Genomic DNA, 55,748 nt, shown 5'->3' with positions numbered 1-55,748 from the left:
CCCCCTAGACAACGTGGTAGCTCTCGATGAGCGACGTGATGATGAGGCCCCAACCGTCGACCAGCACGAAGAGCAGGATCTTGAACGGCAGCGAGATCATGACCGGCGGGAGCATCATCATGCCCATCGACATCAGGGCCGCGGAGACGACGAGGTCGATCACCAGGAACGGGATGAAGATGACGAACCCGATGATGAACGCGCTGCGCAGCTCCGAGATGATGAACGCCGGGATCACCGTCGTCATCGGCACGTCCGCCATCGACTTCGGGTTGTCGAGCCCGGCGGCGCGGGTGATCAGGGCGACGTCCTCGTCGCGGGTCTGGTGGAGCATGAAGGTCCGCAGCGGCTTCGTGCCGATCTCGACGGCCTGGTTGAAGTCGAGGTGGCCGGCCAGGTAGGGCTGCAGGGCGTCGTCGTTGATGTGCCCGAGCACCGGTGCCATCACGAACAACGACAGGAACAGTGCCAGTCCGGCGATGACCTGGTTCGGCGGGATCGACTGCAGCCCGAGCGCGTTCCGGGTCATCGCGAGCACGACGAAGATCTTGGTGAACGACGTCATCATGAGCATCAGCGCGGGCGCGACGCTCAGCAGCGTGATGCCGATGAGGGTCACCACGGCGGACGACGGCGTGCCGTCCGGGCCGTTCACGCTGACGCTGAAGTCACCGGTCGCGGGGGCGGTCGGGGTCGCCGGGGCGGTGGGTTCGACGACGCCGGCGGCGTGCGCACCGGTGGTCGTGAGCATCAGGAACCCGGCGACGACCGCCAGGCCGAGCAGGACGAGGGCGACGAGTCGACCCGACCGTGCCAGCCGGTGCTGCCCTGCCGCCGTCACCCGGCCCGCCGGTTCCGCAGCGCGGCCGCGGCCTGGCGCCAGGTGTCGACCGACAGGATCGAGCCCTGCAGCTGCTGCGCGCTCGGCACGGCACGCTGCGGACGACGGTTGCGCGGGCGCATCGGCAACGGCGCGACGGCGCCGGCCACCGCGGGCGCGTCGGTCGCGTCGGCAGCGGCTGCCGCGAGGCCGGCCCCACCAGCCGGTTCCGGATCGACGCGCCCGCGGCGCTCCGGCCGTGCCTGGAGGGACGTGGTGGCGTCCGACTGCAGCGCGAGTTCCTGACCGAACACGTCGGCCGACGGTGCGGGGCGCACCGGCAGCGCGACCGGTCCGGTCACGATCGTGAGTTCCGGCGCGGGCGCCTGCCCGCTGGTGAGCAGGGCGACCCCGTGCTCGGAGACGCCGAGCACGAGCCGCTCCCCTTCGACGTCGACCACGACGACGCTCGCCTTGCCGCCGATGCCCTGCCGACCGACGACCTCGACGGTCGCGGCACGGCGGCCCGACGGCTTGCCCGAGAAGCGCTTGCGGCTCGCGCGGTGCAGCACCCACATCAGGGCGAGCACGACGCCGAGCGAGAGCGCGACGCGGAGGGTGACGACGAGGGTGTCCACGTGCGGGTCAGACCGTTTCGGCGACGTCGAGGATGCGGGTGATCCGGACCGCGTAGTCCTGGTCGACGACGACGACCTCGCCGTGCGCGATGAGGCGGCCGTTCAGCAGGACGTCGGCGGGGGCACCGGCACTGCGGTCGAGCTCGACGACGGCGCCGGGCTCCATGCCGAGCACGTCACGGACCGACATCCGGGTGCGGCCGATCTCGACCGTCAGGGTCATCTCGACGTTGTTGATCCGGCCGAGGTTGCCCGCGGGCAGGTTCGCCACGACCGGCGCCGACACCGTGCCGTTCTCGCGGATCCGGATGCCGAACCACCCGGCGGGCAGCCCACCGGCGGTGAGTTCGAACACGACGGTGTCCGGGTCGGCCAGCAGCGACGCCGCCGACTCGCGGCCCGCCTCGCCGAGCCCCCCGACCCCGAGGACCCCGGCCGCGGCCTCGAGCGACGGACGCAGGACGTCCGTGACGGCCACGATGCCGTGGTCGGTGCCGCCGGCGGCCGTGATCGCCTCGAGGTCGGTGAGCACGAGTGCCAGATCGGCCGACAGGCCGCCGACGAACGACGCGACCACGGCGTCGGTCGCCGCGTCGAGCACGACCGGTGTCGCGCCTCCAGGCAGGAGCACCGCGGTCAAGGGGGCGGCCGTCGGGAGCTGCGCCGCGAGCGACTCGGCCGCTGCGGTGTGGAGGGTGGTCGTTTCGGTCATCAGTGCTGCTCCGTGCTCGTGGTGGTGACGACGATGCCGGCGAGGCGCGAGCCGTTCGCGCCGACCGCGGCGGTGCCGACGGGTTCGCCGTCGACCGCGATGGTGAGGGGCCGGTGCTGCGGGTGCGGCAGCGGCAGGACGTCGCCGACGGCGAGCCGCAAGACCTGCGTCGGCAGGACCGCGGCCGGGGCGAAGCGCAGGCTGACGCCGACCGGCACGCTCTCGAGCTGCGCGTCGAGCAGGGCGCGGGCGTCGGCGGGCGAGACGTGCGCGGCGGCCTCGCCGAGCTGCGGCAGGACGGCCTCGGCCGGCAGGGCCAGCGTGCCCGGAGCGATGCGGTCGCCGACCCGGATCGAGAACGAGGCGACGATCATCAGGTCGCCCTTCTGGGCGGCCTGGGCGAACTGGCTGTTGAACTGGAACCCGCCGACCGTGACGTCCTGCGCGAGCAGCCCGCCGAACGAGTACCGCAGGTCGTCGAGGGCGTCCTCGACGATCTTGCGCACCAGGGCCTGCTCGATGGGCGTGAAGGTGCGGTCCGGGGTCGGCAGCGGCTTCGAGGCGCCCAGCGCGTGCGACACCCACGTCAGGGCGGCGTCGAGCGGGAGCTGCAGCACGCCCTTCGAGGTGAGGTCGGTGATCGGCAGCAGCACCATGCCGGTGAGCGCGGGCAGCGACGCGGCGTACTCGTCGTACGTCGTCATCTGCACCTGCTCGCAGGTGACCTGGCTGACCGCGCGGACCTTCGCCGTCAGCTGCGTGCCCCACTGGCGCGCGAAGGTCTCGAAAGCGAGCTCGAGCACCCGGGCGTGCTCACGGGCCAGCGTCGACGGGCGCGCGAAGTCGTACACCTCGGGCGCTGGCAGGGTCTCGGTCACGGCTGCGTCTATCGGTCACCTGTGGGGCACCCGTCAGTGCTGTACCCCGTAGTGGGGCGGTGGGGGGCAGCGCTGGTGCGCTCCGCGCGGTGTGTGTCTCAGTCCTGCTGCGCTCCGTGCGGTGTGTGTCTCAGCCCTGCTGCGCTCCGTCCTGCGCCTTCGCCAGCGCCGGCATCAGGGCGCTGACGTCCTGGTCGGCGTTCGACAGGACCACGATGTCGACCCGCCGGTTCAGGGCGAGGTCCTGGTCGGTGCCGCCCTTCGCCAGCGGCCGGCTCGACCCGAACCCGACGCTCTGCACGTGGTCGCCGGGCATCCCGCCCCGCTCGACCAGGTCGCGCAGGACCCCGGTCGCCCGTGCCGCGCTGAGCTCCCAGTTCGTCGCGTACGGGGCGGTCGAGTTCCGCTGGTCGGCGTGCCCCTCGACGCTGACGTCGTGGTGGCTCGTCCGCAGGACCGGGGCGATCGCGTCCATGATCCGGCGCGCCTGGTCGGACAGGTCGGCGCTGTTCGTCCCGAAGTAGGTCTCGCTGCCGACCAGCCGGACGATCAGACCGCGGGCATCGACGGTGAACTGCACGTTGGCGGTCTGGCCGGCCTCGGTCAGGTTCTCCTGGATCGCGCTCTTGATCGCCGTCAGGTCGTCGAGCTCACGCTTCGCGTCGGTGAGGTCCCGCTTCGACGCGGTCGTCGGCACCACGGTCGACGCGGGATCGACGTTCGTGTCCTTCGTGCCCGACGAGGCGGTGGAGTGGTCGGCCTGCGACTTGTCGGTCGAGTAGCCGGAGCCGTCCTCGACCTGGTCCTTCGTCACGACGGTGCCGCTCGCGGTGTCGATCTTCTGCGAGTCGACCTCGCCGAAGCCGGTGGCGAGCGACTGCTTCAGCTGGATGTACTTCTGCTGGTCGACGGTGGACATCGCGAACAGCACGAGGAACATGCACATCAGCACCGTGATCATGTCCATGTACGACGCCATCCAGCGCTCGTCGGGGTGCTCAGCCTCGTCGTGGGACTTCTTCGCGCGACCTCGGCCGCGGCCACGGGGGTTGGCGCTCACCGTCAGGCCGCCAGCTGCTGGTCGTCGGCCGCGTCGGCCTTGCCACCGGCCTTGGTGCCCTTGCCGCCCTTGCCGCCGGTGTCGGCGCGGGCGCCGGGCGGCACCATGGCCTTCAGGCGCTCACCGAGCAGACGAGGCTGGCTGCCCGCCTGCACCGCGAGCAGCCCCTCCATCAGGAGCGTCTGGCGGTCCGACTCGAGCTGGGCGAGCTTGCGGAGCTTCCCGCCGATCGGCAACCACATGAAGTTCGCGCTGAGCAGGCCCCACAGGGTGGCGACGAACGCGCTGGCGATCAGGGGTCCGAGCTCGTCGGGCTTGCCGAGGTTCGCGAGCACGTGGGTCAGCGAGACGACGGTGCCGATGATGCCGACGGTCGGAGCGAAGCCGCCCAGGCCCATGAAGAACGCGCTCGCGCTGCGGGTCGGGGCCGCGTTCGACTCGATCTCGTCCTCGAGCAGGATCCGCAGCTCGTCACCGTCGGTGCCGTCCGCGATGTTCTGCAGCGCCTTCTTCATGAACGGGTCGTCGTGCTTGTCGGCCTCCTGCTCGAGGGCGAGCAGGCCGTTCGCACGCGCCGTCTCGGCGAGCCCCACGACGTCGTCGATGACCGACGCCGGCGGGGTGACCTTGCCGGTGAACGCCTTCGGCACGGCCTTGAAGCTGGCGATCGCGTCCTTGAGGGTGGTGCTGGCGATGCCGCAGCCGATGGTGGCACCGAACACGAGCAGCATCGGAGCGGGCAGGAAGAGCCCACCGAGCTCGACGTGCTCCATCTGGACCATGCCGAACAGGGCGCCGAAGGCGAGCAGGATCCCGACGATCGTTGCGATGTCCACGTCAGCGACCCCCGTCCAGCGCGCGGCCGTGCTGCGTCGAGCGGAGGGCGGCGACCGGGGCGAGCGTCGGCTGCGAACCGGTGTTCGTGCTCGCGCGCGGGGCCTGGTCGGTGCCGTAGGCCATGCCCACGATGCGTGCGCGGTACGCGGCGATCAGGTCGATGACGTCGGCCATCGACTCCCGCACGATGTACTTCGCACCGTCGACCATGATCAGCGTCGTGTCCGGCGTCTCCTGGATGCGCTCCACGAGATCGGGGTTCACAGCGAATCCGCTGCCGTTCAGTCGTGTGACGACGATCATGGCCCGTCCTGGTTCTCGATCGTCCCGCCGCCGTCCGTGGGGCGGGATGCGGGCCCGTCCGTGGGCCTGCACCCAGGGCTATCGGCGGATGCGGCGCGTGCGTTAGTGGCCGTCAGTAGCCTGGTTCCGTGATCGATGCCTCGGACCTGCTCGCGCACCCGCGTGGCCGGCGTTTCTGCCTCGAGCTCGTCAGCGGTGTCCAGGACTCCGACGACCCGGCCGCCGTGCAGCTCGGCCACCTGCTCTTCTGGGCGGACTACCACCTCGGCGTCGAACGCGGCGACGACCGAACGCTCTTCGGCATCGGTGCCGCGATCGAACCCGAGCCGGCTCCGGACCTGGCAGCGGTGGCGAGCGCACTCGCGGCGGTGCCCCTGCCGTCCGTGGGCGAGGACGACGTCGTGGTCGCGCTCGAGTCGACTGCGGACAGCGCGCTGTGGTGGCAGCAACCCGATGCGCTGGACGCGCTCCTCGCTCGGACGGAACTGCAGGCCGCGCTCCGGCGGCTCGCTCGGTGGGCGGTCGACAGCCCGGTCGTGCGCCGGCTCTTCGACCCGCAGGGCGGAGCATGGACCGTCGAGTTCGACCGGGACGAGCAGCCCCGACGCCCGGGAGTGGCAGAGGCGCTCGCCGAATGGTCCCGGGAGCTGCGCCGCGAGGACGCCGAGGGGAACCCGGGGGTGGCCAGCGGGGTGTGGTGGACGACTCCGCCGTGGCCGCTCGCGCAGCACACGCGAGCGCCGTTCCCGTCCGCCGGGCCGCTGGCGCTCTGGGCGGTCGAGGACTCCTTCGGGCAGGAACGCGCCGTCGTCTCGGCCGTGCCCGCCGATGTCGCCGCGCGGGTGTGCACCGTCGACGGGCCCGACGACTGGGCTGCGCTGTGCCGCCGCTGGCCGCTCGACGTGACACGGACCACCCGGCGGAACGACTGGGCCCTGGCGACCGGACGGCAGGGCGACTGGGTGCTGCCGGACTGGTCAGCGGTGGCCACCGAGTTCGACGTCGTGCACCTGACCGTCGCTGGTTGGTTCCGCACGTCCGGGCTCGCGGTGCGGGTCGACGACGACCGGGCGAGTGTCGTCGCCGGGTGGACGCCGGACTCCGCGTACCGGCTCACCGACCGGGGCGCCGGGGACGACGCCGTCACGGGCGATCCGGAGACCTGGTCGCGTCCCGGGAACGCCGGGGTCTGGCGCCGTCTCAGCTGATCCCCAGCAAACCGCTGCATCCGATCGGGGTGCTCCACCGGTAGTGGGGGTGCGACGTCGAGGACGACGCCGGTGGCAACTCCACCGCGGTCGCACGACTGCCGTCCTCCGACGACCTCAACCATCGTGAGATCGCCGAACGGCTCGAGAGCCACATCCACCGAAGCCTCGCTCGGCTCCGAACACGTCTCGAGGTGATCGAATGAAGCACGTCGACGACGAGACGCTGGCGATGCTCGCGGTCTCCGATCAGGTGGCCTCGGACGGGGTCGCCGAGCACCTGGCGTCCTGCGACCGGTGCCGCGACGAGGTGGCCGCGCTGCAGCGGGTCGCCGCGGTGACCCGGGAGTCCGAGGGCGTCGGGCTGATCGCGCCCCCGGAGCACGTGTGGGAATGGATCGCGGCCGAGATCGCACGGACGCCGCAACAGGCAGCGCGGGCCACCGAACCCGGACCCGGAGCAGGGCGAGCGCCGGGGGCACACGAGCGGCGCGCCAGGGTCCCAGGCGCAGCGCCGTGCGGTGCCTCGCCGTCCGCGTCGTCGCCGTCCGCTCGCGGTCGTGCTCGCTGGCGTCGGCGTGCTCGCCGTGGTCCTCGGCGTCGGTGTGGCGACCGGTGTCGTGCCCGGACTCCCCCGCGGTGACGCCGAGACCGTCGCCGCGCTGCCCCGCTGGTCCGGGACGACCGGCCGCGCCGAACTCGAATGCGCGCTCCGGCGACTCGATCGTCCGTGGCACCCTCAGCGATCCCTGACCTGACCGGACCGTGCGGTCACTCGGACGTGCCGTGTCGCTCGACGCGCGCGAGCAGGTGCCCGTGGAGGAAGTCGTAGGTCCTGGTGAGGGCATCGGTCCGCGTGCTCATCTCGGCGAAGTCGTGGTGACCACCGTCGACGAGCATGAACTCGTGGGGAACACCCTGTTCTGCGAGCGTCGCGGCGAGGGACACGCTCTGCTCGACGGGCACGACCCGGTCGTCGGTCCCGTGGAGGAGGAACGTCGGCGCAGACTCGGCCGTGATGTGGTCTGCGGGTCGGAACCACCGACTGCCGTCCGCACCGGGTGCCCCGAACGCGGTGTGCAGGGGCGACCCGGGGGCACGGAGCTCCGGTGAGCGGAGCGGATCGTGCATGCCGTACCAGCTGGCGACCGCGCACACCCGCTCCGGTTCCGAGGGAGCGGAGGCGCCGACGATCGTCGCGATGGTCGCGCCGGCGGAGTTGCCCCAGAGCGCGACCGCACCCGGATCCAGGTTGAACGCGTCCGCGTGTGCGCGGAGGAAACGGAGCGCTTCCCGCACGTCGTCGACCGGGGCAGGGAACCGCGCCTCGTTGCTGGTCCGGTACTCAACACTGGCGACGGCGACCCCGCGCTCGGCCAGGGCCACCAGCGCGGGGACGTACCGGGCTCGGTGGACGTTCCGGAACCCGCCGCCCTTGATGAAGACGACCAGGGGCGTCGGTGTCGCGGTCACGGGCTTCAGGAGGTCGAAGTGCAGCTGTCGTCCGCCCGCGAACAGGGCTCCGTCGCGGAACTGCGAGTACACGAGGTCCGTGTACTGCTCCACGAAGCAGTGCGTGGGACTGCCGAGCGCGACGGTGGAGGAGTGTGTCATGCGGTCCGTTCGGGTCGAGTCGGAGAACCGCGGCGACCGCTGGTTGCTCGGTCGTCCGGTCCGGGTCCCAGGACACACCATCTCCCTCGGACGAACCTCCGACCGCCGTCCGACCGCCCCCGTTGGCCCTCCGTTCGCCCGCCATCCGCACCGACGCCCGGCACTGTCGCAGCTCCCGGACCTGCGTCTCTACTCGCCCCCGTACTCGCGGATGGTGATGCCGGAGAAGGTCGCGGTGCCGCCGTCGGAGAACAACGAGATGCCCGTGTCGCCCGTGTCGAAGTTCACCTGGTTCGAGAGGACCGTCGCGCCGTCGTCGACGAACACCTCCACGCTCTGCGTGTCCACGAGGATCCGCAGGTGCGAGGACCGTGTCGCAGGATCGACGGGAGCCGCGGCGCGGGTGTACGGCGAGAGCGCGAACCCGGCACGATCGGAGCGCGCGCGGTCGACGTAGAGGTCGCCACCGGCCTTGCCGATGTTCGTGGACCGAGTGGCGTCAGCGGAGCGTCCGACCGACACCCCGACGTTCGTGGCGTCGGACCACGTCACGTCGAGTTCGATCTCGTAGGCCCGCCCGTCGTAGGGCAGGACCGTGGATCCGTTGACCGACTGGTCAGCGATCGGGACGGTCCGGGTCGCCGCGCTCCGGAGCGCTGCGACGGGCTCGCTGATGAGCGCGTAGCCGCCAGCGGACCGACGGCGCAGCGTGATCTCGCGGACGATCGAGTTCTGACCGTTGTACCCGTCCGAGGCGTCGGTCGGGACCTGCCGGTCGGCGTACTTCCAGTTGTTCATCCAACCGATGCCGTAGCGCTTCGTGTCCGGCGCTTCGACCGCAGGCCAGGTGACGGCCGCGTACCAGTCCCAGCCCCAGTCGAGCCACTGCGGTGTGAGGTCGTCAGCGGTGAAGAAGGTGCCGTCCCACGAGCCGGTCCAGTAGGCGTAGGTGCAGGGCAGACCCACGTTGTAGGCGTCCATGCTGCCGGCCAGGACCCAGTGCGTCGTCCCGTCGTCGGCGGTGATCTGGAACAGGTCGGGGCACTCGATGCCTCCGAGGTCGTGGTCGGGGTAGTCGAAGTTCCGTTGCAGGGTCCAGTCGACGAGGTTCTTCGACGTGTAGAACGCGGCGTACCGCTGCCGCCCGATGACGCAGACCCATTCGCTGCGGGCGGCGTCCCAGGCGACCTTCGGGTCACGGAACCACTCGGCGTTCGAGACCTCTGCGTCGGTGGTCGCTGCGCGGCCGTCGGTGTTGACGATGACGGGATCCGGTCGGGCGGTGAAGGTGAAGCCGCCGTCGGTGGAGAAGAACAGGTACTGCTCCTGGTACTTCCGCACGCCCCCTGTCGGGCGGGTCGCGAGGGCGATGACGGCACCGGCACCGTAGCCGGCGGTGTCGTCGGTGTCGATCAGGGTGCACCCCGTCCACGTGGGCAGGTTGGTCTGCAGCGGGATGACCGTTCCCTCGAAGGTGAAGTCGACACCGTCGGTGGTGGAGACGTGGTCCCAGCCGCCGTCGCCGTTGTCCACGTCGGAGTGCAGGTAGTACAGCTGGTACGCGCCCCTGGTGAACACCGGACGCTGCGGATCGGACAGCCATCCGGCAGGCGGTGTCATGTGGTACCTGGCACGGAGCGAGGTGCCGGTCACTGCGGATGCTGCGGACGGAGCCCCGGGTCGGGACAGTGATGCGGCGCGTGCTGCTTCGCCTGGCGCGGTCGCGGCGAACAGTGCGAGCGCACTGATGCCTGCACCCTGGAGGAGTGCGCGTCGTCGGAATTCAGAGGTCATGGTCCACTCCGGTTCGAGGTCGGGATTGCGTCGGATCGTGCGCTTCGGGAGTCGCTCCCCGCACGGGGATCAGGTCGGTGGCACTCGGCAGATCGGCTCCCCGCCGGGCGACGGTGATCGCCGCGGCACGGGTGCAGACACGTCCGAGTTCCGTGAGGATCGGTTCGCCGAGCGAGTCGAGAACGGTGGCGTGGTCCCGCAGCTGCCAGACGAGCGTTGCCATGTAGGTGTCGCCCGCTCCGACGGTGTCGACGACGTCGACGCGTTCACCGGGGACCCGTACCCGCTCGGTCGCGGTCGCCAGGAGCGAGCCGGTGGCGCCCGTGGTGAGGACCGCGAGCTGGGCGCCGCAGCCGAGCACGCGATCGAGGACAGCGTCCTCGGACAGCCCCGGGTAGAGCCACGCACCGTCTTCGTCGGAGAGCTTCACGACGTTCGCCGTCGCTGCACGGTGCTCGAAGGTGAGTCGCTCGTCGGCAGCCGCGCCGAGGAGCGCGGGACGGATGTTCGGGTCGAACGAGACGACTCCCCCGGCCGCCGCGGTGCGTCGCGCGAGTTCCGACACCTTGCTCGCCCCGGGTTCGAGGAAGACGCCGATCGATCCGACGTGCAGCCAGCTCGGCGTGCGTGGCAGCTCCGGCAGGTCCCACTCGACGTCGAACTCGTACGTCGGCTGGCCGTCCGCGTCGAGCCGGACAGAGGCGGAGGACGTCCGGCTGGCTCGGAACGTCCCGTCGACGATTCGGACGCCGGAGGCCAGGAGGTGATCGGCGATGCGGTGTCCTCGGACGTCGTCCCCGAGCCACGTCGCGAACTCGACCGGTGCACCGAGCCTCCCCAACCCGAGTGCCACGTTCGCCGGGCTCCCACCGGGTACCTCACGCTGTGATCCGTCGTGCACGACGTCGACCAACGACTCGCCGGCAACGGTGATCAGGGGCCGGGTCATCTCGGACCCGCCACCGTCACAGCGCTCCGCAGGTCCCAGACCGACGCCTCGGGAGGAGCTTCCACAGTCCAGGGTGGTGCCTGCTCGGGGTAGACGCGCGTCGTGACGGATCGGCCGGCGCTGGTGAAGACCTCGACGACGGACCCGTCCACGAACACCCGCACCGCCGGCAGCTCGCTCCGCGGTCCGAACGGCGCCCGGACCACGGCAGGGCTCGTGTCCGCGCGAGTGTCCCCGCTGGCACGACTCCGATCGACGGTGAGGGTGTCGGCCTCCAGGTCGACACGGACGTCGAGGTACTCGGCCTCCGAGAACCGGAGACGGACGACGCCGGTGACCGGGGTCGGGAGCACGATCTCCACCTGCGCGCCGATCGTCGCCCCGTGGCCCGGACGCGACGTGCCTGCTCGCAGTGACTCCACCGCGGGGTGCGGTGCACTCGCGAGTCGTCCGTCGGTGAGCCACACCCTCCTGGGCAGGGAGACGGCACCGGACCAGCCCGCCTGCGCGGTCGCCTCCAGAGGACGACCTTCCGTGACCCACCCGAAGAGCACCGCACCCCACGACCCGGTCCGCATCACGGACGGCGCGTAGAAGTGCTGCCCGTGGTCGACCCGGTCGGGGTGCAGCGTGCCGGTCAACGGGACCGCGATGACCTCGCCCGGTCCGTCCTCGTGTGACCAGGACGCCATGAGGGCGACGTCGGTGCCGTCGACCGTGAGGATCTGCGGGCACTCCCAGCCTGCGCCGGTGTCGATGCCCTCGACCGTGGCACGGGTCATCGCGACCAGGTCGCCGGCGGACGCCCAGGTGACGCCGTCGGCGGATCGGTAGTGACGGACCGCCGCGGTCTGGTTCGCAGCCGCTGCTCCGACAACCATCGACCAGCCGTCCTCGTCCTGCCAGACGAACGGGTCGCGGAACATCGTGATCCCCTCGTCGGCCGCCGGGTCTGCCACGACCTGGACGGGTGGACCGAAGCTGGTGCCGCCGTCGGAGGACTCGGCGAGGAGCACCGACTGGAACGGGCTGTGGTCGACCTTGCCGGAGTAGTACGCGCGGACGACGTCGTCGTGGAGCACCGTGTTGCCCGACCACGCGCCCCCGGAGTCCGCGCCCCCGGGGACGGGGACGATCGCGGGCCGGTGCAGGCTCCAGTGCACCAGGTCCTCGCTGGTGGCGTGTCCCCACTCGACCGGGATCTCGAGGTCGACGAGCGGCCTCGACTGGAAGTACAGGTGCGCCTGTCCGCCGATGTCGATCGGTCCGTTCGGGTCGTTGAGGTAGCCACGGGGCAGCCGGACGTGGAACTGCGGGAGGTGGTGGTCGGTCATCGGGAGGATCCAGCCGTGACGCCCTCGATGAAGTACCGCTGGGCGAAGACGAAGAGCAGGACACTCGGGATCATCGTCAGCACCACGCCCGCGAGGACGACCGAGATGGACCCGGTGCCGAGGTTGCCCTGCAGACCGACCAACCCCAGCGGCAGGGTGAACGTGTCCTGCTGGTTGAGGAAGATCAACGGCCGGTAGTACTCGGCCCAGAAGCCGGAGAAGTTCAGGATCGCGAGCGTCGCGATCGCGGGGCTGGCCATCCTGGAGTAGACGTGCCAGAACACGCCGAACTGGCTGGCACCGTCGATGCGCGCTGCTTCGCCGAGCTCCTTGGGCATCTGCATGAAGTACTGCCGCATCAGGAACGTGCCGAACGCGCTCCCGAGGGCGGGGACGATCAGGGACGCGATCGACCCCGTCAGCCCGATGTCCTTGAGGATGACGAAGACCGGGATGATGATCGTCTGGATCGGGACCATCATCGTGGCGAGGAAGATCCCGAAGACGGTGTTCTTCCCCGGGAAGCTGATCATGGCGAACGCGTAGCCGGACAGGGTGCAGGTGACGGTCTGGCCGACGACGATCAGCAGTGTGACGACGACGCTGTTGAGGAAGAACTGGCCGATCGGGATCTGGTCGAAGACGGCCGCGTAGTTGCTGAAGTCCCACGACAGCGGGAGCCACTGCGGCGGGTTGTCGAAGGACTCAGCCGGCGTTCGGAGGGACGTCGTGAGCGTCCACAGCAGCGGCCCGAGGGCGAACACGGCAGCGACGATCAGGATGACCAGGCCGACGATGCTCCCGACGGTGGCGACCGGACGTCGCCGGCGCACGATGTGGCCGATGCTCGGTTGTGCCACGGTTTCCGGGCTGTGCAGTGGATCGAACGTCTGTGTGGTCGTCATTGGTAGAACACCAGCTTTCGTGCGGCGATGAACTGGACGGCGGTGATGATCCCGATGATGACCAGCAGCAGGATCGCGATGGCGGAGGCGAATCCGAACTGCAGGTTCTGGAACCCGGCCTGGTACATCGAGATGGTGGCCGTCGTCGTCGCTGTACCGGGCCCGCCCTTGGTCATGATGAACGGTTGGTCGAACAGCTGCATGGCGTTGATCATCGCGATGACGGTCGCGAACAGGATCGTCGGGCTGATCAGGGGGATCTTGATCTGGAAGAGTGTCCGCCACGGGCCGGCGCCGTCGATCGAGGCGGCTTCCTGGACGTCCACCGGGACCGCCAGCAGCGCGGCGACGAACAACACGAACGTGAAGCCGACCTGTTGCCAGACCACGACCATCACGATCGTGACCTTGGCCCAGAACGGGTCGTTCAGCCAGTGCGCCCCGGGGAGGCCGATCTCGTTGAGGTAGTAGTTGATGAGGCCGAACTTCGTGTCGAAGATGTAGCCCATGAAGATCGACACGGCTGCTGTGGACGCCAGCAGCGGCAGGTAGAACGCGGTGCGGAAGAACACGCGGGTGGTGTTGCGCTTCCGGTTGTTCGCCAGCACCGCCAGCAGCAAGCCCAGCGAGATCTGCAGGACGACGATGGCGAGAGCGAGTCCGATGGTGACCCCGAAGGACGCCAGGACCGGCCCGTCGGTGAACAGTCGGACGTAGTTGTCCAGGCCGACCCACTCGGGACTGCTGATCACGTCCCACGAGGTGAACGACAGGCCGAGTGAGGCGAGGATCGGGACGAGGGTGAACACGGCGACGAACACCACCGCGAGCCCGATCATGAGGAAGCCGAACGTGGACTCACGCCGACGGGCACGTTTCGCCGCCGGCCGGCGGGCTGCGACCTCGGCCGCGCGCTGGGTGCGTCGTTCTGTCGTTGCGGTCATCACGATGCCTGCGCTGCGGCCTGCTCGATGTCAGCCTGTAGACCGTCGAGCGCCTTCTTCGCGTTCCCCGACGAGATGGCCTGCGTGGTCCGCTGGTTGAGGGCCGTCGCGAGGGCGTTGTAGTACGGCGGTGCGGAGATGGGCACCGAGTTGTCGAGCTGGTCGTAGAACACCGACCAGTGCTCCGGCCCCGTCGTGGAGTACCGCTCCGCGGTCATCAGCGACTTCTGCGCGGGTGTGGTCACGTTGCCCGGCCACAGCGCGTCGAAGCTCTCCGGCTGCACCATGAGCTTGATGACCTCGAACGCGAGGTCCTTCTGCTTCGACGAGTTGAAGATGCCGTACCCGCCGGCGCCGAAGAGCGACTTGTTGCTCTTCCAGGTCGGGAACTCGACGACGTCGAAGCTGCCGTTCCGCATCCCTGCGTTGTGGAGACCGCCGGCCCAGAAGCCGCCGCCGATCGTCATGCCGATCCGGCCGGAGGACATCAGGCCCTGGAGGGTGGCACCACCGCCGACGTCCGGCGAAGGGGACGCGCCGGACTTCTGCAGCTCGATGACGTACTCGAGTGCTTCGACCGCTGCGTCGGAGTTGGCGGTCGGGTCACCCCACTTCCAGCCGCCCTTGCGACCGGTGACGCCGAGCGGGTTGTCGGCGAACGCCTTGCTCTTCCACAACCAGTCGCCACCGGAGTACTTGCCCTCCTGCAGCAGGTTGCCGTCGTTGGCGTACAGGAACGAGGTCCAGCTGCCCCAGAGGCGCACGACCCAGTCGAACGCGTACGTGCCGGAACCGATCTTCGCGAGCCGTTCTGCGGAGGAGTGGAAGTCGTCCATCGACCAGTCGGCCGCGGGGCGCGCGAGGCCGGCCTTGTCGAAGAGTTCGGTCGAGTAGAACATGCTGCCCGCGTTGAAACTGTCGGGGAGCGTGTAGAGGTGGCCCTGGTACATCGTCGACTCGATCAGCGCCGGGTGGGCACCGCTGAAGTACGCGTGCAGATCCGACAGGTTCTTCGTGACGAGGTCGTCGAGCGGGGCGAGCAGGTTCTTCGACGCCAGGAGCTGCTGGCCTTCGGTCGCCACGCTGACGATGTCCGGGACGTCGCCCGACGCGACCTGCGTCAGCACCTTGGCGAGGAAGTCGTTCCAGTCCGTGCCGTTGATCGCCGTGACCTCGAGACTCGCCTTCTTGTCCAGTTGCTTGATCTTCGGCTCGATCGCCTTCTGCAGCGCGGTGGCGGCGCTCTGCTCCCCGAAGTAGAGCATCTTCACCGTCCCCGTGTTGCTGCCTCCGCCAGCCGTCGAGCACGCCGCCAACGATCCGATGCCGGCCAGCGCGAGCCCGGCCCCACCGAACTTGAACAGCGTGCGCCGGTTGATGGGAGTGCTGAATCCATTCGTCACGGTCGCTCCTCTCTGAGCGATGATGACCCCGCTCCACGCCGGGCCAATACGTATTTGTGAGGCGATCGTACACAGCGGCCACCGGGGAGGCAATACGTATTTGCTTCTGGCATGATGAGCGGGACGAAGGAGATCCGATGGCGAGCCGAGAACGCACAGCGCAGTCGCACCGCGTCACGATGAAGGACGTCGCACGCCGTGCAGGGGTGTCGCAGCCGACCGTGTCGTTCGTGCTCAACGACCGTCGGGACGTCTCGATCGCTGACGAGACCCGTGCCCGTGTGCTCCAGGCCGCGAAGGAACTGGACTTCCAACCGAACCGGGCTGCGCAGTCGTTGCGCTCGAACCGCTCGTACACGGTCGGCGTCATCGCTGACCGGCTCGTGTCCCAGCCGTACGCCGGGCACATCGTGCTCGGTGTGCAGCAGGCGGTGCAGGAGGCCGGGTACGTCTGCTTCGTGGTCGAGACCGCCCAGACCACCGACGGCGGCAAGGCAGCGGTCGAGAACCTCGTCCGGCAGGGTGTCGCCGGCCTCGTCTACGCGGCGCCCGGACCGGAGTACGTCACCCCGGTCGCAGGTCTCGACCGTGTGCCCACCGTGTTCGTCAACTGCTTCCCGCCCGGCGACACCGACGCCGTGACCGTCCTGGCCGACGAGTTCCAAGGCGGCCGTGACGTCGCCGCCGCGGTCTTCGCCGCCGGCCACACCAGGGTCGCGTTCCTCGGAGGCCCCGAGGACGACTACGCCTGCCAGGAGCGCAAGCGTGGCCTCGAGCGCGCCGCCGCGGATGCAGGGATCGCTCCGGACTCCATCCGCGTCGAGTTCGGGACCTTCCAGGTGGGTTCGGGCTACGACCTCGCGATGGAGGTCCTGACGACCGAGCGGCCGACCGGGATCATCTGCGGGAACGACCGCATGGCGGTCGGCGCACTGATGGCGGCGCAGTCGCTCGGCATGCGCTGTCCCGAGGACGTCAGCATCGTGGGGTTCGACGACCAGCCGGACCTCGCCGATCAGATGCACCCACCGTTGACCACCGTCGCGCTCCCCCACCAGCAGATGGGTTTCGACGCCGGAACCCTGCTGCTGGCGGAGACGGAGCAGCCCGGTCGGCACCTCGTGCCGTGCGGGTACGTCCCCCGGAGCTCACTCGCAGCTCCCCGACCCGAAGGAACCTGATTGGCCGCCACACCCAGCACCCACTTCCGGCCCCCGAACGGCTTCGTCGGGGACGTGATCCCGTTCGAGCACGACGGCACGGCGTGGCTGTTCTACCTGCTCGACGAGCGTCCGGGTGTCCCCCCGCTCGAGCGAGCGACCGGGATGCCGTGGGGAGCCGTGACCACGACCGACTTCGTCGGGTTCGAGAGCAAGGGCGTGGTCCTGCCTTCGGGCGGCGCCGATGCCAGCGACTTCGACTGCTACACCGGAAGCGTCGTGCAGGACGACGCCGGCACCCTGCACCTGTTCTACACCGGGCACAACCCGCGGATCACGACCGAGGTCGACGGCGTCACCAAGGATGCCCAGGTCGTCTGCCACGCGACGTCCTCGGGTGATCTCACGGACTGGACGAAGCACCCCGGATGGGATCTCTCCGCACTCGCCGGGTACTCGCCCGAGGACTGGCGCGACCCCTTCGTGTTCCGTCCGTCTGCCGAGGGGCCGTGGCAGATGCTCCTGGCAGCGCGTCGACGCGACGAACCGTACCGACGATCCGGTCTGGTCGCGCGACTCGAGTCCGACGACCTCGTGACCTGGCGCGACGCGTCACCGCTCTGGGAACCCCACCGCTTCATCACCCAGGAGTGCCCCGACGTCTTCCAGTGGGGCGGATGGTGGTACCTCGTGTACTCGGAGTTCTCGGACGCGTTCTGCACGCGCTACCGCATCGCGACGTCCCCGGACGGGCCGTGGCTCGCTCCGGCGGACGACACCGTCGACGGGCGCGCGTTCTACGCCTCGAAGACGCTGGCGCTCGACGGCGAGCGGTACTTCGTCGGTTGGATCGCGTCGAAGGAGGGCGACCGCGACGACGGGGCCTGGCAGTGGGCCGGCACCATGGCCACCCTCCAGGCACACCAGCGGGTGGACGGGTCGTTGCGCTTCGACCTGCCCGAAGCCGTGAAGGCCGCCTACTCCGACGAGGACGACGTGACCTCGGCCTTCCGACCGCGCAACGGCGCAGATCCGACGGTCGGTGCCGGCGCCGCCACGCGGTACGCGTCGTGGGTCGGTCCGGAACTCCCCACGGAGGCGCTGGTCAGCATGGACATCGACCTCGCGGCGGACACGAAGTCGCTCGGACTGCTCCTGCGCACCAGCGACGACACCGAGGACGGCTACGCACTGCGTCTCGAACCCGATCGGAACCGGCTCGTCCTGGACCGGTGGCCGCGCGGCAGCACCGGCACCGAGCAGTGGCAGATCCTCGGTGACGTGCCGCACGCCGTGGAACTGGAACGTGCCGTGCAGCTCGCCCCGGGCAGGCACCGGGTCGACGTCCACCTCGACGGCGACGTCTGCGTGGCCGTGGTGGACGGCAGCGTCGCTCTGAGCACGCGGCTCTACGACCGGGCCGCCGGTCGGGTGGGGCTGTTCGTGCAGGACGGCGCCTTCGCCCTCGAGCGGTTGACGATCCGGACGCGCTGACCCCGGCACGAGCACCGGAGCGCGCACCGGCACCGGAACCAGCGGGCACCGGCACCAGCGCGAGCACGGGCCGTCAGCGCAGGATGCCGAGCGCCCGGGCCTCGGACACCGCGGCGGTGCGGGAACCGACGCCGAGCTTGGAGAACACGTGCACCAGGTGTGACTTCACGGTGGCGTCGGTGATGTGCAGGCGTGCCGCAACATCGACGTTCGAGGCGCCCTCGGCGACGAGCCCGAGGACCTCGATCTCGCGAGCGGACAGGCTGACCCGTGGCGCACGCATCCGTGCCATCAGGCGGCTCGCGACCGCCGGTGCGAGGGCGCTCTCACCGGCGGCTGCGGCGCGGATCGCGGCGAGCAACTCGTCGGGTGGCGTGTCCTTGAGCAGGTACCCGCTGGCCCCCGCTTCGACGGCGCCCAGGATGTCGCCGTCGCTGTCGTAGTTGGTGAGGACCAGGACGTACGGCGCGGCGTCGGTCGACCGGATCTGCCGGGTGGCGTCGGCACCGGTGCGGTCCTGTCCGAACTGCAGGTCCATGAGCACGAGGTCCGGGTCCACGGACGCCACGAGGGCGGCGGCTTCGTCGGGGGTCGCGGCCTCCCCGACGACGTCGATGTCGACGGCCCCGTCGAGGAGTGCGCGCAGGCCGGCGCGGACGACGGGGTGGTCATCGGCGATGACGAGTCGGATCACGGCTCACCGACCTCCACGGTCGCGGTGATGGTGGTGCCGTGCCCGGGTGCACTGTCGATGGTGAGACGGCCACCGAGCTGGTCGACGCGTTCACCCATCGCGCGGAGCCCGAACGCGTCGGACGTGCCGGAGCGGGCGCCGGTGTGGTCGGGGTCGAACCCGGTGCCGTCGTCCTGCACCCGCAGGGACGCGTGCGTGGCGGTGACGTCGAGGGTGATGTCGACGGTCGTGGCGCCGGCGTGCTGGGCGACGTTCGCGACGGCACCCTGGGCGATGCGCAGCAGAGCGGTCTGCACGTCCATCGTCAACTCCGACGCTTCGGGTGCTGCGGTCACGGTAATGCCGAGTCCCTCGCGGTGCCACTGGTCGCTGAGGCGGCGCAGTGCTGCGGGGAGTCCGGCGTCGAGGGACGGCGGTGCGAGCTCCCGGATGAACCGCCGGGTGTCTGCGAGACCGTCGGCCGCGGTGGCGCGTGCGAGACGGATGTGCTCGATGCCCGGGCGGTCGCTGTCGGCTGCTTCGGCGGCGTGGAGGAGCATCTGGATGCTCGAGAGGTCCTGCGCGACGGTGTCGTGGATCTCGCGTGCCAGGCGGGCGCGTTCGGTGAGGACGCCCTGCTGCCGTTCGGTCGCGGCGAGTCGGTCGCGGGTGGCGAGGAGTTCCGCCAGGAGTGCCTCCCGCTCGACGGACTCACGGGCGAGCGCGCCGTAGCCGAGGCCGATGAGCAACGCGACCCCGGCACCGACGAGGGGGCCGATCACCCCACCCACGGTGAAGCCGCCGTGCAGGCCCAGGGCGAGGACCGCGATCAGGGTGGCTGCGACCACGGCGGCCGGCCCGACGATCCTTGGCAGGACGTGCAGGTAGAGGAAGAACAGCGGGAACACCAGGTACGCCGCTTCCGGCACCAGGACGAGCAAGGCCACCCACACGGCGGTCAAGGCGGTGATCCAGGCCGCACCCACCACGGCTCGGCGTGCCTCCGGCGCGGCGGCGACACCGGCACCGAGCAGGTAGAGGACCGCGAACCCGACCACCAGGGCGATCGCCGCCCACATGGTCGGCTCGCGGACGACGAGGACGCGGACGACCACGAGCGCCACGAGCGCGGCGAACAGCACGTGCAGTCCGGTGCGGAGCCCGACGAACACGGGCGTGAGGGTGCTGTGTGCCATGTCCGTTGCAGCGTACGGCGGCCACGACCGACCTGGCATCAACCAGAAGTCGGACGAGAGCAGTCAACCTCCCGGCGATGGCACCGGGACCGGCGACGGCGAGGCTCGGCTGGACGGCGGGGAGCGTCCCTGCCGTCGGGAAGGAACCATCGTGTTCGTCGCTTGGCGTGACCTCCGAGCCGCCCGTGGCAGGTTCGTGCTCATCGGGTCCGTGGTGTCGTTGATCACCCTGCTCGTCGGCTTCCTCGCCGGTCTGACCGGTGGGCTCGGCGCACAGGACGTGTCCGCAGTCCTCGGTCTCCCCGGGAACCGCCTCGTCCTGCAGGAGCCCTCGACCGGACAGCCCTCGTTCTCGCAGTCGACGATCGACGCCGCGACGGTCTCCGCGTGGCGGCAGTCCTCGGGCGTCGAGCACGTCACGCCGATCGGGATCGCACAGGGGCGGGCCGCCGTACACGCCGAGACCGCACCAGCGGTGGCCGTCGCCCTGTTCGGCGTGCCGCGGGGAGCCCCCGCGTCGACGGTCACCGACCTGGCTCCGCGGTCCGACGACACGGTGGGCCTGTCCGCCGGCGCAGCGAAGGACCTCGACGTCGCCGTCGGGGACGCCGTCACGATCATGGGGAGGACCTACCGGGTCGCCACCGTCGGCGGAGACGCCTGGTACAGCCACACCCCCGTGGTCGCGCTCTCCCCGACCGCGTGGGCGTCGACCGATCGTCGCCTCGGCGGGGACGGCGAAGCGACCGTGCTCGCCGTCTCCGGTGCGCCGGACTGGGGCAGCACGGCGGACCGCACGCACACCGTCGCCGCGTCACCGCTCGCCAGCCTCACCGCGCTCGACACGTTCAAGTCGGAGGTCGGGTCGCTCGGACTCATGATCGTGATGCTCTTCGGTGTCTCCGCACTCGTCGTCGGGGCGTTCTTCACCGTGTGGACGCTGCAGCGTGCCGACGACATCGCCGTCCTCAAGGCCCTCGGCGCCTCCGACGCGTCGCTCGTCGGCGATGCCCTCGGCCAGGCACTCGTCGTCCTGGCCGTGGGCGTCGGGGTCGGGATCGGTCTCGTGTCGGTCCTGGGGACGCTCGCGACCGGTGTCCTGCCGTTCCTGCTCAGTCCGCTCACCACCCTGCTGCCGGCCGCCGTGATGGTCGTCCTCGGCCTCGCCGGTGCCGCTGTCGCACTCCGCACCGTCACCAAGGCCGACCCCCTCACCGCACTCGGGAGCAACCGATGATCACCCTCGACGACGTCACCCTCACCTTCCCCGACGGCGACTCCCGCATCACGGCGGTGGACCGCGTGTCCCTGACCGCTCCGAACGGGGTGGTCACGGGCATCACCGGGCCCTCCGGCTCCGGGAAGTCCTCGCTCCTCGCCGTCGCTGCGACCCTGATCCGCCCGGACTCCGGGCACGTGTGGATCGACGACGTCGACGCAGCGACCCTGAGCCGGAACGAGGCGACGACGCTCCGCCGCGACCAGGTCGGCATCGTGTTCCAGCAGTCGAACCTCATCGAGTCGCTCACCGCGCGGGAACAGCTGCTCGTCATGGCGGAGCTCGGTGGCGGCCGCCGAGACCGGACCGCGGTGCACACCCGTGCCGATGCGCTGCTGGCAGCGGTCGGTCTCGCCGAGCACCGCAGCAAACGTCCCGCGCAGCTCTCCGGTGGCCAGCGGCAACGGGTCGCCATCGCCCGCGCCCTGGTGAACACCCCGTCCGTCCTGCTGGTCGACGAACCCACCAGCGCACTCGACCAGGAGCGGGGCGCCGAGATCATGGCGCTGATCGCGCGTCTCACGCACGAGCAGGGCACGGCGACGATGCTCGTCACGCACGACCTCGTCCACCGCGACGCGCTCGACCGCCTGGTCACCGTCGTCGACGGCCGCCTGACCGATGCCTGAGCGTTCGTCCCCCGAAATTCCCAACTGTGATGTATTCGAGACCTCGAGACGCGCAACGGGTGCCGATCCTCCACTGATTTATCTCATGAGCGTGTTAGCGTGGCGCACATGACCGACACCACCACCGTCGTCTCGCCGGCATCTCCGGCGACCGCAGCACCCCTCCGTGAGGTCGGCGCCCTGATCCGGGGCGCCCGCAAGGGCCGCAGCATGACGCAGGCCCAGCTCGCCGAACGCGTCGGCACCAGCCAGAGCGCGATCAACCGCATCGAGCAGGGTGGGCAGAACCTGTCCCTCGAGATGCTCACCCGCATCAGCGACGCCCTCGACCAGCAGATCGTCTCGATCGGCGGCGCTCCGCAGCGTGCCCACCTTCGGGTGCAGGGCGGCCGGAAGCTCAGTGGCTCCATCGCGGTGAACTCGAGCAAGAACGCCGCCGTGGCACTGCTCTGCGCCTCGCTGCTGAACCGCGGCGTGACCCGTCTGCACAAGGTCGCCCGGATCGTCGAGGTCGACCGCATCATCGACGTGCTCCGCAGCCTCGGCGCGAGCGTCACGTGGTCCGAGGACGGCGAGACCCTCGAGATCGTCGCCCCCGAGGACCTGCGCCTCGACGCGATCGACGCCGACGCCGCCCGTCGCACCCGCAGCGTGCTCATGTTCCTCGGCCCGCTCAGCGGCCGGTTCGAGTCCTTCCGCCTGCCCTACGCCGGCGGTTGTGACCTCGGCACCCGCACGGTCGAGCCGCACCTCATCGCGCTGCGTCCGTTCGGCGTCGACGTCGAAGCGACCTCCGGCTGGTACGAGGTCGACGTCGCCAACCAGGCCGTCCCCACCAAGTCGGTCGTGCTCACCGAGCGCGGCGACACCGTGACCGAGAACGCGATCCTCGCCGCCGCCGCCCGCGACGGTGAGACCGTCATCCGGAACGCCAGCCCCAACTACATGGTGCAGGACCTCTGCTTCTTCCTCGAGCTGCTCGGGGTGCAGATCGAGGGCATCGGCACCACCACGCTCCGCATCACGGGCAAGAGCCGCATCGACGAGGTCGTGGACTACTGGCCGAGCGAGGACCCGGTCGAGGCCATGAGCCTGCTGACCGCCGGCATCGTCACCGCCTCGACCCTCACCGTGACCCGGGCGCCGATCGAGTTCCTCGAGATCGAGCTCGCGACCCTGGCCGAGATGGGCCTGCGCTTCGACGTCACCGACGAGTACCCCGCCGCCAACGGTCGCACCCGCCTCGTCGACATCACGGTCCACCCGTCCGAACTGCACGCGCCGATCGACAAGATCCACGCGATGCCGTTCCCGGGCCTGAACATCGACAACCTGCCCTTCTTCGTCGTGATCGCCGCCATGGCCGAGGGCACCACGCTCGTGCACGACTGGGTGTACGAGGGCCGGGCGATCCACCTGCTCGACCTCACCCGCCTGGGCGCCAGCGTCACCCTGCGTGACCCGCACCGCCTCGACGTGACCGGTCCGACGCACTTCTCCGGCGCCGAGATCAGCTGCCCGCCGGCACTGCGGCCCGCCGTCGTGATCCTGCTGGCGATGCTCGCGGCCAAGGGTGAGAGCGTCCTGCGCAACGTGGGCATCATCGCCCGTGGCTACGAGCAGCTGCAGGAGCGCCTCAACTCGCTCGGTGCGTCCATCGAGACGTTCCACGACTGACGCGGGCCCCCGCAAGACACCGGTGTTCGCCGGTCGAACACGCGCAGAACGCGGTTCGGCACGCGAACACCGGTGTTCTGCGAGCCCGACCTGACGGCCCGTCCCCGCAAGTGGGGACGGGCCGTCACCCGTCTGACGGGGTCCCCACGGGCCTCCAGGCCGATGCCCAGGAGCGCTCCATGCGCCGCCCAGCCCGGACGGGCTGGATGGGCAGATGGCCACGAGATCGCTCCTGACCGTCCCCCTGCTCATCACCGTCGCGGCCGCCGCGGCGGCCTGGCTGGTGCTCGGCCCCGCCGCCGCGCTCGCCTTCGTCGCCCTCGCGTTCCTCGAGATCGCGATGGCTGCGGACTCGTCCGTGCCGATGGCCGGCATCGCCGGACGCCTGCACTCCCCCGCCCGCCGGCTGTTCCTGTCGCTCGGGATCGTCGCGGGCGTGCTCGCGATGCGGCTGCTGCTGCCGCCGGCCGCCGTCGCGGTCGGTGACGCGACCGACCCGGCGAGCTCCGTCGAGGAGGCCGTCTTCGCACCCGGCTCGTTCTCCGCGCACCTGGCCGAGGTGCGTCCCGCCCTGGCCGCCTTCGGCGCCGCGTTCATCTGGCAGGTCTTCGCCGAGTACCTGTTCAACACCGACCGCGCGTCCCGCAGGTCGTGGCTGGGCAGCCTGGAGGCGCGACTCGCCTCCGTCGCGCGACCGCGCGTCTGGTCGCTGGTCACCGCCACGACGGGGGTCGTCGTCACGTCCGTCCTCGTCGGGTCGCGTGCCGGGTGGGCGCCCGGTGTGCTGTTGCCGGTCGCGATCGGCGGGGCTGCCGGGATCGCCGCGTACCTCGTGTCGAAGTGGACCGCGGCGTGGGCGCTGCGCCCCGGGTCCGGGGGTGGCACGTCGGACACGGAGTCGATCGGGATCGGCCGCGGTGCCTGGCGGATCCACCTGTACGCGTCGACCGTCGTGTTCGAGCGGGGGCTCGTGGTGTTCATGCTCTTCGAGATCCTCGACGGCGTGTACAGCCTGTCGGGGTCCGGGCCGCTCGGGTCGGACGGGCTCGGGGCGCTCGAGCAGGCCGCCGTGGCGGTCGGGGCGATCGGTGTCGGCGCGGTGTTCCTGGCCCGCCTGACGTCGCGGGTCGACCAGGCCGCGGGGCTGAAGCGGTTGCGGTACCTGAAGGCCGGGGCGGCGTACGTCCTCGGGGTGCTGTCGGTCCTGCTCTGGGCGAGCCTGCTCGTGCCGATCCCGGGCGTGGTCGTCGGGTGGTTCGGGACCGTCGTGATCGGGTCCGCGCTGGTGAGCAGCCTGCCGTGGCGCGCGTGGTGGCGACGGGTGGTGCGTCGGCCGCGGACGGTCTGACGCGGACGCGGCTGGCTCTGAGCGCGTCGTCCCGTCCCGTCCCGGTGCGATCGGTACCGCGCAGCGGTGCGGCGCGTCGTCCGGCTGTTCTGGAAGGATCCACCGTGGATCGGCGTTGACTTGCGGGTCGGACGACGATCGGAGTGCACGTGCTGGGACCGGAACTGGTGGTCGTGCTCGGCCTCGCCATCGCGCTGACGGCGGCGGTCGCCGACCGGATCCGGATCGCGCCGCCCGTGCTGCTCCTGGTCTTCGGCGCACTGCTGGGGCTCGTCCCCGAGTTCGCGGACGTCGAGCTCCCCGCCGAGGCGGTCCTGTTGCTGTTCCTGCCGGCGCTGCTGTACTGGGAGAGCCTGACGACGTCGCTCCGCGAGATCCGGAAGAACCTGCGCGGCATCGTCCTGATGGGCACCCTGCTCGTCGTGGTCACCGCCGGTGCCGTCGCCACCCTGCTGCACCTGCTCGGCATGCCCTGGGGCCCCGCATGGGTGCTCGGCGCCGCGGTCGCGCCGACCGACGCGACCGCGGTCGGCGTGCTCACCAAGATGCTGCCGCGCCGGAACGTCACGGTGCTCCGCGCCGAGAGCCTGGTGAACGACGGCACGACGCTGGTGGTCTACGGCATCGCGGTGGCCGTCACCGTCGGCACGCAGGAACTCACGTTCTGGGGTGTTTCCGGCATGCTCGCGCTGTCGTACGTCGGCGGGGTCGCCGCCGGGCTCGCCGCCGCCTGGATCGGCACGATGGTGCTGCGCCGGGTCGACACCGTCGTGCTCGAGAACCTCGTCACCCTGCTCGTGCCGTTCGCGGCCTTCCTGGCCGCCGAGGCGATCGGCGCCTCCGGCGTGCTGGCCGTCGTCGCAGCGGGCATCGTCGTCAGCCAGGTCGGGCCGAAGCTCGACCGCGCCGAGACCCGGCAGCAGGTCCGGGCCTTCTGGTCGTTCCTGACCTTCCTGCTCAACGGGGCACTGTTCGTCCTGGTCGGCATCGAGGCGATGGTCGCCGCACGCGCGCTCGACCCCGCGGACCTGCTGCGCGGGACGGGGATCGTCTTCGCGGTCGCGGTGCTGCTGGTGATCGTGCGCTTCGCGTTCCTGAACGCTGCGGGTGGGACGATCTGGCTCGTCACCCGACGCACCGGCGGAGAACCCCGTGAGGGACACCGGGACCGGCTGGTCAGCGGCTTCGCCGGGTTCCGCGGCGCCGTGTCGCTCGCCATGGCCGTCGCCGTGCCGCGCACCCTCGAGTCCGGCGGGGGCTTCCCCGAGCGCGACCTCATCGTCTTCGTCACCGCGGGGGTGGTCATCGTCACGATCGTCGGGCAGGCCCTGGTGCTGCCCGCCGTCCTGCGCCGCGCCGCACTGCCCGAGGATGAGTCGGTCAGCGACGAACGTCGCTACGCCGAACGCACCGCGATCGAGGAGGCCCTCGACGCACTCCCCCGCCTCGCACGGTCGACAGGCGCCGACCGTGCGACGGTCGCTCGTCTGCGGAAGGACTACGAGGCCCACCTCGACGTGATCGAGGCCCGCGAGGGGGACGACGACGACCACCCCGCACTCCAGCGGCACGACAACGCGGTCGCCCTCGAGCTCGCACTGGTGCAGCACAAGGCGAAGACCCTGCTGCGCCTGCGCGACGCCGACGAGATCGACGACCTGGTGCTGCGGCAGGTGCGCGCCGGGTACGACGCGGAGGAGGCGCGGTTGGACGGCATCGAGTCGGTGGCGTCACCGCCCGCGTCGTCGTAGGGCGCCCCCGGGCACACCTGGTCGAAGCGGGCGTACCCGGTCTGTTGTGCTCACCAGGGACGCCCGTTTCCGGTTCCCGTCGCAGCGGGAACGCTAGCCTGGCCACAGTGATCCTCCGTCTCTCTCGGTGACCCACTGGTCGCCCAGCACCACCGGTTCGCCCCGCCGACGCGCGGGGGTGGTCTCGTGCGCCCGGACGGGGAACTCCATCAGGAGCTCCCCCACACCCGGCACACCATCCAGACCACCAGAGGAAGACCACTCCATGACGACCACCGACCGGTCCGCCCTGCGCGCGGACTGCGGCAACTGCTTCGCGCTCTGCTGCACCGCCTTCGGGTTCCAGCGTTCCGCCGACTTCCCGATCGACAAGCCCGCCGGCACCCCGTGCGGGAACCTCGCTGACGACTTCTCCTGCACCATCCACCAGACGCTCCGGCCGCGGGGGTTCCGGGGGTGCACCGTCTTCGACTGCTCCGGTGCGGGCCAGTACGTGTCGCAGACCCTCTACGACGGGGTCAGTTGGCGTGACCACCCTGACTCCCGCGCGGAGATGTTCCGGGTGTTCCCGATCGTCCGCCTGCTGCACGAGATGCTCTGGCACCTCGCCGAGGCGCAGGACCGTGCGGTCACGCCCGACTCGGCGGACGACGCCGGGCTCCTGACGCGGGAGATCCGGCGCGTGCTCGTCGCAGGTCGCCCGACGCTCCTGGCGCTCGACGTCGAGCCGCTGCACGAACGCGTCCGGGACGTCCTGGTCGAGGTGAGCGGCGAGGTCCGGGCCAGGTACCGCGCCGGCCAGGACGATTCACGGGCCGGACTGCTGCGACCGGGGGCCGACCTCGCCGGTCGTGATCTGCGGGGCCGGCCGATGGCCGGCGCCGACCTGCGGGGTGCCACCGCGATCGGGGCGGACCTGCGCGGCGTGGACCTGTCCGGCGTCGACTTGCTCGGGGTCGATCTGCGGGACGCCCGGCTCGACGGAGCGGATCTGTCCACCGCGCTGTTCCTCACGCAGGCGCAGGTGAACGCGGCAGGCGGTGACACCGCCACGATGCTGCCCGACGGGATCGACCGACCGTCGCACTGGGTATCGGAGGTGGTCGAGCGGACCGTGCACCGGATCCCCCGGAACTGACATCCGTTCTCATCTATAAATGTATTGCAACTTCTGCATGCGTGACCTACGCTGAGGGCATCCCAACCGTCGATCAGCAGGAGGTCACCATGGCCGAGCACGAGAACAGCGCAGAGCACACCGTCGCCGAGCACACCCACCAGGACGGCTGCGGCCACGAGACGGTCCAGCACGAGGACCACGTGGACTTCGTCCACGACGGCCACAAGCACGCCCAGCACGGCGACCACTACGACGAGCACTGATCTCCTGATCAGCGCAGGCCCGTGATCAGCACCGATCAACGGACCTGCACGACGGCCCCGACGCACCGCGCCGGGGCCGTCGTGTTGCATGCACGTATGCGCGTGCGCTTACATGAGTCCATGTCAGACGGGATCGAAGCAGCGGCGGACCTCTTCAAGGCGCTCTCCTCGCCGGCGCGACTGCGGATCCTCTCCGCGTTGATCGCCGGACCGTCCGACGTCGGCTCGCTCGCCGACGCGACCGAGCTCTCGCAGCCGCTCGTCTCCCAGCACCTGCGCACGCTGCGGCTCGCAGGCATCGTGCAGGTCGAGCGCATCGGGCGGAACGCCGTCTACTCGCTCCACGACGAGCACATCGCCCACATCGTCGGCGACGCGGTCAGTCACGTCAGCGAAGCCGGAACCGACACCGACTGAACCGGCTGCTGCTGCCAGACACCGCTCAGCAGCACTCGCAACCGACAGCTGCACGCTCCCCCGTCAGCGCGACGACGGGCTGCTTGCACGCGTCGCCGCGCCAGGCTTCGAGCCCCTCACGCACGGCGAACCCGACCACGACGAGGCCGGCGAGCGGATCGGCCCACCACCAGCCGAACAGCGTGTTCGCCAGCAGGCCGAGCAGCACCGCCGCCGACAGGTAACTGCAGACCAGCGTCTGCTTCGAGTCGGCGATCGCGGAGGCCGAACCGAGCTCACGTCCGGTCCGCCGTTCGACCAGGCTCAGGAACGGCATGACCGCCAGGCTCACCGCGGCGAGGACGATGCCGACCGGGCTGTGCTCCGGTGAGCGGACACCCGTGAACGTCAGGACGGCGTCGAGGCTGACCACGGCAGCGAGCCCGAAGAACGAGACCGCGATCACCCGGAGCGCCGTCCGCTCCCGCGCCTCCGGGTCCCGCGCGGCGAACTGCCACGCGACGGCCGCTGCCGACAGGACCTCGACGATCGAGTCGAGCCCGAAGCCGATCAGCGCGGTGGACGACGCCACCGAACCGGCGGCGATCGCCACGACGGCCTCGAGCACGTTGTAGGCGATGGTCGCCGCGACGATCCAGCGGATCCGTCGCCGGAGGACGCCAGCACGGACCGGCGTGAGCGAAACCACGGCGGCGGTCACCGCTCGGCCCCGCAGCCGACGTCCACGGCGCAGCCGTCACCGTCACCATCGCCGTCGACTGCCAGCACCACGTCGACCAGAGACTCGAGCGCGCGGGTGATGTTGCCGTCCGCGATCTCGTAGCGGGTCCGCCGTCCCTCGGGCACGGCGACGACGATCCCGCAGCCGCGCAGGCACGCCAGGTGGTTCGACACGTTGGTCCGGGTCAGCTCGAGTTCCTCGGACAGCCGCGCCGGGTAGCCGGGGTCGTCGAGCAGTCGGAGCAGGATCCGCGCTCGGGTCGGGTCGGACAGTGCCCGTCCGAGCCGGTTCAGGACATCGAGCCGCGGGGCAATGGTCAGCATGCGCTGACCATACATCGGGCCGCGCCCAGACCGCCACAAGTCCGGACGACACGTCTCGCCCTCGGACATCGCGCGAGCTCAGACGTCCCCGAGCCGCCGCCCGGTCAGCCCGTCGTTCCAGCTCGTGCGTCCGCCGGGAGCACGCGACTCGTGCACGCCGTCGTGGCCGCTCGGTCGATCGCAGCGCCAGCGGTCGAAGACGCTGCAGCAGCGGTGGTCGGGTCGGTGGTCGGTGTCGTGGTTCTCGTGCATCGCACCGATGAGACGTCACGACGCAGCGTTTCGTCACGAACCGGCGCCGAACTCCCTGCACCACGAACGATGGTGAGCAGGAACGGTCGAGTCCCCCTTCAGCACCCGACCGTTCCTGCTCACCAACCGCTCGCGACGCGAGCGAAGCCCGCGCCCGCGACCCCGCGCCTAGCGCCTAGCGCTTGAGGTTCGTGAGCTCCTGCAGCACCTCGTCCGAGGTCGTGATGATGCGGGCGTTCGCCTGGAACCCACGCTGCGCCACGATCAGGTTCGTGAACTCCTGCGACAGGTCGACGTTCGACATCTCGAGCGTCCCCGCCGCGAGCGAACCGACGCCGGCCGAACCGGGGCCCCCGACCGTCGCACCGCCCGAGTTCGCGGTCGCGCGGTAGCCCGACGCCCCGGTCTTCTCCAGGCCGGCGGGGTTGGCGAAGGTGGCCAGCGCGATGCGGCCGAGCGCGAGCGACGCACCGTTCGAGAACGTGCCGGTCACGGTGCCGTCCTTCGAGATCGAGTAGCCCTGCAGCGCCCCGGCCTCGCGGCCGTTCTGCGAGCCGATCGCCGCGGTGTTGAGCGAGGCGAACCCGGTCAGGTCACCCATGTCGACCCGGATGCCGCCGACGGCGAGGGTCCCGCCGGCGGTCAGCTTGCCGTCGGTGCCGAAGGTCAGCGAGGTGGTCGCCGTGGTGCCCTGTCCGTTGCGCCCGGTGACGTCCCAGCCGCCGGCGGTGCGCGTGTAGGCGAGCGACATCGTGTGCTTGGCACCGGAGGCGTCGTACACGGTGGCCTCGCGCGTGATGGTCTGGCCGACGGCGGTCTCGGACGGCAGGTTGCCCGCGACGGTGGCCGCGGTGGTGCGGACCGCCGGGGCTGCTGCTTCGAGCGGCAGCGTGATGTCGGACAGCTGCCCGTTCTCGTTGACGACGCCGTTCGTGGCCGGGTAGCCCTGCACGATCTTGCCGTCGGCGGTGACCAGGCGGCCGTTCGCGTCGAAGTCGAACGCCCCGGCGCGGGTGTAGACGGTGTCGTTGCCCAGGCGGGTGACGAAGAACCCGTCGCCCGAGATCATCAGGTCGGTGGCCTTGCCGGTGGCCTGCGCCGACCCCTGCGAGAAGTTCGTGGAGACCCCGGCGACCTGCACGCCCAGGCCGATCTGGGCCGGGTTCGTGCCGCCGATCCCGGTCTGCGGTCCGCCGGCACCCTGGGTCATCTGCGACAGGGTGTCCTGGAACACGGTGGTCGACGACTTGAAGCCGACGGTGTTGACGTTGGCGATGTTGTTGCCGGTGACGTCGAGCATCTGCTGGTGGGAGCGGAGGCCGGAGATCCCGGAGTAGAGCGAGCGGAGCATGGTGCGTCCTTTCGGAGAGGCAGGGAGATCGAGGGAGAACGAGGAAGAGCGAAGAACGGAGCAGCGGGCGTCAGGACGCCGGAGCGGTGGTGGTGATGCCGGAGATCACGTCGAGAGCGACCTCCTTCCCGTTCACGGTGACCGTGGGCACGCTCTTCGCGTACGACACGGCCGAGGCGGTCCCGGTGACGGATTTGCCCGAGTCGGCGTCGGTGTAACTGACCTGCTTGCCGACGAGGTTCGCCGCGGCGATGCGCATCTGGAGCGAGAAGTTCTCGTTCCCCGTCGTGGTCTGGTTGGTGATCTGCTCCATCATCGCGAGCTGCGTCTGCTGGCCGATCATCTGGTTGGTGTCCATCGGCGACGACGGGTCCTGGTTGCGCAGCTGCGTGACGAGCAGCTTCATGAAGACCTCGGAGTCCATCGTCTGGGACTTCTGTGCGGTGGAGTTCGCGGCGAGGGCCGCGGCCTGCGCGGTCGGGTCCACGCTGCCGGTGATGCCGTCGATGGGCATGGTGCGTTCCTGTTCGTGAGCCGGATCAGGCGAGGACGTCGAGTCCCGCGGTGCGGATGGAGGGCGTGTGGGTGGCGGGCTGCGTGCGCGGGGTGCCCCGCGCCTCCAGTCCGGGGTCGCCAGGCAGCACACGTGCGGCCGGGCGCTCGTCGCGACCCGGCGCGTCCTGCGGCTGGTTCTGCGACGACAGGTCGAGCGTGGTGCTCACACCGGTGCCGCCGGCGTCGCGTCGCAGGTCCGGCAGCACCTGGCGGACGGCCTCGCGGCCGGCGTCCGACGCGGCGAACAGCTCGACGTGCATGCCGTGCGCGGTGACGTGCGCGCGCACCGTGACCGGGCCGAGGCTGTCCGGCACGACCTGCACGGTGACGACGTGCTCGCCGGGGCCGGCCTGTGCGAGCGTGAACACCGGTCGCGCCAGCTGCTGGGCGAGCGGCGCCGGGGCCGGCGCGGTCGCCGCGGCGGGCGCGGCGGTCGGCGTCGTCGACATGACGAACGGGGTCTCGCCACCGCGGCTGGGGACGACGGCCGGGAGGCCCGGATCGCCCGGCGTCGACGCCTGCTGCTGGGTCCCGTGGCCGGCTCGGGAGCCGGTGCCGGCTGCCGGGGCGGCACCCGCTGCGACGGCCGGCAGCGGGGCCGGGGTGCCGGTGGAGGTGGCTTCGTCGGTCCGCGTCGGTGCCGCGGCCGGGATCGCCGCCGCCGGGACAGCGACGGTGGCGCCGGCGACCGCGGTCGGCGCGGGGGCGGTGCCCGGAGCGGCCTCGGAGGCAGCTGCCGGCGACGCGGTGCCCCTCGGCGGCACCGCGGGCGCCGACGGAGCGGTCGCCGTCACCGCGGGCACGGCCGGCGCCGTCGCCGGTGCCTGCTGCGGGGCGACGGAAGCGGTTCCGCTCGTCGGCGTCGGGGCGGACGAGGTCTGTGACGCCGTGTCCGCGGCCGGCACCGGCACCGGCTTCGGTGTGGTCGTCGGGATCGCAGCGGTCCCGTCGGTTGCGTGCGGGCCCGCCACGGACGGCTCCCCCGTGCGGACGGCGGCCTGGCCCGCCGTCGTGCTCGTGGCGACGGCAGCCGGAGCGGCCGGCGCGGCTGGCGTGGCCGTGAGCCCGACGGCGAGCAGCGACTGCGCGTCGACGGACGTGGGATCGGTCGCCGGCACCGACCGGTCCGACGTCGAGGTCGAGGTCGACGCGGACGGCGTGACAGCGGTGCTCGGCGTCGCGGCCGAACCGTCCGCTGTGCGGCCCTCGGTGTCGTCCCGCTCGGCAGCACCGTCGCCGGCTCGCCGCTCGGTCGCGACGGCGGCGGTCAGTGCCGCACCGAAGGACCCGGCAGCCGCAGGGTCGGACGCTGCACCCCGGGTGGGGCTCGGTGCGGTGGGCACGGACGGCTGGGTGGCGATGGTCAGGCTCATGCGGCGCTCCCGGACTGCATCATGGACAGCAGCGCGGCGGTCTGCAGGTCGGTCGCGGAACGCGCAACCGAGGCGCTCGGCGCGGTGACGGCCGCCGGGGCCGCCTGCGCGGGGACGATCCGCCGGATCGTCGCGATGTCGCCGTCGGAGTACCAGTTGTCGACGATCCGGACGTCCTTGCCGGGGCGCGGCGCGTGCAGCACCTTGCCGTCGCCGACGTAGATGACGACGTGGCCCTCGCCCTTCGGGATGATCAGGTCCCCGGGCTGGGCGTCCTTGAGGGAGCCGACCTCGACGCCCATCTTCGCCTGGTCCGGCACGACCCGGGGCATCGTGACCCCGAGGTCCTTGAAGACCGTCTGCACCAGGCCCGAGCAGTCCATGCCCGCGGTCGTCTCCCCGCCGAACACGTACGGCACGCCGAGGTACTTCTTCGCGTCGGCCACGACGTCAGCCCCGGTGGCACCGCTGCCGGTGGCGAGGGTGCCGGCCCCGGCGTCGACCGAGGTCGCGGGGGCACGGGTGGCCGTCGGGGTGGCCGAGGCCGTCGCACCGGCAGCGGTCGCGGCGCCGGTCGTGCCGTCGGCGGTGGCGAGGGCGTCCGCGAAGGCCGCGGACCCCGCGGCACCGCTGGCGGCGGAGGCGCTCGGGGCAGCCGTGGCCGTCCCGCCGCGCAGCGTGTCGATCTGGGACCGGATCTCCGAGATCCGGGAGAGCACCGCTTCGACGCTCATCGGGCACCACCTTCCGTGCGGCGTCGTGCCGCGATCTCGTCGAGGGCGTTCTGTTCGGTCCGGAGTTCCTCGGCCGCCTGCTGCTCGGTGTGCTTGCCCTCGAGCTTCTCGAGTCCGACGGCGGCACGGCGGGCGGCGGTGTAGTCCTGCTGCGCCCGGTCGGCGTCCGCGCGGCGGTTCTGCACGACGGCGTCGAGCTCCTCGAGCATCCCGCGCGTCGCGGCACGTGCTGCGGCGACGGCGCTCAGGGTGGCGGCGTCCTGGATCGGTTGGGCGTCCTCGCTGTCGGCGAGGCTCCGGCGTGCGGCGATCCGGGCGTCGGCCGCGTCACGCACACGCTCGTTCGCGGTGGCGAGCGTGGCGGCGGCACGGTCCTGCTGGGTGTGCCGCAGGCGCAGGAGCCCGGCGAGCGGGAAACGGCGGGCCATCACGACACCCCCAGCTGCTGCACGAGGCCGCCGAGGCGCTGCCAGGACGCATCTGCGGTGGCACGCTCGTCCATGCCCTGGCGCAGGAAGGCGTCGATCGATCCCTGGTGGTCGACCGCGGCGTCCACCAGGGGGTTCGATCCGCGCTGGTAGGCGCCGACGTCGAGCAGGTCCTGGGCACCGGCGCGCGCGGCCATCACCTTCCGCAGCACGGTGGCCGCGGCTCGCTGCTCGGGTCGGGTGACCTTCGAGGCGACACGGGAGACCGAGCCGAGGGCGTCGACCGACGGGAAGTGCCCGGTGATCGCGAGCTTGCGGTCGAGCACGACGTGACCGTCCAGGATGCTGCGGGCGGCGTCCGCGATCGGCTCGTTGTGGTCGTCGCCGTCGACCAGCACGGTGTACATGCCGGTGATGCTGCCGACGCGGTCGGTCCCGGCGCGCTCGAGCAGGCCGGCGAGCACCGAGAACGTCGACGGTGGGTAGCCCCGGGTGGCCGGCGGCTCCCCCACCGACAGGCCGATCTCGCGCTGCGCCATGGCGACGCGCGTGAGTGAGTCCATCATGAGCACGACGTCCTGGCCGGCGTCGCGGAACGACTCCGCGATGCGGGTGGCCACGAACGCGGCACGCAGGCGCATGAGCGCGGGTTCGTCCGAGGTCGACACGACGACGATCGAGCGGGCGAGCCCCTCGGGTCCCAGGTCGTCCTCCAGGAACTCCCGGACCTCGCGGCCGCGCTCCCCCACCAGGGCGATGACGTTGACGGCCGCGTCGCTGCCCCGCGCGATCATCGAGAGCAGCGAGGACTTGCCCACGCCGGACCCGGCGAACAGGCCCATGCGCTGCCCACGGCCGACCGTGGTCAGGGTGTCGAGGACCCGCACGCCGAGCTGCATGGGCGTGTCGATGCGGGTCCGCGCCATCGCGCTCGGGGTGTCGTGGTCGAGCGGGACCCAGGTGACGGGTTCGCCCCGGGGGCCTTCGAGCGGGCCGCGGTCGTCGATCGGCCGGCCGAGCCCGTCGAGCACCCGGCCGAACAGTCCGGAACCGGTCGGCACGAGCACCGGGCGGCCGGTCGGACGCGCCGGTGTGCCGGCGGTGACCCCGATCAGACGGCCGAGCGGCATGCAGCGGATGCCCGAGGCATCCGTGGCGACGACCTCGACCGCGGTCTGTTCGCCGTCCTCGGCGCCCACCGTGACGACGTCGCCGACGCGGGCGTCGAGCCCGGCGATCGTCAGCCCCAGGCCGACGGCGCTCGTCACGACGCCCACCCGCTGGGGTGCGGCGCGCAGCAGCGCCTCGTCGAGGCCGCGCGGGCGGAGCAGGGTGGCGGTCACCGGTCGGCTCCCGTCGCGTCGACACCGAGCGCGGTGCGTGCGCGGTCGAGCGCCGTCGCGATGCGCGCGTCGAGGATGCCGTCCGGCAGGTCGACGACGGCGTCGCCGTCGCGCAGCGTGCCGTCCGCCATCACCGGGACCGGCAGGTCGAGCCCGGCGACGCGCGCAGCGTCCGCCGGGCTGAGCCGGACGGCCACCGGGACCGTGCGGTCGACGGACGCGAGCGCCCGCCGGACGGTGGCCTCGGCGCCGGAGGTGATCCGGGCCTCCCGGCTGCCCGGTCCGTCGAGGACGGTCGCGTCGTGTGCGGGCCTGGAGGCGCGGACCACGTTGCCGACGATCGCCTCGGCCAGGTCGACTGCCGCGCTCGCGACCGACGCCTCGGCGTCCGCCAGGACGGGTGCGACCGCGGACAGCAGGGCGTTCGTGGCGGCGTCGAGGACCGCGATGCGACGTGCCGTGTCGGCCTGCGACGCGGTGACCCGGGCGGCGTGCTCGGCTTCGAGCCGGGCGCGCAGGGCCTCGGTCTCGGCCTGCGCAGCACGCAGCCCGGCGGTGTAGCCGGCCGCGTGCCCGCGGACGTCGGCGCTCGACGCGCGGTCGCGTCCGGCGGTGGCGGTGATCGCCGGGAAGGCGACGCGGTGCACGACGGTGTCAGTCAACGAGCTCGTCCTCCTCGGCGCGGTGCACGGTGACGATGCCCTGGGCCTCGAGTTCCCGCACGGAACGGACGACCTCGGCACGCGCTTCCTCGACCTGCGAGACCCGCACCGGGCCCATGGCCTGCAGCTCGTCGTCGAGCAGTTCGCGGTTGCGCTCGGACACGTTCGCGCGGATGGTCTCGACGACCGGCCCGGCGGCGCCCTTCATGGCGGTCGCGAGGATCTTGGAGTCGATGCCGCGCAGCACCTGCTGGATGTCGCGGGACTCGAGCTTCACGATGTCCTCGAAGGTGAGCATGCGGGAGCGGATGTCCTCGGCGAGCTCCGGGTCGCGGGCCTCGAGTCCCTCGAGCACGGCCTTCTCGGTCGCGACGTCGGAGCGGTTGATGATGTCGACCAGGGGTGCGATGCCGCCGACGACCTCGACGCTCTCGCGCGGCGAGACGACCGCACCGGCACGCTGGCGCAGCACCCCGGCCACGATGCCGACGGCCTCGGGCGTCGCGCTGCCCATGGTGGCGAACGCCTGGGCGACGTCGGTGCGGACACGCTCGTCGACGCCGGCGAGCACGGCGCTGGCCTGCCCCGGGCCCAGGTGCGCCAGCACGAGGGCGATGGTTTGCGGCAGCTCGCCCTCGAGCAGGGTGACGACCTGGCCTGGTTCGGCGTCGTCGAGGAAGTCGAACGACTGCCCGGCGAGGTTCGAGGCCAGACGGTCCATCACGCCGGCGGCCCGCTCGGCGCCGAACGACGCCTCGAGCAGCCCGAGGGCGGTCTCCTTGCCGCCGCGCTTCTGCGTGCGGCCGCTCATCGTGAGGCGGTGGAACTCGCTCATGGTCTGGTCGACGACGGTGTCCTCGAGGCGGCGCATCCGGACGATCTCGGCGGAGATCTCCTCGGCCTCCATCTCGGTGAACTGCTTCATCACCGCGCTCGCGCGCTCGGTCTCCATCTGCATGAGGATGAGCGCGACCTTCTGCGCGCCGGTCAGGGCACGGTCGCTCGGGCCGGTTCCGCCGCCGGGGCTCGGCATCAGCGCGCTCACACCGGCGCCCGGTCGTCCAGCAGCCCGCGCAGGAGCTCGGCGGTGCGCTTCGGGTCGCGCTCGGCCAGGGCGGAGATGTCCTGACGGCGGCGCTCGGCCGTGATCTCCTCGGTGGTCAGCACCTCGGTCGGGGCGTCCCCGGCGGGCATCGCCGAGAGCACGGCGGTCGGGGCGTCACCGGCACCGAGCGTCGCCCGGTCGTCGAGCCCGTCCATCGCGAGGGGCAGCTGGAACGTCTCGCCGGCGAAGGCGTCGAGCTCGCCGAGGTCGACGGCCTCGCGCTCCTGCTTGCGGTTGCGGCGGGCGACGAAGAACATGATCGCGATGACGGCCAGGACGATGCCGATCACGATGCCGGCGGTGCGGATCGACGACCACAGTGCTTCCTGCTGGTCGGCCTTCTGCTGCTCCTCGAGCGCCTTCGCGGCCTGGTCGGAAGCACTCGTGTCGAAGTCCATCATCGCCACCTTGACCTGGTCGCCACGGGCCTGGTCGACTCCTGCAGCGGCGGACACCAGGTCGTTGATGCTCTGCAAGTTCGCGTTCTGCACGGCGTCGGCCTTCGAGTTCAGCGCGACCGAGATGGTCTGCCGGTCGAGCCCGCCCGAGGGGATCTGCGTGGTCTCGGTGGTGTGGTCGACGGCGTTGTTCTTCGTCGCCGACTCGTTCTTGTACCCGTCGTCGCCGGCGCCGCTCGTGGCGGTGCCGTTCGGGACGGCGATGTTGTCCGGGCCGAGGACGCCGGTGGCACCGTTCCCTGCGCCGGCACCGGCGCCGTACTCCTCGGTGGTGCTCGACTCGTTCAGCGCGACCGGGCCCGAGGTCGGGCTCGTGTAGCTCTCCGACGTCCGGGTGCCGGACTCCTGGTTCATCGTCCCCGAGACCACGACGGTCGCGTTGCCGGCCCCGAGCGTGGTGTCGAGCAGGTCCTGGATCTTCTTGCTCGTCGCCGCGTCGTAGTCGGCGGCCTGGTCCGCGCCGCTGCCGGTCGCACCGGTGCCCACGGCCGACAGGGTCTGGCCCTTCGCGTCGACGACGGAGACGTCGGTGGGCTGCATGCCCTCGACCGAGGCGCTCGTCAGGTGCACGACGGCCTGCACCTGGTCGGTGCTGAGCTGCGTGCCGTTCTCGGTCGCGATGAACACCGACGCGGTCGGGTCCTTCTCCTCGGACACGAACACGGACTTCTCCGGGATCGCGAGCTGCACGGTGGCGGTCCGCACGCCGTCCATCGCGCCGATGGTCTTGGCGAGCTCGCCCTCCATCGCACGCTTGTACGTGACGTCCTGCTGGAACTCCGAGCTCGTCACGCCCATCTTGTCGAGCAGCGAGTAGCCGCCCTCGTTCGACGACGGCAGGCCGTTCGACGCCGCCTTGAGCCGCTCGGAGTACACCTGCGCCTGCGGCACGAGGATCGTCGCACCGCCGTCGGTGAGCTGGAACGGTACGCCGTCGGTCTGCAGCTGGTCCGTGATGGAGCTCGCGTCGGCCGCGGCGAGCCCGGTGAAGAGCGGCGCGTAGGACGCCTTGCCGAGCCAGGACGCCAGGGCGATCCCGCCGAGCACGAGTGCCGCGATCGCCAGGATCGCGATGGTGCGCTGGGCGGCGGAGAAGCCCTTGACGTACGCGGACAGGCGCGCGAGGACGTTCTTGACGGCGACGGGCATCAGGCCTGCATCCTCATGATCTCGTTGAAGGCATCGACGCCCTTGTTGCGGACGGCGGAGACGAGCTCGAGCGTGACCTGCGCGCGGGTGGCGGCGATCGTGGCGTCGTGGATGTCGTCGAGGTTGCCGGTGACGGCCTTGAGCGCGAGGGTCTTCGAGTCGCTCTGCAGCGACTGCAGCCCGTCGACGGCGTTGCCGAGGCTCGCGGCGAACCCGCTGCCGTCGGTGCTCGTCGCGCCCGCAGCGCCGGCGACGTCGCCGGACGTGCCGGACACCCCGGTCAGTGCGTTCGTCATCGCGTTGGTGGTCACACCGTTGACGGCGTCGATGGGCATCAGTTCTTCCCGATCTGCAGTGCCGCCTCGTAGGCGGTCTTGGCACGGTCGACCACGGCGGCGTTCGCCTGGTAGCCGCGCTGGGCCATGATGAGGTCCGCCATCTGCGTGCCGAGGTCGATGTCGGGCATGCGGACGTAGCCCTCCTCGTTCGCGAGCGGGTTGTCCGGGTCGTAGGTGACACGGCCGGCGGCGCTGCCGAACGCGGCGCCCTTGACGTAGGCACCGGAGACGCCGGCGCCTTCCTGCACCTCGACGTACCGCGCCTGGAACGCGGTGTCGTCCATCGACTTCACGGTGTTCGCGTTGGCGATGTTGTCCGAGACGGCGTCGAGCCACTTCCGGTGCACGGTCAGACCGGTGCTCGCGATGCCGATCGCGTCGAAGGTCGTCACGAGTTCGTCCGCATCGCCGCACGGACGCTGGTGAGTTCGGAGTTCATCGCCTGCGTCGCGAACTGGTACCGCAGCACCGTGTCGATGTTCGACAGCGTCTCCTCGTCGAGGTTGACGTTGTTGCCGTTCGTGTTCGTCGGCTCGAGGCTGCGCGCCATCGTCGGCGTGGTGGCGCCGTCGCCGTCCACGATCGACTTCGCCAGGGCGTCCTCGAACTGGACCTTCTCGGCGTGGTAGTTCGTCGTGTTGATGTTCGCGATGTTGTTCGCGATCACCTTCTGGCGCATCGACAGGCCGTCGAGTGCACTCTGCAGCGCGACGCTCGTCACGGAATCGAACACGGAAGGGTCCCCCTCGTCAGGGCGTGTCGTCGTGCTGACGCCGTCGCCGTGCGGTGGTGGCCGATCCCTGGCCGAACTGGTGAGCGATCCGTGCTCGTGGGGCGCTATCGGAGCCCGTCGTCGGCCGCGTTAGGCGTCGCCCCGAACGGGGGGCGGTCGGCGCTGCACGGGGCGGAGCACCCGAGATGCGACAGAGCACCCGTCGATCGACGGGTGCTCTGTCGCAGAACTGGTGCGGGGGTGCGGGTCAGGCGGACGCGTCGAGGTACACGGATCCGCGGGGCTCGCGCGTGGCGTCGACGGCGCGCAGGGCACCGAGGTGCTCCAGCGTCGAGCGGCGGTCCGCCTCGAGCGCCGTCATGCGGTCCCGCTGCGCGGCGAGCAGCCGGGAGGCCCGTCCCACCAGGTCGCGCGGCAGCGGTCCCAGCCCGGCTGGCTCCGACCACCCGGCCACGGCCGTGGAACCGGCCGCCTGCCCGGCGGCGTCGCGTTCCAGGGACGTGAGCAGGGCCTCCCAAGCGGCTCGTCCGTCGGGCTGCTCAGGCGACACCGAGGGCTCCCCCGGTCGGCTGCTGCGTGGCGGGCGTCGCGGGCAGCGACGCAGCCGCCTCGTGCCACGACTGTCGCAGCGGCTCGAGGATCCGGATGCAGTCGCGGGTCGCCTGCACGTCGCGGTGCACGTTGGCGGTGATGAGCGACGTGGACGCGTAGTTGTACACGGCGAGCAGGCCCTCGCCGCCGTCCCAGACGTCGATCCGGAGCGTGCTGGACAGCTCCCCCACGATGGCCTGGGCGTGCAGGAGCTGTTCGCGTGCCGCCGTCCAGTCGGCGGCGACCTGCGCGGCCTCGGCCCGGTGCAGGTCGAGCAGCAGCCGGTCGTAGAGCATCGTCACGAGCTGGGCCGGGGTCGCCGAGAGCACGGCCTCGTTCGTGTACTGGGCACGTCGCTGGTCGGTGACGGTGCGGGGCTGGGCGGCCTGGCGGAAGGCGGTGGCCTGGAAGTCGAAGGTCATGGTCGTTCCCGTCAGCTCGACGTCGAGGCGAGCTGGCTGGCGAGCCAGCTCGACTGCGACTGGAGCTTGCTGAGGCTGGTCTCGAGTGATGCGTAGAGGGTCTGCAGCGAGGCCCGGCGCATCGCCAGCCGGTCGGTCCAGCTGTCGATCTGGGTGGTCAGGTCCTTCGCAACGGCCTGCTGGCCGGTGATGGAGGTCGTGACGGAGCCGTCGTACTTGTCGGACGCGGCGGTGGCTGCGGCGCCGACGTTGGCGGCCACGCCGGAGAGCATCGCCTGGGTGGCCTTCGGGTCGGTCGCGAGGGCCTTCTGGAAGACCTCGGGGTCGAAGGTGAAGGTGCCGTCCTTCATGATCACGATGCCGATCGTCGACGGCGACTTGCCGTCGACAGGGGCGGACATCGTGCTCGTCAGGCGCTGCACCGCGTCGCGGGAGGCGCCGTCGCCGGTCAGGACACCCGCCTTGGTCGTCGTGGTGCCGGACGTGGCACTGGTCGTGCTCGACACCGTGGTGTTCGTCTTGTAGTAGGCCGCGATCGCGTTCATCGCGTCGACGAGCCCGGAGGCCACGGACTGGGCCTTCGTGGTGTCCTGCGCGACGGTGACGGTGACCGGCTCGGCGGTGGTCTTCGACACCGTGACGTCGACCCCGGGGACGAGGCCCGTGAAGGTGTTGGTGGCGCTCGTGACCGTCTGCGCGGCGGCGGTGCCGGCCCAGAGGGTGACACTGGCATCGGTCGCCGCGGTCACGACCGCGGCACCGGTCTCGGTCAGGACGTTCGTCGCGGTGCCTGCTGCCACGGCGTCCGCGCCACCCCGGTACACCTGGAACCCGCCGGCCGCCCCGGTCTTCGCGGACGTGAGCTGCAGGCGGGAGAGCTTGGTGCCGTCGGCGTCGGTACCGGCGGAGACCTTCGTCGCGGTGACGCCCGCACCGGCCTTGTTCAGGGCGGACACGACGTCGTCGAGGGAGCCGGACGCCGGCGTCACCGTGGTCGACTTGCCGTCCGCGCCGACGATCGTGATCGGCTGCGCATCGCTGGCCCACGTCGACATCGCAGCCGTGACACCGACCTGGGCCGAGGCGGTCGATCCGACGGTGAAGCTGATGGACCCGGCGGTCGCGCCGGTGCCGGTGAGGGCCGTGACGCCGGCAGCGCTGCTCGTCGCGGCGAAGAGGTCCAGCGACGAGGCCTTCGCGGCGTCCGCGGCCTTGGTGGCGAGCCCCTGGATCAACCCGTTGAGCGTCTGCAGTGACGAGATGAACGAGTTGGTGGTGGTGAGCTTGTTCTTGAGCAGGGTCTGCGGGACGCCCTCGACGCTCATCAGCGAGTTGATGAGGTCGGTCGTCTTGAGACCGCTGACCAGACCGTCGATCGCGAGGCTGGTGCTCGAGGACACGGACGAGGACATCGTCGACACTCCCTGGCGTCGTGGAGGTGGTCAGGACGGCGAGGTCCGCCCTCCGTGCCCGCAGGGGGCCCGGAGGGCGGACCGCGTGATGGCTAGCGCAGGAGCGAGAGCACGCCCTGGGTGCTCTGGTTCGCCTGCGCGAGCATCGAGGTGCCGGCCTGGCTCAGGATGTTGTCGCGCGTGTACTTGACCATCTCCTGTGCCATGTCGACGTCGGTGATGCGCGAACCGGCAGCCGTCAGGTTCTCCTTGGCCACGTTCGTCACGTTGATGGCGTGGTCGAAGCGGTTCTGGATGGCACCGATGGTCGAACGAGCGGAGGAGACGTACTTGATCTGCTCGTCGATCGCGGTGATGGCAGCCTGAGCGTTCGTGGCCGAGTCGAAGGTGAGCGCGCCGACCGCGGTCGACACGGACTCCACGTTCGACTTCGACAGGTCCACGTCGATCTGGCTCGCCGCGTCACCGTTCGCGCCGACCTGGAACTTCAGCACCCCTGCGGCGCCGGCGGAGCCGTCGAGCAGCTTGATGCCGTTGAAGTTGGTCGACGCCGAGATGCGGGTGAGCTCCTTGGTGAGCTCGCCGACCTCGGTGGTGATCGCCTTCCGCGAGTCCTCGTTGTTCGAGTCGTTGCCGGCCTGGACGGCCAGGTCGCGCATGCGCTGGAGGATCGAGTGGGTCTCGGTGAGGCCACCTTCAGCGGTCTGCACGACGGAGATGCCGTCCTGCGCGTTGCGGGCGGCGACCGTGAGGCCACCGACCTGGGACTTCAGCCCCTCGGAGATCGTCAGACCGGAAGCGTCGTCGGCAGCACGGTTGATGCGGAGGCCGCTCGAGAGCTTCTCGAGGGACTTCGACAGGTCGTTCTGCGTCGAGTTCAGGTTCCGGTACGTGTTGAGTGCCGAGAGGTTGGTGTTGATGGACATACCCATGGTGGTTTCCTCCGTGAACGTGGGTCGTGCGTCTGCCCGTCCGTGGGCTGACATGGATGACTCTCGGCCGGTCGCCGGGAGTCGTTAGGGGATCGGCGGAGAAGTTTCCGCCGACGTCTCAACTCGCCGCGACGGCCGGTCCTGCTGCAGCGTCGTGCACCGCGCGGGCGACACCGGCGGCGGCGTTCGTGGCGACACGGGCCAGGTACGCACTGCGACGGGCCGCGGTGGTGCGGCTGGCGGGCTCGACGGTGGTGCCGTCGCCGTAGTGGGCGGCGAGACCGTCGTGGAGCAGGCGCATCGCCTCGGAGCGCTGCTGCGAGACGGCGGAGTGCGTGATGCCGAGCTCGGCGGCGACGTCGGTGACCGATCGGTCGCCGAAGTACACGGCCTCGACGATGAAGCGCATCCGCTCGGGCAGGGCCTCGACCGCGGCGCGGAGGTACCGGCGTTTCTCGGTCTCGAGCAGGTCGTCGCCCGGGAGCGGCAGGTCGGCCGCGACCAGGTCGTGCACGGTCTCGTCGAGGGGCGCGACGGTGCGGGCGGCGTCGCTCATCGCGTCCACCGCGGTCTGCTTGTCGACGCCCATCGCGTCGGCGATCTCCTGCGCACCGACGGTCCGGCCGAGTCGCGCCGACAGGGCCTCCTGCGTGGCCAGGGTCTCGCGGATGCGCTTGCGGGTGCCGCGGGAGGCCCAGTCGGCCGAGCGCATGTCGTCGGCCAGTGCCCCGGTGATCCGGGTGCGGGCGTAGGCGCCGAACGGGACGCCGAGGGTGGGGTCGAACGCATCGGCCGCGGCGACGAGGGCGAGGGACCCGACGGCGGCGAGGTCGTCGCGGTCCAGGTGCGTCGCCCGGGAGCGGACGTCGGCCACGATGTAGCCCACGAGCGGGAGGTGCTCCACGATCATCGCGTTGCGTTCGGTGCGGTCCATGCTCATCCCCTGGTCGACCTGACGTGTGTCGGCTCACCCGTCCGTGGGCGCGACGAACGCCGGCCTCGGATGGCCGGTGCGTACGCCGAAGAACCGCCCGGGTCCCTCCGAGCGGAGCACCCCGTGTCGTTCCCGAGCGGTTCCGGGCGTCCCCCGGGGTGCGTTCTGAATGTATCGGCTGGCAATGGGCTGAGTGGGTCCACATGCGTCCCCAGTGCGGGGGTGTCAGGGCCCGGATCCGGTCGGCATTTCTGGGGACTCCGGGTGGGGAACGACCGTTCTTGTCCCCCGACAGGGCTCATCGGGTCACAGTCTCGGCGAGTACGGAGTCGGCACTCGGCCGCCGGGGCTTACGGTCGCGACCACCGAGTCGATAGGTCCCGGTGTCCGCAGGATGACGGACCGGGGGCCACCCCGACGAACCACCACCTGGGAGGAGCTGATGAGCGTGAACGACCTGTCCGCCGTGCTCTGGCGCGAACGCGAGCTGCTCGAACTGCTCACCTTCAAGCTCGAGGAGGAGCAGCTCCTGCTCACCGCGGGCCGCTCCCGCTGGGTGTCGCACGCCAGCCGCGAGGTCGAGCAGGTCCTCGACCGGCTCCGCAGCACCGGACTCGAGCGCGCCGCGCAGAGTGCCGAGGTCGCCGAGGAGTGGGGCGTGCCCGCCGACGCTCCCCTGCGGGACGTCGTCGCCGCGGCGCCGAACGGCCCGTGGGGCGAGATCCTGTCGTCGCACCTCACCGCGATGGTCGAGCTGACCACCCAGATCGGCGCGCTGCGCGACGAGAACGACCGGTTCCTCCGTGCCGCCGCCCAGGCCACCGAGGAGACCCTGGCCGGGACCGTCACCGGCGCCGCCACCTACGACGCCACCGGCACGTCGGGTGCCGGCGCGGACGGCGCCCGCCTGTTCGAGGGGACGCTGTAACACCGTGGTCAGCACCTTCGGATCCCTCGCGACGGCGTACTCCGGCCTCGCCGCGGCCCGGGCCGGCATCGACGTCACCGGCCAGAACATCGCCAACGCCGGCACCGCCGGGTACACGCGGCAGCGCGTCACGCAGAACTCGGTCCCCGCGACCCAGACCGGCTTCATGCGGGGCACCGCGGCCCTCGCCGGCCAGGGCGTCTCCGCCGACGGCATCGCCCGCCTGGCGTCCCTGACGCTCGACGCCGGCGTCCGCGTCGCCGCCGGTTCGTCGGCGTACGCCGACGCCCGCGCCAGCGCACTCTCCGCCCTCGAGACCGGACTGCACGAGCCCGGCAAGGACGGTCTGAGCGCAAAGCTGGATGCGTTCTGGTCGTCCTGGAGCGAGCTCGCCAGCCACCCCGACGACCCCGGTGCCGCGAGCGCGGTGCTCGGGGCCGCGGGCACCGTCGTCTCCGCCCTGGCCGCCGGATCGAAGGCCGTCGATGCGCAGTGGTCGTCGGTGCGCGGCTCCCTGACCGGCCAGGTCGCCCAGCTGAACGGCGCCGCGGAGCAGGTCGCGGACCTGAACGGCCGGATCCGCACCGCACTGGCGTCGGGCGGCACCGCCAACGAGCTGCTCGACCAGCGCGACCAGCTCACGCAGCAGATCGCCACGCTCGCCGGCGGCACCACCCGGACCAACGCCGACGGCACGGTCGACGTGCTCCTCGGTGGCAACCCGCTCGTGCAGGGCACCGACGCCCGCTCGGTCGCCCTCGGCGGCGGCGAGCGTCTGGCCGACGGCACCGCGGTCACCCTGACCTGGACCACCGGCACGGCCGGGGCCGTCGGGCTGAGCGGCGGGTCGATCGGCGGAGCCCTCGCCGTCCTGGCGCCCGCGTCCGGCACCGGCACCGGCGGGGCACTCGCCGAGGCGTCCGCGTCCTACGACGCCGTGGCCACCCGACTCGCCACCACCGTGAACGCCTTGCACACCACCGGGACCACCCCGGCCGGCGCCACGGGCGCACCGTTCTTCTCGCTCGCGACCGGTGTGCCCGCCGCCCAGGCGCTCGGCGTCGTCCCCACGGACGCCGGCGGCCTGGCGACGCGGAACGCGGCGGGCGAACTCGACGACTCGTTCGCCGACGCGCTCGCGCGACTCGGGGCGTCGTCCGACGGTGCCGACCAGGTCTGGGCGACGTTCGTGACGGGGGTGGGCACCGCCTCCAGGTCGGCGACGTCGGAATCGACGCTGACCGGACTCGCGCTCACCAACGCACGCACCCAGCAGCAGTCGAGCGCCGGCGTCGACCTCGACGAGGAGAACGTGAACCTGCTGAGCTACCAGCACGCGTACCAGGGCGCCGCGCGCGTCCTGACCGCCGTCGACGAGATGCTCGACACCATCATCAACCGAGTCGGACTCGTCGGGAGGGGCTGATCGTGATCACCCGTGTGACCACCCAGATGTCGATGGCGGCCGCCTCGGCCCGGCTGCAGGCCGGTGCCGCGAAGGTCGCCGAGCTCACCGACCAGGCCACGACGCTGCGCGCCATCCAGAAGCCATCGGACGACCCCGTCGGCACCGCGTCGTCGATGCAGGTGCGCAAGGAGCAGGCCGCTGCGGCGCAGTACTCGCGGAACGCCGACGACGCCGCGGCGTGGCTCGCGACCACCGACAGTGCGCTGTCGAGCGTGTACGAGGTGCTCAACAACGTCCGAGACCTCACGGTCCAGGCCGCGAACTCGGGCACCATGAGCGAGACGAACCGCGACGCCTTCGTCACGCAGTTCCGGTCGCTCAAGGCCGACCTCGAGGCACGAGCCAACACCACCTACGGCACCCGTTCGGTGTTCGCGGGGTCGTCGACCGCCGCTGCCGCCCACGACCCGGCCACGGGTTGGGCGGCCTCGGGCACCGACGTGTCCCGGCGGATCGGTGACGGCACGACCGTCCGCGTCGACACCACCGGCACCGCGGTCTTCGGATCCGGTGACGACTCGGTGTTCGCCGTGATCGACTCCATCGTCAGCGACCTGCAGAACGGGGTGAACGTGAACGCGCGGATCAACGACGTGGACGGCGCGCTCGGGACCGTCCGCGGCGCCCAGGCCGACGTCGGGGTTCGGCACGCCGCCGCGCTCGCGGCGCAGGACTCACTGAAGTCCGCGACCGTCTCGCTCGAGAGCCGCCGCGCCGGCATCGAGGATGTCGACCTCGCCAAGGCCGTCCTCGACCTGCAGGTGCAGCAGACCAACTACCAGGCAGCCCTCGCCGTCACCGCGAAGGTCCTGCAGCCGACCCTGATGGACTACCTCCGATGAGCATCTCCCTGACCTTCGCCGTCCCGCCGTTCGGACTCGCTGCCGCGCCGGCCTTCGCCCTGTCGCCCGTCGACGGCGCCGAGGGGCTGTTCACGCTCGTCGGCGACGACGCGCGGCTGTTCCTGCTCGACGCCGCGGTGCACCTGCCGTCGTACGCGCCCGAGCTCACCGACGAGCAGGCCGCCGGGCTCGGGCTGACCGACCCAGCCGACGCGATGCTGCTGGTGGTCGCGAACCCCGGCGCGTCCGGCACCACGGTCAACCTGCTCGCGCCGATCGTCGTGAACGCCCGCACCGCCGTGGGCGCGCAGGTCATCCTCGAGGAGCAGGACCTGCCGCTGCGGGCGGAGCTCGCGCGGGTGTAGCGCGCGCGGTCGCGCCGGGCGCACCCGTTCTGCGACATTCCACCAGTCGTTCGCGTCGTGCATCGTCGGAACATGCACACGCACTGCAGGCGGTCAGTCCTCCACAGGGCGTCGCCCCCGCCAGAGTCTCCACAGATCGGCGTCCGGAGCGTGCTGGATCTCCGCGTTCGGCGAGCCTGGTGTCATGTCCAGAGCGAACGACGTCGAACTGATCCGCACATCGGGCGCGACCTCCGCCGAACGCCGTGCCCTCGAACGCGACGTTCGCCGCGGACGCTTCGAACGCCTCCGTCCGGGCGTCCTCGTCCACCCGGGTGCCCTCGCCGGGCTGCACCCCGGCGAGCAGCACCACGTGCTCGTCCGGGCCTCGGCGCACCGGATCCGTGACACGGACGTCGTCTCACACCAGTCTGCCTGCGCCGTCCTCGGTCTGCCGTTGGTCGCAGCGGCACCGCCGAAGGTGCACCTCTCCGATCCGACCACGACGCACACTCGTGTCACCGCGTGGTTCGTCCGGCACGGCTCGCAGATGCGGCCGCCCGCGGTCAGGATCGACGAGGACTCGATACCCACGACGACCCCGGCGAGGACCGCGATCGACGTCGCTGCGACGCGCGCGTTGTTCGAGGCGCTGCCCGTCGTCGACTCCGTGCTCTCGCGTCGGCTCAGCGATCGCGCGACGCTCGAGGCGGAGTTCGCAGCGCTGACAGCAGCCCGCAGCAAGGCGGGCCTCGCGATCGCGATGGGGTCGGCACTGTCGGGGTCGCCGGCCGAGTCGGTGTGCCGGGTGCGGTTCCGCGAGCTCGGCGTGCCCGAGCCGGTGCAGCAGCACGTGTTCGCCCGGGCAGGATCGGAGACGGCGGTGGTGGACTTCTGGTTCCCGGACCAGGGCGTCGTGGTCGAGGTCGACGGCCGCGCGAAGTACGAGGACCCGGTGATGCTCGACGGGCGTTCGACCGCCGACGCGCACTGGCGCGAGAAACGACGTGAGGACTTCATCCGGTCGTGCCCCGGTGTCCGCGCGGTCATCCGGCTCTCCTGGTCCGACCTGATGCAGCCCGACCGGGTGCGGGCTGCGCTCCGGCGCGCAGGTGTGCCGTGCGGGTGACCCACCACGGACGGTCAGCGCGGGCGGTGCGGTGCCTCGGGGTGGTACTCCCGCTGGCGCTCCACCGTCGGCGAACCGGAGACTCCCCGGCCGTTCAGCACCCCGCCGACCACGACCTCGCCGACCCCCACGCGCACACCACGGACGGGCCCCGTGCCCTTGACCACACCGCCGCGGTGGTCCGGGTCGGGTTCGCGGTGGTCGCCGCCGTCCGCCAGTTCGACGTCCCGGACGGACACTGGCCCGAGCACCTGCGCGCCGGAGCCGATGCGCGCCGGCCCCTCGACGAGACACCCGGCCGTCAGGCGGGCGCGACCACCCACCACCACGTCGGATCCCGTCGCGATGATCGTCACCGGTCCGGGCCCGAGTTCGGCGTCCTCGCCGACGTGCACGGTCGCCGCGGACGCGACGATGGTCACCGGCCCGGGGCCGAGTCGTGCTCCGGAAGCGACCGAGATCAGGCCGCCGTCGCGGGTCTCCAGGGTCGTGGACGGGTACAGCACGGCTCCGGGCAGGACGGTCACGCCCGCCCCGATCAGGACGGACCCGGGGTCGAGCACGCGGACGTCCGGTGCGAGCGCGGTGACCTCGTGGACGGGCAGGAACCCGGCCGCGCGGCGAGCCACGTCGAGGGGTCGCGCTGTCCGGTCGCCGTCCATCCAGCGAGCCTCCCACATGCCCGGCGTACGGTGAGCGCATGGCCCGCTCCCCGAAGGACCAGGCGATCGTGCCGCTGCCGAACGCCCAGGTCTCCCCCACGTCAGACGACTCCAGAACCCCGCAACCACAACCGCAACAACCCGCCGGATGGGTCAAGTTGCTCGACCGCGCCATCAGTGTGCAGCGGCCGGCGGTCGTGGCGCACGTCAAGGCGATCCGCCGCCGCAAGCCCGATGCCACGCCGGCCGAGGTCATCCAGATCCTCGAGCGGCAGTACCTCACGGCCGTGACGACCGGTGGTGCCGCGGTCGGTGCGAGCGCCGTGATCCCGGGCGTCGGGATGGTTGCCGCGCTCGGACTGAGCGGTGCGGAGACGATCGGGTTCCTCGAGACCACGGCGCTGTTCGCCCAGTCGGTGACCGAGGTGCACGGGATCGCCCTGGACGACCCCGAGCGCGCTCGCACCCTGGTGATGGCGATGATCCTCGGCGCCCCGGGGACGCAGCTGATCAAGCAACTCGGTGGACAGATCGCCGGTGGCCAGGTCCGGACCGCGTTCTGGGGCGAGATGGTGACCTCGTCCCTCCCGAAGCAGATGGTGAACGGCATCGGCGGACAGGTCCGAGACCAGTTCGTCAAGCGCTTCGCCATCCGACAGGGCGGGTCGGTGCTCGGTCGGGCCCTGCCGTTCGGCATCGGAGCGGCCGTCGGTGGCCTCGGTAACCACGCGCTGGGTCGCAAGGTCATCCAGGCGTCGCGGACGGGCTTCGGCATGCCGCCGGCGCAGTTCCCGATCGTCCTGACCGTGACCCCCGCGGCCGAGAAGACCCGGCGTGTCCTGCCGTGGAAGCGTGGCGCGGGCAAGGACCAGGACCTCTGGACCGAGCCGGGCAACGACGACCACGGCACGAAACGCTGAACCCCGGCACGACGCGCTCAACCCCGGCACGACGCCCTGAACCCCGGCACGAAGCGCCGGACCAGGGCACCAAGCACTGACACAGGAACGGCCCGGGCAGCGTGCCCGGGCCGTTCCTGCGTCTGTGTCTGTGTCTGTTGCAGGCCGTGTCCTAGAAGGACCGCACGGGCGTCGTCACGACCTGTCCAGCGTGCGCGAACCCGCCCCCGAAGCCGAACAGCAGCGCCGGCACACCCTCGGGCAGGTCACCACGCTCCCACGCCTTCGACAGCCCGAGCGGCACACTCGCCGCCGAGGTGTTCCCGGACTCGACGACGTCGCGGATGACGAACTTGGACTCCCCGCCGAGCGCGGTCACGAGCGGCTCGATGATCCGCAGGTTCGCCTGGTGGAACGCGAACACCTCGATGTCGTCCATCGAGAGCCCCGCGGCTTCGACGACCTTGCGGGCGTGTCCCTCCGCCTCGGTGATGGCCCAGCGGTAGATCGAGCGGCCCTCCTGGTTGAAGCGCCCCGGCAACCCCTCCACGCGGACGGCATCGAGCAGGTGCGGCACGCTCCCCCACGACACCGGCCCGATCTCGGGCGTCTCGGCGACACCGAGCACGGCGGCGCCGGCTCCGTCACCGACGAGCACACAGGTCGACCGGTCGGTCCAGTCGGCGATACCGGACAGCACCTCGGACCCGATCACGAGCGCGACGTCGGCCGAGCCGGTCCGGATGGACTGGTCGGCGAGCCCGAGCGCGTACTCGAAGCCACTGCACGCGGTGTTGATGTCGATCGGCGCGGGGCCGTTCGTCATGCCGAGTGCGGCGGCGACCCGGCCGGCCGTGTACGGAGCGCGGTCCTGGTGCGTGGTGGACGCGACGATGACGAGTCCGACGGCCGAGGGCGACACCCCGGCGTCGGCGAGGGCACGGCGGCCGGCCTCGATCGCCATCGACGTGACGGTGTCGTCGGGCCCGGCGATCCGTCGGGTCTGGATGCCGGTGCGGGTGCGGATCCACTCGTCGTTCGTGTCGACCATCGTCGACAGTTCGTCGTTGGTCAGGATGCGTTCGGGCTGGTGGTGTCCGAACCCGAGGATCCGGCTGCCACGGAGTGCTGGGATGTTCACCGTCGGCACGTTACCCCCTCACCCCGAGCCAGCATGCCTGCCGAGGAATGCAGGCCCCGCCTCGCACCGTCACTTCCGCGCGGCGGCGGTCGCACGGTCGTTGGCCTTGCCGATCGCGTCGACCAGCTCGTCCTTGTTCATCTTCGACCGGCCGCGCACGTCGAGCCGCTTCGCGACGTCCATCAGGTGTGCCTTCGAGGCGTTCGCGTCGACACCGCCCTCGGTCTTCCCGGATGAGTCCGAGCCAGCACCACGCGAACCCGCGGCACCGGAGTCGGACGGGCCGGAGGACTCCTTCTCCTCCCAGTGGTCGCCGACCTTCTCGTACTCGTGCTTCACCGCGGCGAACGCGGTGCGGTGCGCGCGCTCGCCCGGTCCGTACGACTCGTTCGCCGAGTCGAGCGCCTTCTCGAAGATCTCCTGCGCGTGCTCCGGGGACCGCTGCAGGGTGCTGGGGATCTCGTACTTGGCTGGCATGGCTGCTCCTCTCGAGTGGTCCTCCCTGACTACTCCCCACCCCTCGACCGGTACTCCCAGGGCCTGGCGCCACCAGCGCGTCACGAGTAGACCCGTCTCATGGACTACACACACCTCGGACGGACAGGGCTGTCGGTTTCACGAGCAGTGCTCGGCACGATGAACTTCGGCCCGGAGACCAGCGAGGACGACTCGCACGCGATCATGGACCGGGCCCACGAGCTCGGCGTCAACTTCTTCGACACCGCCAACGGGTACGGCGGCTCGGTGGGCAAGGGTGCCACCGAGGAGATCATCGGCCGCTGGTTCGCCGAGGGCGGCGGGCGTCGCGAGAAGACCGTCCTCGCCACGAAGGTCTACGGCGAGATGATCGACTGGCCGAACGGCGGCAAGCTCAGCGCCCTGAACATCCGGCAGTCGCTCGACGCGAGTCTGCAGCGGCTGCAGACCGACCACATCGACCTGTACCAGTTCCACCACGTCGACCGTGCGACGCCGTGGGACGAGATCTGGCAGGCGATCGACGTCGCCGTGCAGCAGGGCAAGGTGCTCTACGTCGGCTCGTCGAACTTCGCCGGCTGGCACATCGCCCAGGCGCAGGAGGCCGCGAAGCGCCGCAACACCTTCGGCCTGGTCAGCGAGCAGTCGATCTACAACCTCGTGGTCCGCGACGTCGAGCGCGAGGTCCTGCCCGCCGCCCGTGCGTACGGCCTCGGCGTGATCCCGTGGTCGCCGCTGCAGGGCGGCCTGCTCGGCGGCGTCATCGAGAAGACGGAGAACGGCTCGCGTCGCCTGTCCGGCCGCAGCGCCGAGTACGTCGATTCGCACCGTGACCAGCTCACCGCGTACGAGTCCTTCGCGAAGGAACTCGGGCACACCCCCGGGGAGCTCGCCCTGGCTTGGCTGCTGCACCAGCCCGGCGTCACCGCGCCGATCACCGGCCCGCGCACGATGGAGCAGTGGGAGTCCGCAGTCCGCGCCGTCGACATCCGCCTCGACCAGCATGCACTCGACCGGCTCGACGAGATCTTCCCGGGGCACACGACCTCGCCGGAGGACTACGCCTGGTGACGGAACCAACGGAACCAACGGATCGCTGACGCGACCATCTGCCTGGAGGCGCGGTGTGAGTCCGACCCGCACCGCGCCTCCGAAGCCGCTTCCGTGCCGACGCGCCAGCGGCGGACCGACCGTGACCGGTGGAGAGCCTCCCGTCCGTGGTCACGTCGAACACGCGACCCAGCGAAACGACGACGGGCCCCGCGCTGCTGTGTGCGCGGGGCCCGTCGTCGTACGGGTAGTGCCTGGTGACTAGCGGACGCTGACCGGGCTGTCGTCGGTCTGCTCGTACAGGACGTAGCCCTCCTCGCCGTGGACGGCGGTGTCGATGCCCGCGACCTCGTCCTCGGTCTTGACGCGGAAGCCCATGGTCTTCTCGATGATCCAGCCGATGAGGAAGGCCAGGACGAACGAGTAGGCGCCGACGGCACCGGCTGCGGCCGCCTGCTTGCCGAGCTGCTCGAACGAGCCGGAGTAGATCAGGCCGGTGTCGTTGGCGAAGAACCCGAGGAACAGGGTGCCGAAGATGCCGCCGACCAGGTGCACGCCGACCACGTCGAGCGAGTCGTCGAAGCCCAGGCGGTACTTCCAGTCGATGGCGAAGCAGCAGACGATGCCGGCGAGGAAGCCGAGCAGGATGCCCCAGCCCGGGGTCAGGTTGGCACAGGCCGGGGTGATCGCGACCAGGCCGGTGACGGCACCCGAGGCGGCACCGACAGAGGTGGCCTTGCCGTCCTTGAGCTTCTCGACGAGCAACCAGCCGAGGACCGCGGCTGCGGGAGCGGCGAGCGTGTTGATCCAGGCGAGCGACGCGACGCCGTTCGCGGCACCGGCGGAGCCGGCGTTGAAGCCGAACCAGCCGAACCACAGGATGGCGGCACCGAGCAGGACGAAGGGCGGGTTGTGCGGCTTGTGCGCGCCCTTGGCGAAGCCGACGCGCTTGCCGAGGACGATCGCCAGGGCGAGACCCGCCGCACCGGCGTTGATGTGCACCGCGGTGCCACCGGCGAAGTCGATGACGCCCCACGTGGCGGCCCAACCGGAGGTCAGGTTGAAGACCCACGAGGCGACCGGGAAGTAGACGACCGTGACCCAGATGCCGGCGAAGACCATCCACGCGCCGAACTTGGCGCGGTCGGCGATGGCGCCGGAGATGAGCGCGACGGTGATGATCGCGAAGGTGGCCTGGAAGCCGACGAAGGCGAGGTCGGGGTAGGTGGCGGCGAGCGTGGTGGCCTGGGACTGTTCGAACGCCTGGCCGAGGCCGATCTGGTTCCAGTCGATGCTGAAGAACCCGACGACGCCGCTGACGGCCGTGTGCGGCCCCGTGTTGGCGAAGGCGATCGCGTAGCCGTACAGCACCCAGAGGACGCCGACGAGCGCGATCGCACCGAAGGACATCATCATCATGGAGATGACGGACTTCGCCTTCACCAAACCGCCGTAGAAGAAGGCCAGGCCGGGTGTCATGAACAACACCAGCGCAGCCATGATCATGATGAAGCCTGTCTGGCCCTGATCAAGCATCTGTTCACCTCTCGATTGCACGAGCGGCTCTTGGACCGCCTCGGGTGTCACCGAGTCTGGCGAGGCGAGGTTTCACGAGGGAGCACGAACTGTTTCGCGGATGTAACGCGACCGCGCCGTTTGTAAACGTCGTGTTTCCAGCGGCCCGATGTCCCCTGCGCGAGGGGCAGGAGACCGCCGTGGACAGATCGGTCCGGGCAGGGAGCGACGTTCAGGCGCGGGTGAGCGCCACGACGCGGGACGCCGCGCGCAGGTACTTCTTGCGGTAGCCGCCCTCGAGCATCACGTCGGGGTACACCTGGTCGAGCGGGGTCCCCGAGGCGACGATCCGCACCTGCGCGTCGTACAGCCGGTCCACCAGGGCGACCCAGCGCAGCGCGTCGGTCTGGTCGGTGAACGCCCGGACGTCGGTCAGTCCGACGGCGTCCAGGTCCTCGACCAGCGCGACGTACTTCGAGGGGTGCACGGAACCCAGGTGTGCCACCACCGCTCCGAAGTCGTCGAGCGTGACCGCGCCCGTGGGCAGCAACCCGGCGACGTCGTCGACGACGGCAGCGGACTCGTCCACCGCACGTCGGCGGTAGTCGAGGCCGTCGATGCGCATGGTGTCGAAGCGGTCGGACATCGCCTGGATCTCGCGCAGGAAGTCCTGGGCGGCGAAGCGTCCTTCGCCGAGCGCCCCCGGCGGCGTGTTCGACGTCGCGGCGAAGCGGGTGCCCGTCTCGGTCAGTTCCTTGATGAGCCGGGTCATCACCATCGTGTCGCCCGGGTCGTCGAGCTCGAACTCGTCGATGCACACCAGGTCGGTGCCGCGGAGCAGGTCGACCGTCCCCTGGAACCCCAGTGCCCCGACGAGCGCGGTGTACTCGATGAAGGTGCCGAAGGTCTTCCGCCCGGTGGCCGCGTGGTACGCGGCGGCGAGCAGGTGGGTCTTGCCGACACCGAAGCCGCCGTCCAGGTAGACCCCGGACTTGGCCGCCGGTTCCGCCGACTGCTTGCGCCTCCCGAACAGCCCGCGCCGCGGGGCCTCGGCGGGCCCTGCGGTCACGA

The 55,748-nt window shown here is 71.1% G+C and carries 60 protein-coding genes (1 of these 60 running past the window's edge); 19 read left to right on the top strand and 41 right to left on the bottom strand.

Annotated elements, in window-relative coordinates:
* Window positions 1-4: 4 nt before the first annotated feature.
* The 7 genes from fliP to ASF75_RS02125 all read right to left on the bottom strand — a co-directional run bounded on the left by fliP (window position 5) and on the right by ASF75_RS02125 (window position 5,248).
* Complete coding sequence (gene fliP / locus ASF75_RS02155) at window positions 5-841, bottom strand: flagellar type III secretion system pore protein FliP (protein WP_017887434.1); 837 nt, start codon at window positions 839-841, stop codon at window positions 5-7.
* Window positions 838-1,458 carry a FliO/MopB family protein gene (locus ASF75_RS02150; RefSeq protein WP_056068551.1) on the bottom strand — a complete coding sequence of 207 codons (621 nt, stop codon included), beginning with the start codon at window positions 1,456-1,458 and terminating at the stop codon, window positions 838-840. Before ASF75_RS02150 ends, fliP begins: the two co-directional genes overlap by 4 nt.
* Window positions 1,459-1,465: 7 nt before the next feature.
* Window positions 1,466-2,170 carry a flagellar motor switch protein FliN gene (fliN, locus tag ASF75_RS02145; protein WP_056068549.1) on the bottom strand — a complete coding sequence of 235 codons (705 nt, stop codon included), beginning with the start codon at window positions 2,168-2,170 and terminating at the stop codon, window positions 1,466-1,468.
* On the bottom strand, window positions 2,170-3,048 hold the full coding sequence (locus ASF75_RS02140; protein WP_056068547.1) for a flagellar motor switch protein FliM: 879 nt from the start codon (window positions 3,046-3,048) through the stop codon (window positions 2,170-2,172). Before ASF75_RS02140 ends, fliN begins: the two co-directional genes overlap by 1 nt.
* A gap of 130 nt (window positions 3,049-3,178) precedes the next feature.
* Window positions 3,179-4,108 carry a flagellar motor protein MotB gene (locus ASF75_RS02135; protein ID WP_056068545.1) on the bottom strand — a complete coding sequence of 310 codons (930 nt, stop codon included), beginning with the start codon at window positions 4,106-4,108 and terminating at the stop codon, window positions 3,179-3,181.
* 2 nt (window positions 4,109-4,110) lie between these two features.
* On the bottom strand, window positions 4,111-4,944 hold the full coding sequence (locus ASF75_RS02130; RefSeq protein ID WP_056068543.1) for a motility protein A: 834 nt from the start codon (window positions 4,942-4,944) through the stop codon (window positions 4,111-4,113).
* 1 nt (window position 4,945) lies between these two features.
* Entirely contained in the window at window positions 4,946-5,248 is a 303-nt protein-coding gene (locus ASF75_RS02125) for a flagellar FlbD family protein (RefSeq protein WP_056068540.1), read from the bottom strand.
* A gap of 128 nt (window positions 5,249-5,376) precedes the next feature.
* On the opposite strand from ASF75_RS02125, the gene ASF75_RS02120 reads away from it, so the two are divergent.
* Both ASF75_RS02120 and ASF75_RS02115 read left to right on the top strand, forming a co-directional pair.
* Window positions 5,377-6,456, top strand: coding sequence for a hypothetical protein (locus ASF75_RS02120; RefSeq protein WP_056068539.1), 1,080 nt, complete (start codon window positions 5,377-5,379; stop codon window positions 6,454-6,456).
* A 560-nt stretch (window positions 6,457-7,016) separates the two neighbouring features.
* Window positions 7,017-7,214: a hypothetical protein gene (locus tag ASF75_RS02115; protein WP_140448031.1), complete on the top strand. Its 198-nt coding sequence runs from the start codon at window positions 7,017-7,019 to the stop codon at window positions 7,212-7,214.
* 13 nt (window positions 7,215-7,227) lie between these two features.
* Here ASF75_RS02115 and ASF75_RS02110 read toward each other — a convergent pair whose 3' ends face one another.
* The 7 genes from ASF75_RS02110 to ASF75_RS02080 all read right to left on the bottom strand — a co-directional run bounded on the left by ASF75_RS02110 (window position 7,228) and on the right by ASF75_RS02080 (window position 15,399).
* Window positions 7,228-8,070 (bottom strand): alpha/beta hydrolase, encoded by an 843-nt coding sequence (locus ASF75_RS02110; RefSeq protein WP_056068537.1) that lies wholly within the window; start codon window positions 8,068-8,070, stop codon window positions 7,228-7,230.
* Window positions 8,071-8,259: 189 nt separating this feature from the next.
* Window positions 8,260-9,864, bottom strand: coding sequence for a glycoside hydrolase family 32 protein (locus ASF75_RS02105; RefSeq protein WP_056068535.1), 1,605 nt, complete (start codon window positions 9,862-9,864; stop codon window positions 8,260-8,262).
* Window positions 9,854-10,813 carry a carbohydrate kinase family protein gene (locus ASF75_RS02100; RefSeq protein ID WP_056068533.1) on the bottom strand — a complete coding sequence of 320 codons (960 nt, stop codon included), beginning with the start codon at window positions 10,811-10,813 and terminating at the stop codon, window positions 9,854-9,856. The genes ASF75_RS02105 and ASF75_RS02100 overlap by 11 nt, the downstream gene beginning before the upstream one ends.
* Entirely contained in the window at window positions 10,810-12,147 is a 1,338-nt protein-coding gene (locus ASF75_RS02095) for a glycoside hydrolase family 32 protein (RefSeq protein WP_056068531.1), read from the bottom strand. Before ASF75_RS02095 ends, ASF75_RS02100 begins: the two co-directional genes overlap by 4 nt.
* Window positions 12,144-13,052, bottom strand: a complete 909-nt coding sequence (locus ASF75_RS02090) for a carbohydrate ABC transporter permease (RefSeq protein WP_082509364.1) — start codon at window positions 13,050-13,052, stop codon at window positions 12,144-12,146. Before ASF75_RS02090 ends, ASF75_RS02095 begins: the two co-directional genes overlap by 4 nt.
* Window positions 13,049-13,996, bottom strand: a complete 948-nt coding sequence (locus ASF75_RS02085; RefSeq protein WP_017887448.1) for a carbohydrate ABC transporter permease — start codon at window positions 13,994-13,996, stop codon at window positions 13,049-13,051. The genes ASF75_RS02090 and ASF75_RS02085 overlap by 4 nt, the downstream gene beginning before the upstream one ends.
* Entirely contained in the window at window positions 13,996-15,399 is a 1,404-nt protein-coding gene (locus ASF75_RS02080; protein ID WP_056068528.1) for an ABC transporter substrate-binding protein, read from the bottom strand. Before ASF75_RS02080 ends, ASF75_RS02085 begins: the two co-directional genes overlap by 1 nt.
* A gap of 137 nt (window positions 15,400-15,536) precedes the next feature.
* Between ASF75_RS02080 and ASF75_RS02075 the strand changes: the two genes are divergently transcribed.
* Together ASF75_RS02075 and ASF75_RS02070 are read left to right on the top strand one after the other, a co-directional pair.
* Entirely contained in the window at window positions 15,537-16,580 is a 1,044-nt protein-coding gene (locus tag ASF75_RS02075) for a LacI family DNA-binding transcriptional regulator (protein WP_017887450.1), read from the top strand.
* Window positions 16,581-18,053 (top strand): GH32 C-terminal domain-containing protein, encoded by a 1,473-nt coding sequence (locus ASF75_RS02070; protein WP_056068526.1) that lies wholly within the window; start codon window positions 16,581-16,583, stop codon window positions 18,051-18,053.
* Between the two features lie 73 nt (window positions 18,054-18,126).
* Here ASF75_RS02070 and ASF75_RS02065 read toward each other — a convergent pair whose 3' ends face one another.
* Window positions 18,127-18,747 (bottom strand): response regulator, encoded by a 621-nt coding sequence (locus ASF75_RS02065; protein WP_056068524.1) that lies wholly within the window; start codon window positions 18,745-18,747, stop codon window positions 18,127-18,129.
* Window positions 18,744-19,922 (bottom strand): sensor histidine kinase, encoded by a 1,179-nt coding sequence (locus tag ASF75_RS02060; RefSeq protein WP_056068522.1) that lies wholly within the window; start codon window positions 19,920-19,922, stop codon window positions 18,744-18,746. Before ASF75_RS02060 ends, ASF75_RS02065 begins: the two co-directional genes overlap by 4 nt.
* 151 nt (window positions 19,923-20,073) lie before the next feature.
* Here ASF75_RS02060 and ASF75_RS02055 point away from each other — a divergent pair, with 151 nt between their 5' ends.
* The 8 genes from ASF75_RS02055 to ASF75_RS02020 all read left to right on the top strand — a co-directional run bounded on the left by ASF75_RS02055 (window position 20,074) and on the right by ASF75_RS02020 (window position 28,406).
* The gene (locus ASF75_RS02055; protein WP_056068521.1) at window positions 20,074-21,159 is read left to right on the top strand and encodes an FtsX-like permease family protein; all 1,086 of its coding nucleotides are present in this window, start codon (window positions 20,074-20,076) and stop codon (window positions 21,157-21,159) included.
* Complete coding sequence (locus tag ASF75_RS02050; protein WP_056068519.1) at window positions 21,156-21,830, top strand: ABC transporter ATP-binding protein; 675 nt, start codon at window positions 21,156-21,158, stop codon at window positions 21,828-21,830. Before ASF75_RS02055 ends, ASF75_RS02050 begins: the two co-directional genes overlap by 4 nt.
* 108 nt (window positions 21,831-21,938) lie before the next feature.
* Window positions 21,939-23,507, top strand: a complete 1,569-nt coding sequence (locus tag ASF75_RS02045; protein ID WP_193558902.1) for a helix-turn-helix domain-containing protein — start codon at window positions 21,939-21,941, stop codon at window positions 23,505-23,507.
* Between the two features lie 214 nt (window positions 23,508-23,721).
* On the top strand, window positions 23,722-24,855 hold the full coding sequence (locus ASF75_RS02040) for a DUF475 domain-containing protein (protein WP_042537091.1): 1,134 nt from the start codon (window positions 23,722-23,724) through the stop codon (window positions 24,853-24,855).
* Window positions 24,856-25,004: 149 nt separating this feature from the next.
* On the top strand, window positions 25,005-26,606 hold the full coding sequence (locus ASF75_RS02035) for a Na+/H+ antiporter (protein ID WP_031259878.1): 1,602 nt from the start codon (window positions 25,005-25,007) through the stop codon (window positions 26,604-26,606).
* 265 nt (window positions 26,607-26,871) lie between these two features.
* On the top strand, window positions 26,872-27,744 hold the full coding sequence (locus ASF75_RS02030) for a pentapeptide repeat-containing protein (RefSeq protein ID WP_056068516.1): 873 nt from the start codon (window positions 26,872-26,874) through the stop codon (window positions 27,742-27,744).
* A gap of 41 nt (window positions 27,745-27,785) precedes the next feature.
* Window positions 27,786-27,989 carry a zinc transporter permease gene (locus ASF75_RS02025; RefSeq protein ID WP_235517480.1) on the top strand — a complete coding sequence of 68 codons (204 nt, stop codon included), beginning with the start codon at window positions 27,786-27,788 and terminating at the stop codon, window positions 27,987-27,989.
* Between the two features lie 120 nt (window positions 27,990-28,109).
* Window positions 28,110-28,406 (top strand): ArsR/SmtB family transcription factor, encoded by a 297-nt coding sequence (locus ASF75_RS02020; RefSeq protein ID WP_017887461.1) that lies wholly within the window; start codon window positions 28,110-28,112, stop codon window positions 28,404-28,406.
* 25 nt (window positions 28,407-28,431) lie between these two features.
* On the opposite strand, the gene ASF75_RS02015 is transcribed toward ASF75_RS02020, so the two are convergent.
* From ASF75_RS02015 to ASF75_RS01925, 20 genes are all read right to left on the bottom strand, one after another.
* Entirely contained in the window at window positions 28,432-29,106 is a 675-nt protein-coding gene (locus ASF75_RS02015; RefSeq protein ID WP_056068514.1) for a cation transporter, read from the bottom strand.
* The gene (cmtR, locus tag ASF75_RS02010; protein ID WP_042537088.1) at window positions 29,103-29,450 is read right to left on the bottom strand and encodes a Cd(II)/Pb(II)-sensing metalloregulatory transcriptional regulator CmtR; all 348 of its coding nucleotides are present in this window, start codon (window positions 29,448-29,450) and stop codon (window positions 29,103-29,105) included. The genes ASF75_RS02015 and cmtR overlap by 4 nt, the downstream gene beginning before the upstream one ends.
* Window positions 29,451-29,528: 78 nt before the next feature.
* On the bottom strand, window positions 29,529-29,702 hold the full coding sequence (locus ASF75_RS17525; protein WP_156155264.1) for a hypothetical protein: 174 nt from the start codon (window positions 29,700-29,702) through the stop codon (window positions 29,529-29,531).
* A gap of 175 nt (window positions 29,703-29,877) precedes the next feature.
* Entirely contained in the window at window positions 29,878-31,053 is a 1,176-nt protein-coding gene (locus ASF75_RS02005) for a flagellar hook protein FlgE (protein WP_017887465.1), read from the bottom strand.
* Window positions 31,054-31,123: 70 nt separating this feature from the next.
* Window positions 31,124-31,567 (bottom strand): flagellar hook assembly protein FlgD, encoded by a 444-nt coding sequence (locus tag ASF75_RS02000; protein ID WP_017887466.1) that lies wholly within the window; start codon window positions 31,565-31,567, stop codon window positions 31,124-31,126.
* A 25-nt stretch (window positions 31,568-31,592) separates the two neighbouring features.
* A complete protein-coding gene (locus tag ASF75_RS01995; RefSeq protein ID WP_056068512.1) occupies window positions 31,593-32,981 on the bottom strand; it encodes a flagellar hook-length control protein FliK in 1,389 nt (462 codons plus the stop codon).
* Window positions 32,978-33,715, bottom strand: a complete 738-nt coding sequence (locus tag ASF75_RS01990; RefSeq protein ID WP_042537083.1) for a C40 family peptidase — start codon at window positions 33,713-33,715, stop codon at window positions 32,978-32,980. The genes ASF75_RS01995 and ASF75_RS01990 overlap by 4 nt, the downstream gene beginning before the upstream one ends.
* Window positions 33,712-34,143: a flagellar FliJ family protein gene (locus ASF75_RS01985; protein ID WP_056068510.1), complete on the bottom strand. Its 432-nt coding sequence runs from the start codon at window positions 34,141-34,143 to the stop codon at window positions 33,712-33,714. Before ASF75_RS01985 ends, ASF75_RS01990 begins: the two co-directional genes overlap by 4 nt.
* The gene (locus ASF75_RS01980) at window positions 34,143-35,486 is read right to left on the bottom strand and encodes a FliI/YscN family ATPase (RefSeq protein WP_056068508.1); all 1,344 of its coding nucleotides are present in this window, start codon (window positions 35,484-35,486) and stop codon (window positions 34,143-34,145) included. The genes ASF75_RS01985 and ASF75_RS01980 overlap by 1 nt, the downstream gene beginning before the upstream one ends.
* Complete coding sequence (locus ASF75_RS01975; RefSeq protein WP_056068506.1) at window positions 35,483-36,148, bottom strand: hypothetical protein; 666 nt, start codon at window positions 36,146-36,148, stop codon at window positions 35,483-35,485. The genes ASF75_RS01980 and ASF75_RS01975 overlap by 4 nt, the downstream gene beginning before the upstream one ends.
* Window positions 36,141-37,181, bottom strand: coding sequence for a flagellar motor switch protein FliG (gene fliG, locus ASF75_RS01970; protein ID WP_042537259.1), 1,041 nt, complete (start codon window positions 37,179-37,181; stop codon window positions 36,141-36,143). The genes ASF75_RS01975 and fliG overlap by 8 nt, the downstream gene beginning before the upstream one ends.
* 8 nt (window positions 37,182-37,189) lie before the next feature.
* Complete coding sequence (gene fliF, locus ASF75_RS01965; RefSeq protein ID WP_056068503.1) at window positions 37,190-38,860, bottom strand: flagellar basal-body MS-ring/collar protein FliF; 1,671 nt, start codon at window positions 38,858-38,860, stop codon at window positions 37,190-37,192.
* Window positions 38,860-39,195 (bottom strand): flagellar hook-basal body complex protein FliE, encoded by a 336-nt coding sequence (fliE, locus tag ASF75_RS01960; protein WP_017886137.1) that lies wholly within the window; start codon window positions 39,193-39,195, stop codon window positions 38,860-38,862. The genes fliF and fliE overlap by 1 nt, the downstream gene beginning before the upstream one ends.
* Entirely contained in the window at window positions 39,195-39,590 is a 396-nt protein-coding gene (locus ASF75_RS01955; protein WP_017886136.1) for a flagellar basal body rod protein FlgC, read from the bottom strand. Before ASF75_RS01955 ends, fliE begins: the two co-directional genes overlap by 1 nt.
* Window positions 39,587-39,931, bottom strand: coding sequence for a flagellar basal body protein (locus tag ASF75_RS01950; protein WP_017886135.1), 345 nt, complete (start codon window positions 39,929-39,931; stop codon window positions 39,587-39,589). The genes ASF75_RS01955 and ASF75_RS01950 overlap by 4 nt, the downstream gene beginning before the upstream one ends.
* A gap of 247 nt (window positions 39,932-40,178) precedes the next feature.
* On the bottom strand, window positions 40,179-40,481 hold the full coding sequence (locus ASF75_RS01945) for a hypothetical protein (protein WP_052481616.1): 303 nt from the start codon (window positions 40,479-40,481) through the stop codon (window positions 40,179-40,181).
* The gene (fliS, locus tag ASF75_RS01940; protein ID WP_082046797.1) at window positions 40,471-40,944 is read right to left on the bottom strand and encodes a flagellar export chaperone FliS; all 474 of its coding nucleotides are present in this window, start codon (window positions 40,942-40,944) and stop codon (window positions 40,471-40,473) included. The genes ASF75_RS01945 and fliS overlap by 11 nt, the downstream gene beginning before the upstream one ends.
* 11 nt (window positions 40,945-40,955) lie before the next feature.
* Window positions 40,956-42,356: a flagellar filament capping protein FliD gene (gene fliD / locus ASF75_RS01935; RefSeq protein ID WP_031259269.1), complete on the bottom strand. Its 1,401-nt coding sequence runs from the start codon at window positions 42,354-42,356 to the stop codon at window positions 40,956-40,958.
* Window positions 42,357-42,448: 92 nt separating this feature from the next.
* Window positions 42,449-43,288: a flagellin gene (locus tag ASF75_RS01930; protein ID WP_031259268.1), complete on the bottom strand. Its 840-nt coding sequence runs from the start codon at window positions 43,286-43,288 to the stop codon at window positions 42,449-42,451.
* A gap of 118 nt (window positions 43,289-43,406) precedes the next feature.
* Window positions 43,407-44,222 carry a sigma-70 family RNA polymerase sigma factor gene (locus ASF75_RS01925; RefSeq protein ID WP_040419087.1) on the bottom strand — a complete coding sequence of 272 codons (816 nt, stop codon included), beginning with the start codon at window positions 44,220-44,222 and terminating at the stop codon, window positions 43,407-43,409.
* Between the two features lie 442 nt (window positions 44,223-44,664).
* Between ASF75_RS01925 and ASF75_RS01920 the strand changes: the two genes are divergently transcribed.
* From ASF75_RS01920 to ASF75_RS01900, 5 genes are all read left to right on the top strand, one after another.
* Window positions 44,665-45,150, top strand: a complete 486-nt coding sequence (locus ASF75_RS01920; RefSeq protein ID WP_017886129.1) for a flagellar protein FlgN — start codon at window positions 44,665-44,667, stop codon at window positions 45,148-45,150.
* 4 nt (window positions 45,151-45,154) lie between these two features.
* Window positions 45,155-46,576, top strand: coding sequence for a flagellar hook-associated protein FlgK (gene flgK, locus ASF75_RS01915; protein ID WP_056068501.1), 1,422 nt, complete (start codon window positions 45,155-45,157; stop codon window positions 46,574-46,576).
* 2 nt (window positions 46,577-46,578) lie between these two features.
* The gene (gene flgL, locus ASF75_RS01910; protein WP_052481615.1) at window positions 46,579-47,460 is read left to right on the top strand and encodes a flagellar hook-associated protein FlgL; all 882 of its coding nucleotides are present in this window, start codon (window positions 46,579-46,581) and stop codon (window positions 47,458-47,460) included.
* On the top strand, window positions 47,457-47,825 hold the full coding sequence (gene fliW / locus ASF75_RS01905) for a flagellar assembly protein FliW (RefSeq protein ID WP_042537071.1): 369 nt from the start codon (window positions 47,457-47,459) through the stop codon (window positions 47,823-47,825). The genes flgL and fliW overlap by 4 nt, the downstream gene beginning before the upstream one ends.
* A gap of 184 nt (window positions 47,826-48,009) precedes the next feature.
* Complete coding sequence (locus tag ASF75_RS01900; RefSeq protein ID WP_056068500.1) at window positions 48,010-48,933, top strand: hypothetical protein; 924 nt, start codon at window positions 48,010-48,012, stop codon at window positions 48,931-48,933.
* Window positions 48,934-48,947: 14 nt separating this feature from the next.
* Here ASF75_RS01900 and ASF75_RS01895 read toward each other — a convergent pair whose 3' ends face one another.
* Complete coding sequence (locus ASF75_RS01895) at window positions 48,948-49,613, bottom strand: hypothetical protein (RefSeq protein ID WP_052481614.1); 666 nt, start codon at window positions 49,611-49,613, stop codon at window positions 48,948-48,950.
* Between the two features lie 20 nt (window positions 49,614-49,633).
* On the opposite strand from ASF75_RS01895, the gene ASF75_RS01890 reads away from it, so the two are divergent.
* Window positions 49,634-50,515, top strand: coding sequence for a hypothetical protein (locus ASF75_RS01890; RefSeq protein ID WP_200942660.1), 882 nt, complete (start codon window positions 49,634-49,636; stop codon window positions 50,513-50,515).
* A 151-nt stretch (window positions 50,516-50,666) separates the two neighbouring features.
* Here ASF75_RS01890 and ASF75_RS01885 read toward each other — a convergent pair whose 3' ends face one another.
* Window positions 50,667-51,635, bottom strand: coding sequence for a beta-ketoacyl-ACP synthase III (locus ASF75_RS01885; RefSeq protein WP_082509362.1), 969 nt, complete (start codon window positions 51,633-51,635; stop codon window positions 50,667-50,669).
* Window positions 51,636-51,704: 69 nt separating this feature from the next.
* Window positions 51,705-52,112, bottom strand: coding sequence for a ChaB family protein (locus ASF75_RS01880; protein WP_056068496.1), 408 nt, complete (start codon window positions 52,110-52,112; stop codon window positions 51,705-51,707).
* A gap of 99 nt (window positions 52,113-52,211) precedes the next feature.
* Here ASF75_RS01880 and ASF75_RS01875 point away from each other — a divergent pair, with 99 nt between their 5' ends.
* The gene (locus ASF75_RS01875; protein ID WP_056068494.1) at window positions 52,212-53,183 is read left to right on the top strand and encodes an aldo/keto reductase; all 972 of its coding nucleotides are present in this window, start codon (window positions 52,212-52,214) and stop codon (window positions 53,181-53,183) included.
* Between the two features lie 240 nt (window positions 53,184-53,423).
* On the opposite strand, the gene ASF75_RS01870 is transcribed toward ASF75_RS01875, so the two are convergent.
* Window positions 53,424-54,698, bottom strand: a complete 1,275-nt coding sequence (locus ASF75_RS01870) for an ammonium transporter (protein ID WP_031259265.1) — start codon at window positions 54,696-54,698, stop codon at window positions 53,424-53,426.
* Between the two features lie 211 nt (window positions 54,699-54,909).
* Window positions 54,910-55,748, bottom strand: the 3' portion of a protein-coding gene (zapE, locus tag ASF75_RS01865; protein ID WP_056068492.1) for a cell division protein ZapE. It continues 184 nt past the right edge of the window; the window shows 839 of its 1,023 coding nt (coding positions 185-1,023); its start codon lies off the right edge, out of view — the gene reads right to left on this strand; its stop codon occupies window positions 54,910-54,912.

This window comes from Curtobacterium sp. Leaf154, from assembly GCF_001424595.1.
Classification (GTDB): domain Bacteria; phylum Actinomycetota; class Actinomycetes; order Actinomycetales; family Microbacteriaceae; genus Curtobacterium; species Curtobacterium poinsettiae.
This window is presented reverse-complemented; position numbering and strand designations above follow the sequence as displayed.

Excerpts from the sequence above, each read along its gene's own strand:
- fliN (WP_056068549.1), bottom strand. The coding sequence starts at position 2,170 with ATGACCGAAACGACCACCCTCCACACCGCAGCGGCCGAGTCGCTCGCG.
- ASF75_RS02125 (WP_056068540.1), bottom strand. The coding sequence starts at position 5,248 with ATGATCGTCGTCACACGACTGAACGGCAGCGGATTCGCTGTGAACCCC.
- ASF75_RS02110 (WP_056068537.1), bottom strand. The coding sequence starts at position 8,070 with ATGACACACTCCTCCACCGTCGCGCTCGGCAGTCCCACGCACTGCTTC.
- ASF75_RS02105 (WP_056068535.1), bottom strand. The coding sequence starts at position 9,864 with ATGACCTCTGAATTCCGACGACGCGCACTCCTCCAGGGTGCAGGCATC.
- ASF75_RS02100 (WP_056068533.1), bottom strand. The coding sequence starts at position 10,813 with ATGACCCGGCCCCTGATCACCGTTGCCGGCGAGTCGTTGGTCGACGTC.
- ASF75_RS02095 (WP_056068531.1), bottom strand. The coding sequence starts at position 12,147 with ATGACCGACCACCACCTCCCGCAGTTCCACGTCCGGCTGCCCCGTGGC.
- ASF75_RS02090 (WP_082509364.1), bottom strand. The coding sequence starts at position 13,052 with ATGACGACCACACAGACGTTCGATCCACTGCACAGCCCGGAAACCGTG.
- ASF75_RS02085 (WP_017887448.1), bottom strand. The coding sequence starts at position 13,996 with ATGACCGCAACGACAGAACGACGCACCCAGCGCGCGGCCGAGGTCGCA.
- ASF75_RS02075 (WP_017887450.1), top strand. The coding sequence starts at position 15,537 with ATGGCGAGCCGAGAACGCACAGCGCAGTCGCACCGCGTCACGATGAAG.
- ASF75_RS02060 (WP_056068522.1), bottom strand. The coding sequence starts at position 19,922 with ATGGCACACAGCACCCTCACGCCCGTGTTCGTCGGGCTCCGCACCGGA.
- ASF75_RS02050 (WP_056068519.1), top strand. The coding sequence starts at position 21,156 with ATGATCACCCTCGACGACGTCACCCTCACCTTCCCCGACGGCGACTCC.
- ASF75_RS02045 (WP_193558902.1), top strand. The coding sequence starts at position 21,939 with ATGACCGACACCACCACCGTCGTCTCGCCGGCATCTCCGGCGACCGCA.
- ASF75_RS02040 (WP_042537091.1), top strand. The coding sequence starts at position 23,722 with ATGGCCACGAGATCGCTCCTGACCGTCCCCCTGCTCATCACCGTCGCG.
- ASF75_RS02030 (WP_056068516.1), top strand. The coding sequence starts at position 26,872 with ATGACGACCACCGACCGGTCCGCCCTGCGCGCGGACTGCGGCAACTGC.
- ASF75_RS02020 (WP_017887461.1), top strand. The coding sequence starts at position 28,110 with ATGTCAGACGGGATCGAAGCAGCGGCGGACCTCTTCAAGGCGCTCTCC.
- cmtR (WP_042537088.1), bottom strand. The coding sequence starts at position 29,450 with ATGCTGACCATTGCCCCGCGGCTCGATGTCCTGAACCGGCTCGGACGG.
- ASF75_RS17525 (WP_156155264.1), bottom strand. The coding sequence starts at position 29,702 with ATGCACGAGAACCACGACACCGACCACCGACCCGACCACCGCTGCTGC.
- ASF75_RS02005 (WP_017887465.1), bottom strand. The coding sequence starts at position 31,053 with ATGCTCCGCTCGCTCTACTCCGGGATCTCCGGCCTCCGCTCCCACCAG.
- ASF75_RS02000 (WP_017887466.1), bottom strand. The coding sequence starts at position 31,567 with ATGCCCATCGACGGCATCACCGGCAGCGTGGACCCGACCGCGCAGGCC.
- ASF75_RS01995 (WP_056068512.1), bottom strand. The coding sequence starts at position 32,981 with ATGAGCCTGACCATCGCCACCCAGCCGTCCGTGCCCACCGCACCGAGC.
- ASF75_RS01990 (WP_042537083.1), bottom strand. The coding sequence starts at position 33,715 with ATGAGCGTCGAAGCGGTGCTCTCCCGGATCTCGGAGATCCGGTCCCAG.
- ASF75_RS01985 (WP_056068510.1), bottom strand. The coding sequence starts at position 34,143 with ATGGCCCGCCGTTTCCCGCTCGCCGGGCTCCTGCGCCTGCGGCACACC.
- fliG (WP_042537259.1), bottom strand. The coding sequence starts at position 37,181 with ATGCCGAGCCCCGGCGGCGGAACCGGCCCGAGCGACCGTGCCCTGACC.
- fliF (WP_056068503.1), bottom strand. The coding sequence starts at position 38,860 with ATGCCCGTCGCCGTCAAGAACGTCCTCGCGCGCCTGTCCGCGTACGTC.
- fliE (WP_017886137.1), bottom strand. The coding sequence starts at position 39,195 with ATGCCCATCGACGCCGTCAACGGTGTGACCACCAACGCGATGACGAAC.
- fliS (WP_082046797.1), bottom strand. The coding sequence starts at position 40,944 with ATGACCTTCGACTTCCAGGCCACCGCCTTCCGCCAGGCCGCCCAGCCC.
- fliD (WP_031259269.1), bottom strand. The coding sequence starts at position 42,356 with ATGTCCTCGTCCGTGTCCTCGAGCACCAGCCTCGCGATCGACGGTCTG.
- ASF75_RS01930 (WP_031259268.1), bottom strand. The coding sequence starts at position 43,288 with ATGGGTATGTCCATCAACACCAACCTCTCGGCACTCAACACGTACCGG.
- ASF75_RS01925 (WP_040419087.1), bottom strand. The coding sequence starts at position 44,222 with ATGGACCGCACCGAACGCAACGCGATGATCGTGGAGCACCTCCCGCTC.
- ASF75_RS01920 (WP_017886129.1), top strand. The coding sequence starts at position 44,665 with ATGAGCGTGAACGACCTGTCCGCCGTGCTCTGGCGCGAACGCGAGCTG.
- fliW (WP_042537071.1), top strand. The coding sequence starts at position 47,457 with ATGAGCATCTCCCTGACCTTCGCCGTCCCGCCGTTCGGACTCGCTGCC.
- ASF75_RS01900 (WP_056068500.1), top strand. The coding sequence starts at position 48,010 with ATGTCCAGAGCGAACGACGTCGAACTGATCCGCACATCGGGCGCGACC.
- ASF75_RS01895 (WP_052481614.1), bottom strand. The coding sequence starts at position 49,613 with ATGTGGGAGGCTCGCTGGATGGACGGCGACCGGACAGCGCGACCCCTC.
- ASF75_RS01890 (WP_200942660.1), top strand. The coding sequence starts at position 49,634 with ATGGCCCGCTCCCCGAAGGACCAGGCGATCGTGCCGCTGCCGAACGCC.
- ASF75_RS01880 (WP_056068496.1), bottom strand. The coding sequence starts at position 52,112 with ATGCCAGCCAAGTACGAGATCCCCAGCACCCTGCAGCGGTCCCCGGAG.
- ASF75_RS01875 (WP_056068494.1), top strand. The coding sequence starts at position 52,212 with ATGGACTACACACACCTCGGACGGACAGGGCTGTCGGTTTCACGAGCA.
- ASF75_RS01870 (WP_031259265.1), bottom strand. The coding sequence starts at position 54,698 with ATGCTTGATCAGGGCCAGACAGGCTTCATCATGATCATGGCTGCGCTG.